We start from the raw sequence: 51039 nt of genomic DNA on the forward strand, positions 1-51039 counted from the left end.
TAGTCTTGACTTCCTGTTCCTTAATGATCTCTTTCAATACCTCTCTGTCAAACATCATCAATCTACCTCCTGTCTTTTACTGCCATTATTGACAGGAGTTTACACAAATAACCGCGCACTCCCGCTATTGTTATTTCAGTCACAGGTTTATCAACAAGGTGCACTGCTCTAAAGAGTTCATACCAAGTAGCTCGTCGTAGAGTCGCTCCAAGGAATCTAGATCAGTGATGTCGAAGAACGCGAATAGGAAGAATGTCCGTGCCTCATGTTAATTAGCATTCGGGCAAATTCGTATTTGAGCCCAACCTTGTCTTCCTCTTCATAGTCCATCTTGCTCATTAAAGTAGCCGCTACAGGGCTGTCGCTTCCGACATAATCCCTTCATTGTAGCCGGTTGAGCTAAACACCACAAAAACCAAAATCAATTACAGTCTTAGCCGTGCACCTAACCATTCCTGAGTATATGCCTGGGGTTCAACCAGGACTAACGCGGGCTCGGTTCCGCCTGCTAATCGTGTCTTTACAAGCACATCGACGACAAGTTTATCTCCCGCGACAAGCTCTGCACAGACTTCCTGAGATAGAGACTCCAAGTGGTTAAAGTCAAAAGGCTTGAACGCTTTGGGAAAGAACAACTCCATGAATTTTGCAACAAACATATTCAATAGTTGTTCAATGTGGTTAGGCACGGATAGCAAAGTGATTCACTTTGCTCCGATAGGAATCGAATGTTTCGGCAACTAGCGGGCATAATGTCCATATCCCTTATACGGGGTATGGAGTGATCCTGAGGAGGTAGTCTCTTCGGGAAGGGATTGGCGGCTTTACCATTTGTTCATTTTCTGTTCATATTTTTGTGTTAGAATAACAGTTAGGTTGCCTTGACATGAAAACGGGCGTAAAGCTACAATGATATAAGATTCACCGAGTACTTGCAGTAGGCGGGGAGGGTATAAATTGGTGGGCGATGAGGACATTCTACTGATTAACCATAAAGCCGAAGAAGGCAGTGTGTTGGTGAACAGAGTTGTGACGCAGTTCAGTCAGGTAATTGTGGGACAAGACTACCTGATTGAAAGACTGCTCATTGGACTTTTGGCTAATGGGCACGTGCTATTAGAGGGTGTACCTGGGCTAGCTAAAACCCTGGCTGTACGCACCTTAGCAGCATCGATTGCGGCACGCTTCCAAAGACTTCAGTTTACACCGGATCTTTTACCTGCGGATCTGTTGGGTACGCAGATTTATAATCCCCAGACCGGGGAGTTTTCCACCCGTAAGGGGCCCATCTTCGCGAATATTATTCTAGCCGATGAGATCAACCGGGCGCCGGCTAAGGTACAAAGTGCTCTGCTAGAAGCCATGCAAGAAAGGCAGGTAACCATAGGGGACCAGACTTTTCCATTGGAGGAGCCCTTCTTGGTTTTGGCAACCCAAAACCCAATAGAGCAAGAGGGTACGTATTCTCTACCCGAGGCGCAGCTAGATCGTTTTATGCTAAAATTGAAGGTGGGCTATCCCAGTAAGGAAGAGGAAAAGAAAATCCTAGAGAAGCAAGCGAAGACTAATCCCCAGTTTCAGCTAAAGCCTGTGATCAAACCCTCGGATATTCTTGAGGCCCGGGCTTTGGTGGACGAGATCTATGTTGATAATAAGGTCAAGGATTATATTGTGGATATTATTTTTGCCACCCGGGAACCCGAGGAGTACGGTTTGTCAAGTCTTGAGGAATATATTGAGTGGGGTGCATCCCCTCGGGCCAGCATCTGTTTGACCCTTGCGTCCAAGGCCCACGCCTTTATCAAAGGACGGGGCTATGTTACGCCCCATGACGTAAAGTCCATTGGGTGGGATGTACTACGCCACCGGATTATGCTTACCTATGAGGCAGAGGCCGATGAGATTACGGTAGATGATGTGATTGATACGATCTTTGATGAAGTCCCTGTTCCCTAGGATATGGAGGCTATGGAATAATGCTACCTAAGGAGCTGGTACGAAAGTTAAGGCGGATCCATATATATACTGATCGACTGGTTGATGAGGCACTGGCTGGACAGTACGCCAGTGCTTTCAAGGGTAGTGGTATGGAATTTTCCGAGGTGCGGCAGTACCAACCAGGTGATGAGGTACGTAGCATTGACTGGAATGTGACAGCCCGTATGGGGGAGCCCTTCGTGAAGACCTACGTGGAAGAGCGGGAGCTGACGGTGATGCTCTTGGTGGACGGGAGCGCATCCACGAGATTTGGCACCGCCGACCAGTTGAAATCGGATCTGATGGCTGAGTTCTGTGCTGTCTTGGGCTTTTCAGCAATGAAGAATAATGACCGTGTTGGTCTTGGGATCTTCACCGATCAGATTGAGCTATTTGTACCACCGAGGAAGGGCCGTCGGAATATTCTCCGCCTGATCCGAGAGGTTTTGTACTTTCAATCTAAGAATAAAGCCACCGATATTGATATGGCCCTTTCCTACGCGAGAAAAGTACTGCGGCGTCGGGCGGTGATCTTCCTGATTTCTGATTTCGAAGACGTGGGGTATGAAAAGGGCCTAAAGATCGGGCAAAAACATCATGACATTATTGCTGTGCGGGTTTTGGATCAGCGGGAACGGTACATGCCAAAGCTGGGTCTGGTCTCTTTTGTAGATCCAGAAACGGGAAAGCAAGTACTGGTTGATACGAGTAATCCGCACGTGCACCGTCAACTTCACCAACGTTTTAATCAGCGAGATGAAACTCAAACGGATCTCTTCAAATCATGTCGTACTGACTGGATCGATATTGCACCCGGTCAGGATTACGTTCCTGCTTTGCGTTCCTTTTTTGCAGCTCGAAGACTAAGGATGTCCCGCAGTTAACCGGAGGATGACCATGTCTGTCAAAAACATTGGGTTAATGATATTCTTGTTCCTGTTTGGTCCCATGATTGCCTATGCCGGGTCGGTTGAAATCCAGTGTTTCCTAACGCCCGAGACCGGGCATATTGGAGATTTATTTACCTATGAAGTGGTACTTACCAAAGAAGCAGGGGTAGTACTGGATGTAACACCGGAGTTTGATCCAGCCCTGGAACTGGTCACAGCCAGTTCTACTTTTGGGGATCACAAGGAGCAGACAGTCAAATACACCTATATTTTCCGTAGCTTTGAGCCGGGGGAGTACACTATTGCACCTCCGAAAATTACCACATCAGAGGGGCAACGGGTCGAGCATTCCGGTACCGAAGTGCTGCTAACAGTGGAAAGTCTGCTGACCGATGAGATAGATGATGTCATGGATATTAAACCCCAAGGGGCAGAGGGGTTCACCTTGAAACAGTCCTTGACGATTGCGGCAGGTGTTCTAGTGTGTTTGCTCGGTTTATACTTGTTTTTCCGGCTGCGAAAACCCCGGGCGCAAATCCAGCAAGAAGAGTCTCTGCCGGCCCACGTGATTGCCTACCGTGTCCTGGATGAACTACGGAAACAGGAACTTGTTAAGCAAGGACGCATCCAAGAATACTATGTACGTCTATCTGCCTGTTTACGTGCCTATGTTGAAGGACGCTTTGCCCTCAAGGTAATGGAGATGACCACTGAGGAGTTCTTGAATAACCTGCAAGGTGCTTCCTTTCTAGAACGAAATCAGAAGAAGACCTTGGATCGATTCCTGAGACACTGTGACTTGGTTAAGTTTGCCGGTTATCAGCCGAAGGAAGAGGAGGCCTTTCGGGCCTATGATTTATGTAAAGCATTCATTGATGAGACGAGGGATGAGTCAAGTGACCTTTAGAACACCGTATTGTCTACTACTTCTTGTATTCATTCCTCTGCTTCTATGGCCAAGAAGACAAAGACCTGCCTTGCCCTTTCCTTCTCTTCGTCGTCTAGATGGGGTAGGGGCCTCGTGGAAGACCAGGTTGGTATGGCTACCTGCTGGGCTACGCATCTTGGCCCTGATCTTATTTATTGTTGCATTAGCGAACCCTGTGCGTACCCTGCGTACGATCCGTTACGGAGAAGGACTCGATGTAATTTTGGCCATAGACGTATCTACCAGTATGCTAGCCGAGGACTTTACAGTGGGCAGTGGTAGGCAGAATCGATTGCAGGTTGTTAAGATTGTGGTGGAGGATTTCATTCAAAAACGAAGTGATGACCGCATCGGGGTGGTGGTATTCGGCAAGGATCCTTATACCTTGGCACCCCTTACATGGGACCATGACTGGCTGGCCCAGCAACTACGGCTTGTGGAAACCGGAATGGTTGAGGACGGCACAGCGATCGGTGCGGCAATTGCCGCTTCGGCCAACCGGCTTAAGGATTCCCAGGCCAAGGAAAAGGTGGTCATTTTGCTGACCGATGGGGTGAATAATGTCTGGCGGGTTGATCCGGAACTTGCGGCAAAAACCGCATCGGCGTTAGGTATTCGGATTTACACCATTGGCGTGGGTAGTCTAGGACCAGTGCCCTATCCTGTAACAGATCCCTTTGGGCGTACCTACTACGCCGATGTACAGATTGATCTAGATGAGGAATTACTACAGAGTATCGCAGATACCACCGGTGGTAAATACTATTTTGCCGCTAATACTCAGGAGCTTCAAGAGATCTACCAGGAGATCGATCAGCTGGAGCAGACCCCCCTACAGGTCCCGGAGTACCACGTCTATGCTCCGTTGTATCTGTACTTTCTCCTTGGTGGACTTGGCGCATTACTACTTGAGTTGCTACTGAAAGAGACTTGTTTGAGGAGAATTCCATGAAGTTTGCCCATCCTTGGTTAATGAGTTTACTGTGGATCATGCCCGGTTTGCTCCTCTTCTTCTATTACGCAGGGAAGAGCAGGAAGAAGCGGCTGGCCCTCTTTGGAGAACTTGATCTTTTAAAGCGAAGCGCCTTTGATCTAGGAGACCGCCGCTTTCGAATGCGCGCGGTGCTGCTTTGGTGTAGCGTACTCTTGCTGATTATTGCTGCCCTTGGTCCTTGTATTGGCCATAGGCTTCGCCCGGTGGGCCGTGGTGCAGACATCATTATTGCCCTTGATGTCTCTACGAGTATGCTTGCCCAGGACATGGCGCCCAATCGTTTGGAGAGAGCTAAGCTTGCTATTTGCGATTTGGTTTTGCAGTTAGAGGGTGACCGGGTGGGTCTTGTTGTTTTTGCTGGTACCGCATTTGTGCAAGCGCCCCTGACCCGGGACTATGATGCCCTGCTGACCCTCCTTGAACGCGTGGATGTTGATCTGATTCCCGTAGGGGGTACCAACATCCAGTCGGCTATTGAGAGGGCCGTAGACGCGTTTAAATTCAGTTCCGGGAGTCAACAGGTGCTGATTATTGTCTCCGACGGAGAGAACCACCTTGGTGACCCCATCGCCGTGGCCAAGGGGGCAGCGAGCCAAGGCGTTAGGGTGTTTACTTTAGGTATTGGTACTTCAGAAGGTGAGCTCATCCCCATTACCGATGAGCAAGGTGGTACTACGTACCTTAAGGACAATGTCGGCCGTATCGTCCGGACCCGATTGGACGAACAGGTTCTGCAGGAAGTGGCCAAGGCCGGAGGAGGGGCATACCGCCATGCGGTAAGGGGAGACTTTGGGCTGGATCAGATCTACCATGAGGTAGTTGCGGCGGATGATGGGGAAATTTCGGAGAGTAGTGAGCCGATTAACCGGTTCCAGGTACCTTTGTTCCTAGCGGTGCTTCTGTTAGGGATTGAGATCATGGTGGAAAGAGGAAGGCGATTGGTGTGAAGAAAGTGGCCTGGTTAGTCTTAATTGTCTTTTGCTTCCTCGGGGGGCTTCTAGTCTTCTGGGGAATCAAGCCACCAAGTCGCGCCCTTTTTACCAAAGGATTATCCTGTTTTGAAGGCGGTGACTATGCAGGGGCTTTGTCCCATTGGCAAGAGGCCCTAATTGATCAACCGGACAATCCTCTATTATACTACAATATAGGTAACGCCTATTACCGGCAGGAGGACTACGGGAATGCCCAAGAATTCTATCGTCAGGACACCCCGACAGGAGGTATAGATACCTGGCGTAGGTACAACTTGGGTAATACCTTGTATCGTCTAGGTGAGCAGGATCAACAAAGCATGATGGATAGGTTTACCGAGGCCTTGGAGTGTTACCGGGCTGTGATCATAGATGATCCGACTGATCTTGACGCGAAGATAAACTATGAGTTCATCCGGGACAAACTGAAACAAGCAGAAAACGAACAAGAAGGCTCCCCGGAGAAAAGTGAAGGGGAATCACAGGATGAAGAGGAACAGCAAGAAGAGTCACAGGGTGAAGGTCAACAGGATGCTTCGTCTCCTCAAGAACAATCCGCCGAGACCCCACAGGACCAAGGGGAGATGACCTACGAAGAGGCCCTTAGGCTATTGGAATACCTAAATGTCCAGGAAGGGGAACTAAAAGTAGATCCTAAGACTTTTCCCCAAGGGACGGACACAGAGTATTACTGGTAACTGCAAGGTGGGATAGTAGTGCGAAGGATCCTTTGCATATTAGCTATAACACTACTGATTTCCGGTACTGTTGTAGCAGAAGGTATCGAAGTATTAACGGATAAGACAGAGATTTCATTGCAGGATACGATCAGGCTGACTTTGAGAATCCCCGGACAAAGCAGTCAACCGAGGATCACCGTTGAAGGATGGAGCGTTAGTTATATTGGGTCGAGCAATCAACTCACGGTGATCAATGGGAAAATGGATCAGTTTACCGAATATAGTTACCGGTTGGCTCCCACAAAGACCGGCACCTTCATTATCGGACCCTTTCAGGTGGTCCAGGACGGTCAGACCCAGACCACCGGGTCTATTACGGTGACGGTGGTTCAGGGGACTCAAGAAGAGCGGGAGGATATTTTTCTAAAGATAGATATACCTAAAAACCGGGTCTATGCCTATGAGAAGGTACCTGTGACCTTACTTCTGTATACCCGGGTGCGGACTGAGAACCTACAGTGGCCCGAGCTTAGTGGAGAAGGGTTACTAATGGATGAATTTGCTGAACCGGTCCCCCACAGTGAGGTAATCAATGGACAAACCTACCAGGTAGTCCCTTTTCAAACTTATGTTACCTTTATCCAAAGGGGACAGCAAACCCTTGGTCCTGCGACCATGAAGTGTGAGGTATTAGTCCAAAGCAGTAGCCGTGGTGGACTATTTCCGGATTTTTTCACTAGTTATGAGAGAAGACCCTTAGTGTTATCGAGCTCAAGTATTGCCGTTGACGTGCTTGCTCCTCCTTTACCGGCCCCGGAAGGGTTTGCCGGTGCCGTGGGCAAATTCACCGAATTATTCGTGGATGTGGATCCGAAAAGCACGATAGCCGGGGAACCCCTTACTCTAACACTGCAGCTTTTCGGCAGTGGAAGTGTGCATGTTAGCTCCCTTCCCGCCCTAGAAAGCTGCGCGGACTTTCAAGTGTATCCGATCAACCTTAAGGAGGAAAATGAGGGCAGTTGGGTCTATGAGCAGGTGATTATCCCCAAGGCCCCGGTGCGGGAGATCCCAAGCCTCACCTTCTGCTATTTCGACCCCGAAGCGGAGGAATATTTGGAGGTAACTAGTTCTCCTGTGCCGGTGAGCGTATTGGAGGAGGTCGCTTCCTCTACGACGAAGGTTGCTCCACCGAATTCTCAGGAGAGGATTGGTCAAGATATTCTATTTATTAAGGACTCCCTGGGACGGCAGCCCAAGTCCGGTTCTTTGCCTATTGTCATTGCTGTTTCCTGGACCCTTCTAGTGGGGGGAGTAGCCATCGCGAGGTTTCTTTGGAGTAATCGGGTTCAAGATAGTAAGAAGGCTGCCAAGGATGCTCTGCGGGAGCTGTCTATCCTAGAGCGGAAACAGACCCCGGAAGAGATCCTCCCCGTATTGCAGAATTACCTAGGCGGCAAATACGGTCTTAACCCTTACAGCATGGATCGTAGTGTGCTAGATGATCTTAAGGCTTTGGATGTGGACCCGGTCCTACTAAGTAGATTAGAGGACCTGCTAGCTAGACTTGAAGCGGTTCGCTATGCCAGGGATACAGAGAAGGACGGGGAGCTTTTTCAACTAGCTTTGGATATGGTGAGGGACTTTGAAAGGATAGGTTGAGGTCTATGCGTCTACTCTTACGTGTGCTAATTGTGATTCTAGGGATGACCTCGTCTTTACAGGCCCAGGATACAAGGCAGTTGTTCGACCAGGCCAATGAGCTTTACCAGCAGGGAAACTTTCAGGAGGCAGCTGTCTGCTATGAGGAGCTAGCAAAGGTCTACCCTAGTGCCAACGTTTATTACAATCTTGGTAATGCCTATTACCGGCAGGGAAAGCTTGGATATGCCATTCTCAACTTCGAACGGGCCCGGCGGCTTGCTCCCCGGGATCAGGATATTAGATATAACCTGGATTACGTACGGTCCCTAGTGCCCGAGACTTCTCGGTGGGAACTCGGTCACATCTTCGGTTTTTTTACCCCCAGGGAATTGCAGGTCCTGTTACTTGTCTGCTACATGATTTTTCTACCCCTTGCTCTGCTTACCAGGATAAGGACTAGGTTCATGAAGACTGCTTTGGCTGTCCTTGGTGTGTTGATCCTGTTGTCTGCGGTTGGACTAGTCTATGAAACAGAAAGCCCCCCTAAGGGGGTAGTGGTGATCGATGAGACGAAGGCCCATTTCGAGCCAGGTCTTCTTGGTACTGTGCATTTTGTGTTGCCTGAGGGGGCCTTTGTCTCTATCCAGAAGCAGCGGGAGGACTGGTGCTTGATTCAACGACAGGATCGAAAACGAGGATGGATTCCAATAGATTGTCTCCAGCGGCTCTAGACTGATGCTAGTTTCTTAATTTTACCCAAGGTCTCATCCCGCAAAGCATTAACCTGCTGGAAGTCCATATGGGGAATATAGTGGTCCTCTAGGGCATGATGTAGGCGTTTTGCCCCATCAATCTTTCTGACGGCTAGTTCTAAGAGACGTTGGTATGCGCGGCGGCTTTGCTCCATATCCTGTGCCTCATTTGCATCAAGGCTGCGACGGAGGAACCTTTCGGTCCTAATTTCCTCAAAACGCGCCGGGCGATAGGTATGGGGTGGGCTTGAGGTAACCACGGCGGTATTTAGGGCAGGGATGACTAGATGCTCAAGTTTTTGGGGCATCAGGGCACAGTGGTAGACTTCGTGGGCCAACTGATAAGAAGCCGCCGTATGGGCTAGATCAGCTAGAAGCGCAGATTTGCCACTACCCGGCGGGCCAGTGACTAGATAGACCTGTTGCGATGTACCAATTACGCTGGAAAGATAGTGGACACAGCCCTGGGGAGTGATGCCACTGGCAAAAAGATGTCGTGTCCTTCCCGCAGGCTGGGCTCTGCCCGTGAAGATCCTTTCCCGCAGACTGATCTTGGCTTTAGTTAGCTTATCTTGATTTACAATCATCCTGTAATAAGCTGCCTCATCTTCCCTGAGCACCGCAGCGGCTTTCAGGTACCGGTATGCACTTGTGAAGGCTTCTTGAATTTGTCGCCGGAGGGCAATAATGGCCCTACGATGCTTAGCTAAGGCTACCTCCTGCCAGAAACGGCTAAAGTCCAAGACCACATCTACTACGCCGGGATATTTTGGTTCCCTGTGGTGGGGTGTTGTACCATCCATCAGGGCCACCTTTAGTTTCGGGATTACGACACCATCGAGGGAGTCATTATCCGAGGAGCAATGGTGATATTCCACAGGGAGGCCTTCTTTTAGAAAATGCTCACCGATGTACCTCATGAAGGTGGACTTGCCGACCCCTGGCCCTCCCTTTAGTATCCACGTTCTGCGAAAGGTATCATCGGCGATGTAGTCATAGAAAGAGTGAAACCCCAAGGAGGTATTACCGCCAGGGAAGACATGCTTGATTAGGCTCTCATCATACAAGGGAAAACCCCTCCATCCTGTATCTGACACATAATACATTCTATGAGTGGTTCTTCCTGCAAGTGCCACGAGATTTAACAGGACATCGGTCTAGCAGTCTATTCTCCCTTTGAAAACCAATGTGGCGGGACCAGTCATGTACACATGCTGATCCTGCTGCCAGTGAACGTTTAGGGTACCCGAGACAAGATGCACCTTTACTTTTCTTGTGGTGTAATCATTGAGGTAAGCGGCAATCGCTCCAGCACAGGCCCCGGAGCCGCAGGCTAGGGTTTCCCCAACACCCCGTTCCCAAACCCGCACGTCAATTTCATTCTTACCGAGGACAGTGACAAACTCAACATTAGTTCTCGCAGGGAATAGGGAGTGGTACTCGATCTTTGGTCCCAAAAGGCAAGGGTCATTGTCCCCGAAGAGGATACAATGGGGATTTCCGAGATTCACGCAGGTAATTGGTATTGAACGGTGGTCATCAATGGGTAGAGGTCGAGCAATGACAGAATCCCCATCTAGATTGACGGGAATTCTTGCTGGAGAGAACTCAGGTTTGCCCATATCCACTGTGATCTGCCTTACCTTGTTTCCCGCGATGTCTAAGGACAGGTGTTTCCGTCCTGATAGGGTATCTATGGAGAAGCTACTAGCTCTAGTATATCCTTGTTCCCACAGGTATTTACCGCCACAGCGGATGGCATTACCGCACATCTCAGCTTCACTTCCATCGGGGTTGAATATCCGCATCTGAAAACAACTACCCCGGGTGGTCAATACCATTAGTCCATCGGCTCCGATGCCATAATGCCTGTGACAAAGCTTTAGAGCCAATGCTGATGGGTTCAGACTATGCTGAATGTCCAACCAGTCCAGGAGAATAAAATCATTGCCTAATCCGCGCATTTTCGCAAAAGTAAGTTGCATTAGGCATCATCCTTAGCATTATTGAAGTATCAATTGCCAATACTATGGATTGAGTATAGCATACAAACCTAGCTAACGGAGGTAGACGAAATGGAATGGATACGTTCATCAGGTGTGGCATTGCTTCTAGTTGCAGGACTGGTACATGCAATTCCGGCGTTATATACTGCCTTAAGTAATCTCTTTGGTGGTGTACCGGTACTTCAGGTTATTATTGGCATAGCCTCGGTAGTCGTCGCCTTAGTCCTTCTCTTCGGTGATCGGGAAGAGGTGACTACTCAGGATAGCTAAACTCCATGCTTTTCCATCCTGCTTCAAGGGGTCAAAAACTTGGCCCCTTGAGAATGGAGTCTATCTACCCACATAATATGCGGTAATCAATTAGACGTAACCCAAAACTGCGAGTCGCAAGGCCTGGTGACCCATCGCGACCTAGATCCAGTCCCCAACTACCGAAAAACGGAAGCGGGGGCCCAACGATAGGTTGCGGGAATTGCAGCTACACAGATTCCAGTCTTCCGTTTCCGATAAACCGAACCAGTTTTGCGGCAAGAGTATCTCCTCTATTTCATGTTACAATAGCACCTATAAATCATGTATAAGGGGCTTTCAATCGAACTGCCAGGGGAACAACTGAAGTCTTTTCGTCTTAAGAAGCCTCGTGTGCTAGGGAACTTCAATTTGAAGGTAGTGTGGAATCGACTCTTTCTTGTGGATTCAATTGGTACAAAGTACATCTACCCCTCCTGTGGGTTTGCATGTTACAATATGACAAGCCGGGGGGTTGCATATGAACTTTAACGGTTTAAAAATCAGAATTATAATAGTAGTGACTTTAATAGTGCTCGGACTTCTCTTTGGTGGTAGATATGTCTATGAAAGGTTTTACGTCCTAGACTCTCTAGTGGAGGCCTTTACTTCTATTGAGGGGGTTTCAGGGCTCCAAGTGAAGACCCAACGAAAAACCGACTTGGTAATTACTCTAGACCGGGTTTCTCAATTGGAGACTACCTATGGAAAGATCAAAGATACGGCGGAAGAGTTGTTAGGTGATAAGTTAGGTACAATTCAGCTTGTCGATCGGAGAGACCAGCAACTTGTTGATTGTTATCATCGGTTGCACTATGCTTTGTGGCAGGCGATCAGTACAGGAGATTTCGTGGATATGGCTGCCCAAGCGAGCAAACTCACCGAGGACTTGGATGCCCGAATTACTGTGGACCGGGACTATGTCTATGTGGAACTGGAAACAGAAGAGGCCTATCTGTATGAAATAGTCCCAAGACAGGGGGCAATCACATGAAAAAAGAGATCTTAATCGGAACCGGGATTGCCGTAGTGATCTTTGCCCTAGTTTCAGGTGTTGATGTAACGCCACTGATTGCCATTGGCGCTTTGCTTTTTATTCTCAAGTACTTCCTTGATGTACGGGGAAAGGAATACCAGACAGTGAATGTCGCTGAGAATGTTGGCGTCACTCCCCACATTGGCTTCGACGATATCGGGGGTCAAGAGGTAGCCAAACGGGAATTCATTGAGGCCTTAGACTTCGTTAAAGACGCCTCCCGGTGTCGGAAGTTGGGGATTAGACCCATTAAGGGTATTCTTCTGTTTGGACCACCGGGTACGGGAAAGACTCTGCTGGCAAAAGCCGCAGCCACGTATACCAATGCTGCCTTCTTGGCTGCTTCGGGATCTGAATTTGTGGAGATGTATGCCGGAGTTGGCGCTAAACGGGTACGTAGCCTTTTCCAACGGGCCAGGGAACTAGCCAAAAAGCAAACGAGAAAAAGCGCAATTATCTTCGTGGATGAAATCGAAGTGTTGGGCGGAAAAAGAGGAAGACATACCAGTCATCTAGAATATGATCAGACGCTCAATCAGCTGTTGGTGGAGATGGATGGAATTAGGACCGATGATGAGATCTCCTTGCTGGTGGTGGCGGCTACAAACCGGGTGGATCTATTGGACCCTGCCCTGATGCGTCCGGGACGGTTTGACCGTTTGGTCAGTGTTGAGCTACCGGACAAAGAAGGAAGACTGCACATTCTCAGGATTCATACCCGGGGGAAGCCTTTGGCAGAAGGGGTGGACTTGGCGGAATTGGCCAAGGAGACCTTTGGGTTTTCGGGGGCTCATTTAGAAAGTTTGGTAAATGAAGCGGCGATCAATGCCCTGAGACAGAAAAGAAACGTGATCGCTATGCAGGATTTCCGGGAAGCTATCGATAAAGTAATGATGGGTGAAAAGCTAGACCGAAAACCGGCCAAGGCGGAAAAACAGCGGGTAGCAATCCATGAGGTTGGTCATGCTTTGGTTAGCGAATTGGCGAATCCCGGTTCTGTCTCCCGGGTAACCATTGTACCTAGGGGCAGAGCCCTTGGGTACATGAGGCAGACTCCCACCGCGGATCAGTATCTATATACCGTGGAGGAGCTGCAGGATCAGATGGCAGTGGCCCTAGCCGGTGCGGTAGCGGAGGAGTTAATCCTAGGAAGCAGATCAACTGGGGGAACAAATGACTTTGAGCAGGCTGTAAATCTGGCCAAGCGGATGATTGCCTCGGGTATGTCTGAACTTGGGGTTATCGATATGAAGGATGTACCTACAGATATTTTGCACCGGACGATAAGCTCATTGATCGGACAGCGAGAGGATTGGGTGCGTAAGATCATTGCTTCCTACCAAGGAGCAGTCAAGGAGGTCGCATCGTACCTTCTCAATGAAGAGACTGTGGATGGTATGCAGTTTCGAAGCCTCATTGGATTAGGCTAGAGTACAGGGAGGTTATGATTTGAAAGCGGAAATTGTGGCCATTGGTACGGAATTGCTCCTTGGGGAGATTGCCAATACAAATGCCCAGTATTTGTCCTTGAAACTGGCAGAGCTGGGCATCGATGTTTACTACCACAGTACCGTGGGAGATAATCTTGTAAGAATAGTCGATACCCTAGGAAGGGCCGCCGAACGAGCGGATCTGGTCATTGTGACCGGCGGTTTAGGGCCTACGGAAGATGATCTGACTAGGCAAGCTGTCTCCATGGTGAGCAATTGTCCCCTGGAGCTATCCACTAAGGCGTTAGGGCATCTTGAACAGTACTTTGGTCAGGTATGTAGACCAGCGACGAAGAATAACTTGCGCCAAGCCTATTTCCCCACAGGTAGTGTTCTGCTGGATAACCCTCGGGGCACTGCTTTGGGGTTTGTTTTACCTACACAGAGGGCCCTTTTTATCTGCTTACCCGGTGTGCCCCGGGAGCTTTATGTTATGTTTGAGCAAGGGCTATCCTATTTGCGCAAGCGCCTTGAGGCCGAGGAACAACATGTGATCGAATCCCGAGTCCTGAAGGTCTGCGGGATTGGAGAGTCGGCCTTAGAAGAACAAATATCTGACTTAGTGGGCCTGGCCAATCCCTCGGTGGCCTTGTATGCAAAACTTGGCGAAGTACGGATCCGGATTACCGCTAAGGCTGGTGACAAGACCCAGGCCCAGGCATTGATTGCACCGGTGGAAAATACGGTGAGACAACGCTTAGGGACCATGGTTTATGGTAGTGGGAACGATGAATTGGAGGAAGTTGTGGGGAAAATGCTGCTTGCGAAAAGACAGACCCTCAGTATTGCCGAGTCTTGTACCGGTGGACTTGTGGGACACCGGCTGACCAACGTTTCGGGTAGTTCTGGTTTCTTAAAGGCAAGTCTTGTGACCTATACAAACGAAGCAAAAAACAAACTACTCGGTGTTCCCCAGGAGGTCTTGGATCAGGCGGGAGCTGTGAGCGAGGTAACTGCTAAGAGGATGGCCTGTGGGGTGAGGGACCTGATGCAGACAGACTATGGTCTAGCAGTGACAGGCATTGCAGGACCTTTGAGTGATGTGAGTGGAAAACCTGTTGGATTAGTGTATATTGCGGTGGTGGGGGAGAGGACCATTGTTGAAGAACATCATTTTGGGGGCGACCGGGAGCAAATTAAGTATAGAAGTAGTCAAGGGGCATTAGATCTACTAAGGCGGCAGCTTCTATGCTAGGACCGGGAATTGGTTACTCACCCAAGCAGGGCGACCTGTACAGGGTGATTCTCTGCGCCTTTCTAGGTGCCCTTGTGTTGCTCAACTTCTACGGAGGGACCACGGTCACTATCAGTCCGGTAAAGGTCCTGATTCAGCCTAAATTGGCCCTGCGGGGAACAACCCACATCATGCTTCCTCCGGTGGGGGAGATTTCGGCAGTGACCCATTGGATACCGGTGAGGCTTAATATCTTTTTGCGCCATGTGGATCTGTCGGCATTGGAACAGTTGTGGCAGGCGGGCCAACTTACCGAGGATAAGGTGTTTGAGATCCTAAAGGGGATGAAACTTAGTCTAGTCCTGCTTATTTTGCAGCTGACTGGTATCGGTGCCCTGGGGGGAGTCTTGGGACTCTTAGTCTGCGGTTATCGTACAATTCGGCACCTGAAGATTGGAATTATCTTGGGACTGCTTACACCGGTGTTGCTTTTAGGTGGTGTCTATCTGACATATAATGTGGGAGCCTTCAATAATCCCCAGTATGAGGGGATGATTCAAGGGGCGCCTTGGATGCTCAGTTTCATCCAGGAGAATGTGAATAAGGTAGGAGAGTTCTCCGATCAGTTACAGATGGTAGCTGGCAATCTATATACCATGTTTGAACGAATGGATGAGTTGAGAGTCCTTAGTGTACCAGCGGGGGAAGTAACACTACTCCACGTATCGGATCTGCATAATAATCCGGCGGCCCTGGGTTTTATTCAACGGATTGTGGATAGTTTCCGAGTTGATGCTATAATTGATACAGGGGATTTGACCGACCTGGGGACCCCCTTGGAAGCTGAACTCCTTGGACAAATCAGGCAGTTCTCTGTTCCCTATGTGTTTGTTCCGGGGAACCATGAGACTCCTGAGATCAGAAATCGCCTGAGAATGATGCCAAACGTCCAGGTGGTAGAGGACGAAGCTGTCCAAGTGGCAGGACTCTGGATCTACGGTGTTTTGGATCCGGCAGCGGAGTTATCCTCACCGCAGCCTTGGACCCCTAACCAACTGAAGACTTTGCTACCGCAGATTGCAGAACGAATGGATGCTTATGAGAAAATAGATATCCTCGCGGTTCACAATGATTGGCTTGCCCATAATATTGTGACCGAAGCTCAAGTAACCCTTTGTGGGCATAGCCACGTTTTTGAAGTGAAAGAAGTAGAAGGACAGCTTATAGTCAACGCAGGCACCACGGGTGCTGCAGGGGTTAGGGGATTTATTGTCGATGAGCCTGTGCCGTATACGGTGGCTCTTTTATACTTCTCCCCCGATGAAGCAGGGACACTGCATCTTGTTGCTATTGATAGTGTAAAGGTTGATGTTGTGGGCGGTGGATTTTCCCTTCAAAGACATTTGGTACAGACGTTATTTGATCAACGGGTAAGGTCAGAAAGAGGGATAGCCGGGTTATTGTCGAATTAGAGAACAGGAAATCTACGCGCCAATAAGCAACTTTCTTGATGCAAAGGAAGGCTTGAACCCAGAAGGACGGTTGGATCTGTAACCAATGTCTTAGAAATTGTAAAGGGGATGAACAGGAAGTATGTCTGAAGAGAAGAAGAAGGTTTTGGAGAAAACCGTCGGGAACATAGAAAGGCAGTTTGGCAAAGGCTCGATTATGTTTCTAGGCGAGGCATCGACCAAGCCAAATCCCGAATATATTATTCCTAGTGGCTCCTTGGCCTTGGACGTGGCCTTAGGAGTGGGGGGAATCCCCCGAGGCCGGGTAATCGAAGTATTTGGCCCTGAGTCCTCCGGTAAGACCACTTTGGCTTTGCATCTCATGGCTGAAGCCCAGAAAAAAGGTGGCATCTCAGCCTTTATTGATGCGGAGCATGCCCAAGATCCGCTTTATGCGCAGAATCTCGGGGTTAATCTGGAGGAGTTACTTGTGTCTCAGCCCGATTCGGCTGAACAAGCATTGGAGATTACCGAAGCACTGGTACGCAGCGGAGCTATTGATGTGGTTGTTATTGACTCGGTGGCCGCCCTGGCTCCTAGGGCGGAGCTAGAAGGGGAAATGGGAGATTCCCATGTGGGACTGCAGGCCCGGCTGATGTCTCAAGCTCTCCGAAAGCTTTCCGGTGCCATTAACAAGTCTAAGACCGCGGTGGTCTTTACCAACCAGATCCGGGAGAAGGTAGGGGTAATCTTTGGGAACCCGGAGGTGACACCGGGCGGGCGCGCCCTTAAGTTCTACTCCTCGATCAGACTTGATATTCGCAAGATAGATAATATCAAGCAGGGTACGGATATCATGGGGAATCGGATCCGGGTGCGAGTTGTGAAGAACAAAGTGGCACCACCTTTTAAAACGGCTGAGTTTGACATTATGTACGGGACCGGGATTTCTAAGGAAGGAGATATTCTGGATATGTCTGTGGAGCTTGGCATTGTGGAAAAAAGCGGCGCATGGTATTCCTGCGAAGATACCAGGCTGGGGCAGGGCAGGGAGAATGCCAAGCAATTCCTTAGGGAAAACCCCTCTTTGAGTCTGGAATTGGAGAATAAGGTTCGCCAGGCCCATGGACTGCCCTCTATTGAAGGCGAGGCAGTTGAAGCGAAGTAGCATGGAGGAAAACGTAAAAGCGGCCAAGCAGCTTTCTATTAAGCTGCTTGGCAGACGAGAACACAGTGTCTATGAAGTAAGGGCCTATTTAGTCAGGCGTGGTTTTGTTGATGATGTCATCGAGGAAGTCATCCAATGGCTTCTCAGTTATGATTACCTCAATGATGCTCGATTCGCCGAAGAGTTAATCCGTTACCGGATCACTAGAAGCGGACATGGTCCCAGGAAGATTCGGTGGGAGTTGGGTCAAAAGGGTGTTGATTCGCATCTTGCTACACGCCTACTTGACGAGTTGTACTCCTCGGAAGAAGAGGAAAGACAGGCGGCGCTTGCCGCTGAGAGTTGGAGCAGGCGGACCACGAAGCCCTCAGATCCAGCACGCCTGTCTCGCTACCTAGCGGGAAGGGGTTTTTCCCATGAAACGGTGCGCCGCATCATTAATGAGCGGCGTGATTAGGGTTACTTGACACTGATTTGTGGCATAGGCTACAATGTTTCAGTATTGTGATGAACGTTTGTGTGAGTGGAGGTGGTCAGGATTATTTATGTACTTTATGTAATTATCGGACTTGTGATCGGGTTGTTTGGCGGTGTCGTGTTACGCGAACACCTATACAGGAAGAGGATCGGTGCTGTTGAGGATACAGCCCGTGAAATACTAGAGACGGCCACTAGGGAGGCAGAGGCAAAGAAACGGGAACTACTCCTGGAAGCCAAAGAAGAGATTCACAAAATGCGGACCGAGCTCAACGCCGAGGAGCGGCAAAGGCGTCATGAGTTGCAGAGCCTGGAGCGGCGCCTTGTTCAAAGAGAGGAATCCATAGATCGACGTAGTGAATCCATTGACAAACAGGAAAGCCTTGTGCACAGTAAGCTGAAAGCTGTGGAGAACAAGGAGAGCGAGCTTGAGAGGATCATTGCCGCTCAACGGTCGGAGCTAGAGCGCATTGCTCAGTTGACCGCAGAGCAGGCCAAGCAAATGCTGCTGACAAACCTGGAGGAGGAACTAATCCAAGAGCGGGCCGCCCTGATCCGGGAAACAGAGGCACTGGTTAAGGAAGAAGCTGAGAAAAAGGCCAGAGAGATTGTTGGTCTTGCCATTCAACGTTGTGCCGCAGATCATACTGCGGAAACAACGGTTTCTGTTGTGACTTTGCCCAACGATGAGATGAAAGGACGCATCATTGGCCGTGAAGGTCGTAATATCCGGGCGTTGGAGACCCTAACTGGAATCGATCTGATAATCGACGATACTCCGGAGGCGGTGATTCTATCCGGCTTCGATCCCATTCGACGGGAAGTTGCCCGCATTGGGTTGGAAAAACTGGTGGCGGATGGTCGGATTCACCCCGCGCGGATCGAGGAAATGATTGAGAAGGCCCAGCAAGAGGTGGAACAGTCCATTAAGGAAGCCGGCGAACAGGCTGCCTACGAAGTAGGAGTAAGGGGATTACATCCTGAACTGATTAAGCTGCTCGGACGGTTGCACTACCGTACCAGTTACGGGCAAAATGTACTACGTCATTCGGTGGAAGTGGCCCAACTAGCGGCCCTAATGGCCGATGAGCTTGGCTTGGACGGGCGTTTAGCCCGGCGTGCTGGCCTGCTCCATGATATTGGTAAGGCTGTTGATCATGAGACCGAAGGCACCCACGTGGAACTGGGGGTTTCTTTGCTACGACGGTATAAAGAATCCGAGGACGTGATCCATGCGGTGGCCTGTCACCACGGGGATCATGAGGCTAGTTTGGTGGAAGCTGTGCTGGTGGCTGCAGCGGATAGTATTTCCGCTTCTCGTCCCGGCGCCCGCAGAGAAACCTTGGAGGCGTATATCCGCCGCTTAGAGAAGCTAGAAGAGATTGCCGACTCCTTTTCCGGTGTGGATAAGGCCTATGCGATTTCCGCAGGGAGGGAAGTCCGTATTATGGTGAAGCCTGAAAAGGTTTCTGATGATGAGTCGACAATCATGGTTAGGGAGATCGTTAAGAAAATTGAGTCCGAATTGGAATACCCAGGACAGATTAAGGTCACGGTAATCAGGGAGACCAGAGCCGTGGACTATGCTAAGTAGATGACCGGACTAGATTGGTGGTTAGGCTAGGTGAACAATACTGTTAATCTGCTGCTTGTAGGTGATATTGTCGGCAAATCGGGGCGGCGGGCGATTACGAGGTTCTTGAAGCAAGTCTGTGGCGAATACGAGATAGACTTTGTCATCGCCAACGGTGAAAACGCCGCTGGTGGTATGGGCCTGACTCAAGATGTAGCCTGTGAGCTTTTTGGCCGGGGCGTCCATGTTCTAACTAGCGGAAACCATATTTGGGACAAGAAAGATATATACGGGCTGATTGATGAGGAGCCCCGCCTGCTACGCCCGGCTAATTACCCGCCGGGTGTTCCTGGACTGGGGCTTGGTTTTTATGTCCTAGGTGATTACCATATCGGGGTGATCAACCTGTTAGGACGGGTGTTTATTCATGATCTGGATTGTCCTTTTCGCTGTGTGGACGCCCTGTTAGAAGAGGCAAAGGCAAAGACGAATATTATCGTGGTTGATTTCCATGGGGAAGCGACCGCAGAAAAATGTGCCATGGGTTGGTATCTGGATGGCCGAGTAAGCGCCGTTTTTGGGACCCATACCCATGTGCAGACAAATGATGCCCGGATTCTACCCGGTGGTACTGCCTATATTAGCGATGTGGGTATGTGCGGGGCCCGGGATGGGGTCCTTGGATTTACCGTTGACCCCATTATTGGCAAGTTTAAGTCCGGGTTACCGACTCGGTTTGAAGTGGCCAAGGGCAGTTTGCTGTTTTGTGCCCTAGTGGTACGAATAAACCCCGAAACCGGTCTTGCAGAGAGTACGACAACAATCTCCCTTACCGAGGACTAGGCACCTTTAGGGCAACCGGTACATAATATGGTACTTGACAGGTTGCCTCTGGCAGCTTCCGTCCAGGTTGCCCAGACAGCCGAAAAACGTCCTTGGGGGGAACAATATTGGAGATTCTCAAAGTATCGACGAAGTCAAATCCGAACTCCGTAGCGGGTGCTTTGGCAAGTGTATTGCGGCAGCATAGTGGTGCAGAAATGCAAGCAATTGGAGCTGGGGCAATAAACCAAGCGATTAAGGCGGTGGCTATTGCCCGGGGATTTATGGCGCCAAGCGGTGTTGATTTGGTGTGCATACCAGCTTTCATGGACGTGGTCATCGACGGACAAGAACGTACTGGGATGAGATTAATTGTCGAGACTAGGTGATATGGGTGAACCAGTTAATCATAGCAGATTTCCATTTAGATGTTCTGTCTGCGGCCCTGGAACAGGGTAGGGATCTGACCCGTTGGAACCATTCTGGGCATGTGGACCTGCCCAGAATGGAAAGGGCAGGGGTTGACCTTGCGGTATTTGCCCTGTTTCCCTACGGGTCTAGGACCCAACCTCTTTGGAACCGTGTGCTCCAGCAGTTGCAGCTTGTCCTACGACTAGCAGAGGATAAGCGGGTGCAGTTATTGCGCCGCGGAAGGCATCTTCTAGCACCGGCCAGGCAATATCGGCCGAGGATTGCCCTATCACTGGAAGGGGCATGTCCTCTAGTCATCAATGATCACTACGCAAGGCATCGCCTAGTTTTCCTGTCCCAGTTGGGCGTGCAGCTAGTTAATCCCACCTGGAACTACAGTAACATCTTTGCCAGTGCCGCGATGGATCCCGGAAGGAAGTACGGCCTGACAAAAGCAGGCAAGAACTTGATTGAAGATATGAATCAGTTGCGGATGTTGCTTGATGTATCCCATCTTTCTGAAACAAGCTTCTGGGGGGCAGTGGAACATAGTCTTCTGCCTCCTGTGGCATCCCACTCCAATGCCAAGGCATTATGTGATCATCCCCGTAACCTCACCCGGGCACAGATTAAGGCAATTGCAGAGCGCCGTGGTGTTGTCGGGGTGAACCTGTGCCCCTATTTTCTCACCACCGCCCCCACTGCCAGTATAGATGATGTGCTCTCCCACATTGATTACCTAGTTGAAGTCGGCGGTATTGATTCCGTTGCCATTGGTACCGACTTCGATGGTATTAGTCAAGTCTGCTTAGGACTTGATGATATTACCTCCCTCCCCCTGTTAGCCGAAGAATTGGATAAAAGCGGCTATCCCCGCTGGGCTGTGCAAAAGATCCTTGGAGGAAACCTGCTGCGGGTACTCAACTCCGCCCTTGCATGAAATTCCATTTCCCAACGCATAATAGGTGTATCCTGTGGAAAAATGATGATGGGTAAAGGAGTATGAGAGCCGTGAACGTAGTCAAGGTAATTGAGTTAATCGGCCAGTCTAAGCTAGGCTGGGAAGACGCAGCAAGACAAGCAGTAAAAGAGGCCAGTACTACGGTACGGCAGATTACGGGGGTAGAGCTAAAAAACTTTACCGGCGATGTAGATGAAGAAGGTAACATCGTACATTACAGGGTCGATCTCCATCTAGCCTTTAAGGTGGAGGACCACTAGTTAACAGTGTGGAGGTGAGAAAATGGATTGGATCGGAGCTGTAGTAAGGTTTGTAGTTAGCGCCGTGGTCTTGATGGTACTTAGTTTCATTCTACCGGGATTTCGGACCCTGGGCTTTTTGAACGCCCTTCTGGCCTCGTTAGTAATTGCAGGTGTCGGTTGGGTTATTGAAGCCATTTTCGGCAAACGAGTTTCCCCCTATGGCCGCGGGATCGTAGGATTCATTGTGGCCGCGGTGGTGATTTGGGCCACCCAGTTTGTCGTCCCCAACATGTCCATCTCAGTAATCGCGGCTTTGATTGCCGCCTTTGTCATCGGGGTTATCGATCTATTTGTTCCTACGGCTATTCGGTAGACCAGCATTAAAATGAAGCAGGTACTCCCTTGGGGGTGCCTGCTTCATTTTGCTTTCCAGCTATTGTGGTGTGCGGGCACTAAAGGATTGGTCCTTTGCATAAGGGTGGAGCCGTCGGAGAAGACTACCTAGAAGCGAGAGGATTTTCCTGTAGGAGTGAACATAATGGATCTCAGCCGCAATTTGGACGAGAATCTGGAGATTTTCCGCAACGAACTGGCTATTGATACCAACTATGATGTGATCCTAAGAAGACTAACCATCGGCGGCAAGAGGGCAGCTTTGATCTATATTGATGGCTTACTCAATGATCAAGTCATGAGTATTGTCATGCGTAACTTGATGAGCGCCCAAAGGGAACAGGTACTGCCAAGTATTCTGGAGTCGATCCTGTCAAGACACTTGCCCTATACCGAGGTTAGTACGGTTAGTACGGTGCTAGAGTCCATTGAACAGGTCCTCTCAGGCCCCGCCCTACTACTAGTAGATGGTATCCGCGAAGGGATTATCATTGATGCCAGGGAGTATCCGGTGCGGGCTGTGGGGGAGACGGATCTCGAGCGGGTCACCCGGGGTGCTAAAGACGGATTCGTTGAGACCATCGTCTTTAACACGGCATTGATCCGTCGGCGGGTGCGGGATGCGGGCTTGCGTTTCGAGTCCGTGAATGCAGGTAATCGTTCCCGTACAGACATTGTCATTGGCTATATCGAGGATTTGGCCCCTAAGAAGATTATAGAGCAAGTGAAACAACGGATTAAGCAGGTAGATACCGACGGGTTACCCATGGGGAGCAAAAGCCTTGAGGAATACTTGGTGGGGGTTAGTCTTAACCCTTTACCTAAGGTGCGATTTTCCGAACGGCCTGATGTCGTAGCGGCCCATCTTTACGAGGGTCATGTGATTGTCCTTGTGGATACCACCCCCGCGGCGATGATTCTACCAGCTGCAGCTTGGCAGTTTACCCAACATGCCGAAGAGTACTTCCAGCATCCAGTAGTAGGCAGCTGGTTGCGCTGGGTTCGTTTTGCGGGTATTCTCATCGCCCTCCTACTTACACCCCTTTGGCTGGCCTTGGTAAAGGATATTAGTCTTTTCCCCGCAGGATGGAGCGTTATTGGACCCAAGGAGCCGAGCACAGTACCCATCTTCGTCCAGTTTATCCTTTTGGAGCTGGGATTTGATTTAATCCGAATGGCCTTTATCCATACCCCCAATGCCTTAGCCAGTTCCTTGGGTATTGTCGGTGCTGTACTCTTAGGTCAGTTGGCGGTGACGGTAGGTTTGTTTGTGCCCGAGACGATCCTATATACGGCGGTGGTGGCTATTGGTTCCTTTGCCATTCCGAGCCTAGAGTTCTCTTTGGCAATTCGGATGTTTCGTCTGTTACTTTTGATTCTTGCCGGATTTTTCGGGTTAGGGGGCTTGGGAGTTGGCGTTCTTTTTGTATTCTTGGTCTTCTTATTTACTAAATCCTTTGGTACTCCTTATTTATGGCCACTGATTCCCTTTAACGGTTCAGCCTTTGTGCGCCTTTTGTTCCGCACACCGGTCCCTGAGGCGAGAGAGCGCCCCATGGCCCAAAAGGATGGAACGGACAAGTTCTCCGGTGACGAGTAGTCACTTAGCAGGACTTGCCATCCTCGGATCGAATATTGTAGTGTATTGGAAGGAGAGAACCTGTAGATGATCGTGGGTATTCCCCGAACCCTTGGGTATTATGATTATTGGCCCCTATGGAAGACTTTTTTCTCGGAATTGGGAGTTTCCATTAGATTATCCCGCAAGACAACCAAACAAATGGTGGATTTCGGAACCAAGAATGCAACCGATGGGACCTGTCTACCGGTAAAGGTTTGCTACGGGCATGTTGCGGACTTGATTGCACAGGGTGTGGACTATGTTTTTCTGCCGCGTCTAATCAGTGTTGATCCCCGGGAGTACATTTGTCCTAAGTTCATGGGTTTGCCTGATCTGCAAAACAATATGTTTCCCCAGGTAAAGTTTCTAGACCCAATAGTCGATGTTAAACAGGGGATTAGTTTCTCCAAGGCTTTGTATAGTGTTGGTCGTAAACTAGGCAAAGGAAGAAGACAGATTAGGATAAGTACGACTAGCGCCATCAAGGCTCAGGAAGGGTATGAAAAGGCTACGGATCTTGGGGTCAATCCCCGGGACGCACTACAAATGTGGGAAAACGGAAAGACCACCTTGTTTTTAGAGGAGCTAGAGGAATTGGCCCACGGCTCACTGGATGTCTTAGGAGACCTTGCGCCGGTGAAGGAGCAAACCCAGGATCTTGTAGTGGGGGTTTTGGGTCACTCCTATCTACTTTATGATGACTACCTGAGTATGAACGTGATTGGTCGTTTACAGAAGATGGGTGTTACGGTCTGGACCACGGACATGTTGCCGAAGAACACCCTCGATGATCTAGCACACCTGTGGATCAAACCGGTGTTTTGGACCTCGGCAAAGCGGAACATGGGAGCATCCAGGTACTACGCTCAGGCCAAGTTCGACGGTGTGATTTACCTATCTGCCTTTCCCTGTGGTACCGATTCAATGACCATCACCTTGATGGAGGAAGCTGTTCGAGGAGCAGGGTGTCCTTTTATGATTCTTACGGTAGATGAACATACCGGGGAGGCGGGGATGTTAACCCGTCTAGAAGCTTTTATCGATATGATTAGGTGGAGGGTTCGCCGATGAAGATTACCTTCCCTCATATGGGTACACTTCATATCTCGGGTGCAAGTATCTTTCGGGGGTTAGGTCATGAGGTGATCATTACCCCTAAGCAGACCAAACAGACCTTGAATCTAGGGACTAAGTATTCCCCCGAGTGGGCTTGTTTGCCCCTGAAACTTACCGTGGGGAACTACATCGAGGCCTTGGAGCAGGGTGCCGATACCATTGTGATGGCAGGTGGTGCAGGTCCCTGCCGATTTGGTTACTATGCTGAGGTACAGCGACAGATCTTGTCAGATCTAGGATATGATTATACAATGATAGTGATAGAGCCGCCGGATCGAGACCTTTGGGAAGTGGTAGAAAGACTAGGTGTGTTGAAAGGAAATAACGGACCGACGGGAGTTTGGCGGGCAATCCGCTTTGCCTGGGAAAAGTTCAAAGCCTGTGACCGGTTAGAGAAACAGGCCAATTGGTCCCGGGCGGTGGAAACCAGTCCAAAGGTGACAAGTAGATGCTTGGAGGAGGCTTTACGGGAAGTTGATCGGGCCAGCTCCATTGCCCAAGTTAAGAGGGCAACCAAAGAAGGTATCTCGGCTCTCAGGGACTGTGAACGTCCAAGTGCGGCGCCCCGGTTTAAGATTGGCTTAGTGGGCGAAATTTACACTGTGTTAGAGCCCTTTGTAAACATGCAAGTTGAGGAAAAACTTGGGCAGATGGGCGTTTACGTGGAGCGTACCATTTATTTAAGCGATTGGATCAAACGACATATCTTTTTGGCCTTCCGGAACAAGGCCTACCAAAGACGGCTCAGTAAGGAGTGTTCTCCCTATCTCAATCATTTTGTGGGAGGACACGGCCTTGAGACGGTGGCCCATACAGTTCAGATGGCTAAGGCAGGGTTTGATGGGGTGGTACACATACTGCCCTTTACGTGTATGCCTGAGATTGTAGCCCAGAGCGTGCTACAGCAGGTTAGCCGAGACATGAACTTCCCGGTATTAACCCTTGTAGTGGATGAGCATACCGGTGAAGCAGGCTTTGCAACAAGGCTAGAGGCCTTCGTAGATCTGATTAACAGAAGGAAGAACGCAAAAATCCCACTCGGCAGCTGAGAATTGAGCTACCTTGGAGGTTGAAGTTGACATTAAGGGGGGAGTAGGGCGCATTCCTTAATAGAGATGGAGGGCGCCTGTTTTATGATCAGGGGTTATCTTGGGATCGATGTTGGTTCAGTAAGTACTAATCTTGTGGTCGTTGATGAGGAATTCCAGGTGATTGAAAGTCTATATTTGCGCACCCAGGGCAAACCCATTGAGGCCATTCAAAAGGGGTTGCGGGAGCTTGCTAAAAGACTAGGTGACACTGAGATTATGGGTGTTGGCACCACCGGTAGTGGACGGCAGTTAGCCGGTGTGATGGTGGATGCCGATGTAGTAAAAAACGAGATTACTGCCCATGCAGTGGCCGCATCCATCGCGGTTCCCGATGTAAAAACAGTGTTGGAGATTGGCGGTCAGGATTCAAAGATTATTATCCTGCGGGAAGGTGTTGTGGTGGATTTTGCCATGAATACGGTCTGCGCGGCGGGAACGGGATCCTTTCTAGACCAACAGGCGGCAAGGCTTGATGTGCCCATTGAGGATTTTGGAGAATTAGCCCTAGAAGCCACTAATCCAGTGCGGATCGCCGGTCGCTGCACAGTATTTGCCGAATCGGACATGATCCACAAGCAACAGATGGGTCACCAAGTCCCGGATATTGTGGCTGGGTTGTGCGAGGCCATGGTCCGCAACTACTTAAACAACGTAGGTAAGGGTAAGGAGATTCTGGCTCCCGTAGTTTTCCAAGGGGGTGTTGCCGCTAATGTAGGGATCAAGGCGGCCTTCTCCCAGGCCCTAGGGGTGGATGTGATTGTGCCTCCCTACTTTGGGGTGATGGGCTCCATTGGGGCTGCGGTGTTGGCCAAAGAAGAAGTTGAACACACGGGCAAGAAGACCTCCTTTGCGGGGTTTGAGATTAGCGATGCCACCTATGAAGCTACTAGCTTTGAGTGTGAAGACTGTCCTAATCGGTGTGAGATTGTAAATATCATCAAGGATGGTACTGTGGTAGCCCGGTGGGGGTCCCGTTGCGGGAAGCATAGTACGGCCCAATCCCACGCAAGTTAAGCCTTTGCAAAGCCTAAAAACTGTGATACACTGTGGATATTAACTCTTTAGGCGGTGGAAGTTGATGCGGGGGCTTTTGCGGGATAACATGGAGATTAATGGGCAAGGTCATTTGGTGATCGGCGGCTGTGATGTTAGCGAGCTTGCCGGGCAGTACGGTACTCCCCTTTATATTATGGATGAGACACTGATCCGCAGTGCATGTCGGGAATACGTAGAGTCCTTCAGTAGTCTTTTTGCCGAAAGTCAGGTGATCTATGCGGGAAAGGCCTTCTTGACCACGGGTATGTGTCAGATCATCAAAGAAGAGGGCTTAGCATTAGATGTTGTCTCCGGTGGGGAGCTTTTTACGGCATTGGCCGCTGAGTTTCCCCGGGAGCTGATCTACTTCCATGGGAACAATAAATCCCCTGAGGAAATAGATTTTGCGCTGGAAGCCCGCATTGGCTGCTTCGTCGTTGACAATCTCTGGGAACTGGAACTGCTCAATGAAAAGGCTAGGAAACACAACTGGAAAGCACCGGTACTATTACGGATCACACCGGGAGTGGAAGCCCATACCCATGTCTACGTGCAAACCGGACAACTGGATTCAAAGTTTGGATTTGGCCTAGCGAAGGGTGTGGCCATAGAAGCCGTAAGGCAGGCGGCATCCTTGGAGCACATTGATTGGCGGGGTTTGCATTGTCATATAGGCTCGCAAATCTTAGAACTGGACTGTTATGGTGTGGCAGTTGAGTTGATGTTTGATTTCATGGCCCAGATCAAGCGGGACTTAGGTAAAGAGATCCGAGAGCTTGATCTAGGTGGTGGCCTTGGCATTCGCTACACCGCCACTGATAAACCGAAAACACCAAGGGAGTATGCCCAGGTCCTGGCGGCTAGTGTAGCCGATGCGGCCCGTAGGCACAAGCTCAGTATCCCGAAGATCTGTGTTGAACCGGGGCGCTCCATTGCCGGACCTGCGGGGACGACTCTATACACAATTGGATCCATTAAGGAAATTCCCGGGATTCGGACCTATGTTGCCATAGATGGCGGTATGTCTGATAATCCTCGGGTGGCCTTATATGATGCGAAATATGAGGGTATTGTGGCTAACAAAGGGGACCAAGCGCCCCAACAGGTGGTATCTGTTGCGGGCAAATGCTGTGAATCTGGCGATATGCTCATCTGGGATCTGCCGGTTCCCCATATTGTACCAGGGGACCTTTTGGCGGTGTTTGCCACAGGAGCCTATACCTTCTCCATGGCCAGTAATTACAATCGGCTACTGCGTCCACCGGTGGTACTAGTCAACAATGGTAGTCATCGGTTGATGGTCAAGGGCCAATCCTACGAGGACTTAATCACCCATGACCTGGACGTGGAAGGCTGTTCTGATTGCTCTAAAGTATCTTGACGAACGGAGTCTACCATGCTGCAAAACCTAGATCTTATATCCATTGTTTTCCAGGTCATCGCGGTCTTATTTGCTATTAGTGTCCATGAGTATGCCCACGGGTTTATATCATACCGATTGGGCGATCCAACGCCCCGTCTTGAAGGGCGGCTATCTTTGAATCCCTTAGCCCACCTGGATCCGATCGGAACCTTGATGCTAGTTGTGTTTCGCTTTGGATGGGCAAAACCGGTCATGGTAAACCCGACCTACTACCAAAATCCGAGGAAGGGCATGATGTATGTTAGCCTCGCAGGACCAGGTGCCAATGTGCTTACCGCCTATATTTTCGCCTTCATCCGTTGGGTCTTCGTTCATTTTATCATCGAGTGGTTTCCAGGGATGAATTTTCGTACTGTGGTCATGTTGGTATACTTCTTGGACTTAAATATTATCATCAATCTGGGGCTAGCGGCCTTTAACCTAATCCCTGTCCCACCCTTGGACGGTTCCAAGATCCTCGGTGGACTGTTGCCCTACCGATACAGAAGGGTACTATATACCCTGGAACAGTATGGCCCGATTATCCTGGTCATCTTGCTTTTTACCGGCATCGCCGGCAAGATCGTCTCACCGATTGTCCGGGTGCTAGGGTACTTCATTCTATAACCATGGTCAGGCGGATTAAGCAAGGGATTAGGTACATGTTCACAAAAATGAAGGCCGAGGATTACGCCTTTGTCCATAGGTTCCTCAACGAGAAAGAACAAGCACTGTTTAGGAAAATGACAGAGGCAGATCAAAGGCATTGTGTGGCAGTGGCCGAGGATGCGGCAGAGCAGGTTTTGCTACCGGATCAACAGTGGTTACTGACCAAGGCAGCCTTGCTCCATGATATTGGCAAAGGGGATTGCTCCCTTTTACTTTTAGACCGCATTTTGTATACTATAATGGTTAGGGTGGCACCGGATTATCTAGCCTCCCTAAGGTTATCCCTAGGAAAGAAGTCCTTTTTTACTTGTCGTAGACAAGCCTTATATATTCAACACAACCATGCTAAGCGGGGTGCCCATTTGGCCCGGAGTATTGGTTGTCCTGAGGATGTTGTCAGGCTTATTGGGGCTCACCATGGGGATAGAGAAGATCATGTCAATATGCGCCTGCTAAAATGCTTGCAGGATGCTGATCGGCGTAATTGACACAGAAGGGGGTTTTGCGCCTTTGGCGCAACTGTTATGGCAGAGAAGAAAAAAGGCAGAATACTAAGTGGGATGCGCCCCACCGGTAAGCTACATCTAGGCAATTTATTCGGTGCACTGGATAACTGGGTGAAGCTGCAAGAAGACTATGATTGCTACTATATGGTGGCGGACTGGCATGCGCTGACCACTGGTTACGAGGATACCACGGATTTAAAGGACAACACCGTGGAGTTGGTTATTGATTGGCTTAGTGCCGGCGTGGACCCGAAGAAAAGTGTTATTTTTCGGCAGTCGGATGTGAAAGAACACGGAGAGCTATACTTGCTATTCTCCATGATTACGCCCTTAGGTTGGCTGGAGCGCTGCCCCACATACAAAGAGCAATTAAGACAGATTACCGGTCGAGATATTACGACCCACGGCTTTCTGGGGTACCCGGTACTAATGGCGGCAGATATTCTGGTGTATAAATCCGACACCATACCCGTAGGGGAGGACCAGTTACCCCACCTAGAGCTTACCCGGGAGCTAGCTCGCAGATTCAACTATTTGTATGGACCGGTATTTCCTGAACCAGCACCAAAGTTGAATCGGGTAACCTTGCTACTAGGGACCGATGGACGGAAAATGAGCAAAAGCTACGGAAATGAGATCCGGATGAGTGATGACGAAAAGACCGTCCGGGAGAAGGTTTCGCAGATGATCACTGATCCCAATCGGATCCGACGCAAAGATCCGGGTAACCCCGAAGTCTGCTCTGTGTACACAATGCATCGGGCCTTTGCGGAAGCAGGGCTCCTCGATGAGATTGACCAGAACTGTCGCACCGCGGGGATTGGCTGTGTGGACTGCAAGAAGAGGCTAGCCGACAACATGGTGGCCTATCTGTCCCCGATTTGGGAAAGACGTGCTGAGCTTGAACAGAACCGGAACGTGGTTCATGAGATTTTAGAGGAGGGCGCAGGGCAAGCTCGTCAAGTGGCAAGCCGAACCTTGGCTGAGGTACGGGAGGCAATGCGCATTTAGGTAATGGCCTATCAGGTTAAACTTCCGATCTTCCAAGGACCTTTAGATTTGTTGCTTACCCTCGTCGAGGAACAGAAGCTGCCGATCACGGAAATAGCCCTAGGTCAGGTTGCGGATCAGTATCTAGACTATGTGGCCGCCATGCCGGAACTGGACTTAACTTATTGCACCCAGTTTCTAAGCTATGCGGTCACTTTGTTTCAGATCAAAGCGGCGGCCTTGCTGCCTAGCCCCCCGGTTATAGATACCCAGGATCTCGTGGATGAAGAAGAGGAAAAACAGATCCTTTTAGAGCGATTACTGGAATACCGCAAGTTTAAGGTGCTGGCGATGCGACTACGGGAGGTGGCCATCCGGGTGGCTGGTACCTTTGCCCGCCCCAAAGCCACAATTCCCAAATCCGGCCCCGAGCCAGTTACAGGACTTGATCTAAGTTGTCTAGTGGAGTCTTTCAAGGAAGCACAGCGGTCCCAAGCAGAACGGAACCAAGTCTTGCAGCCTTTGAGGGGTAAAATAGATTTGGGTCGCAGGATTATTGAAGTGTATCGGCGAGTGAGGAAAGTAGGGAGCACCTCCTTTTCCAGCTTAGCCGGTCCAAAGAGGGACCCTTGGGAAAAGCTTGGCTTATTCCTAGCTTTGCTTGAGCTTACCGACCGGGGACGCATCCAATTGGATCAGGCGGAACCCTTTGGTGAGATCCAAATTGAACTGGCTTCCCAAAGGGGGGAACGATCATGACGGACAGACTCAAAGGGGCCCTAGAGGCAATCCTTTTTGCCTCCATGGCGCCGGTAAGCCTAGATACCCTAGCCCGTTTACTGAGCATCGAGCCAGTAGAAGTTGAAGAATTAGTCCTGGATCTTGAACGATCACTGGCTTCGTCCCAACGGGGTGTTGCCTTATTCCGACATGCTGGGGGTTACCAGCTACGAACAAAGGCGGAGTACGAAGAGATCCTGCTGGAGCTTGGTCGACAGGCGGAGACTAGGTTGAGTGATGCGGCCATAGAAACCTTAAGTATTATTGCCTACAAGCAGCCCATTACCCGGGCGGAGATCGAGGACATCCGGGGGGTGCGGGCGGACAGCGCGATTAAAACCCTTATGGACCGGGGCCTAATCGAGGAGGTTGGCCGCAAAAAGACCATTGGACGCCCCTTAATGTACGGAACTACCCTGTTGTTTCTCGAAAGCTTCGGTCTAGATAGTCTAGAATCTCTTCCACAGGTGGAGTAGAGACTGCCAACTTGGTTAAAATAGGGTAGGGTGAGATGTTTGGTAGTCTATATTGTACTGGGCCTATTGATTTTGGTATTGTGCGCTCCTGTGATGGTTCACGTTTTTTTTGCTAGTGTTAACGCGGACCTTTACTTTGGTATTTCCCTAGGTTTCTTGCATATTGGCAAAGTTACATACCAGAAGCGGATGGATCTAGAGGATGCTGTCCATTGGGCATTGGACAGAAGTGTGGACACCGTGGTGGGTAGAATCCGGGAAATACGTACTGTATTTGTAAAACATCTAACCCGCATCTTGGGACAGCGTACTCTAATCAACATCGGTTACATGATGTTAACTGGACTACCTCCTAGTCAAAGTTCAAGTCTGGAACAAGCCAAAGCTCTTTCCAAGGAACTGTTTAGGAAATCCCCCGAGCACCTAACCTCTTTTGATCTTGAGCTTGTGATCGGACTCAATGATGCTGCTTATACGGCGTATTCCTATGCGGTGTTTGCTGCTTTGGGGGCCGGGCTGAAGGGTTACTTAATAGACCATTCCAAAGCCATTGATCCAAGGATTTGTGTTACTGCGGAGTTTACTGATCCTCAGTTCACGATGGACCTTGACTGCATATTTCGCTTGGTTCCAGGCCATATTATACTAGTAGCACTGGCTAATTTGGTCAAGGCACTGTTTCGGAAAGGGGCTAATTGGATATGGACGGAAACTCTCAGCACCCCATAGAAGGTATCATGAAGACTGCCATGGATAGTATTAAGACTATGGTGGATGTAAATACCATACTAGGTGACCCGGTGGAGACCGCTGACGGATCGGTGATTATCCCTGTTTCAAGGGTCAGTTTTGGGTTTGCCGCTGGAGGCACTGAGTTTACCTCGGATACCGCAGATAAGCCCACCGCAAATGCTTCCAAGGCTCCCCATCCTTTCGGTGGAGGTAGTGGAGCGGGGATTTCCCTGCATCCTGTGGCGTTTCTGGTTCTCAGTGCAGGAGTGGTGCGGCTACTGCCCATCAGCAAGGAAGTCATTTTTGATCGCATCTTGGATCTAGTGCCCGAGGTGCTAGATCAGATTACTAACAAGGGTGGTACAACGACCACTCTGCGGAACAAGCCCTGACGGTCATCGTCTGGCGGCTCATTTCCTCCCGGGTCTACCAGTAGACCGTTCTTATGCCCTTAGGTAAGGATTAGAGGGAGCGAAACGGGAACCCTCCGGGGAAGCGCTCCCTTGGTTCAAGCAAAACATCCTATAGCTCTAAAGCAAGGGCCGGTATCATCTCCGATCCTCCAGGCATACAATATCATATGGGCATTGTGTTAAGGGGGGGTTAGATGCGTCGGGTGGTAACTAGGCCCCATGTAGTGGTGGTGGGAGGCGGCTTTGCCGGGTGTGCCGCGGCGGTGGCGGCAAGGCGGGCAGGGGTAAGGGTGACTTTGCTAGAGCGGACAAACCTTCTTTTAGGCAGTGGACTTGTTGGGGGCATCATTAAGAATAATGGTAGGCTTACCGCCTGGGAGGAGTTGCGCTTTCTAGGGGCAGAGGACTTCTTGCAGGTGATAGAAAGCTGTCTTTTGCACTGCAACATTGACTTTCCAGGACACCGACATGCAAGCTTGTATGATGTAGATCACATTGAACCGGAGGTCAGGGGGCACTTAAAGGAAATCGGTATTGATATCCTGCTAGAGAGCAGGGTGGTGGATACGGTGGTTGCCGGACGCCGGGTGGTATCTGTGGTACTTGAGGAAGGGGAAATCATCGACGGCGATGTCTTCGTAGATGCTACTGGTTCTGCGGGTCCCATGGGCAACTGCCTCAGGTATGGCGCCGGTTGTGTGATGTGTGTATTTCGCTGCCCAAGTTTCGGAGCTCGGGTTAGCATTAGTGCCAAGGCCGGGGTTAAGGACATAAGTGGCGACTTCAGCGGACTTTCTGGCTCCTGTGAGTTAGCTAAGGAGACCTTAGGGAGGTGGCTAGTGGACCGGTTGGAGAGTACCGGGTACTTAGTGATTCCCGTTCCTAAATACATGACCCATGGGGATGTCTTGGACATTAAAGCATGTCAGCAGTACGCACTACCGGAGTATGCCAACAATTTGATCTTACTAGACACGGGGAAAGTAAAGGTAATGACTCCCTACTTTCCCTTGGAGTTGATGCGGCAGGTACCCGGGTTTCAAGCGGCCCGGTATGCTGATCCCTATGCGGGAGGTCGGGGCAACTCAGTACGATTAAGTGTGATTACACCCCATCAGGCAAACCTGCAGGTTGTGGGCTTGGATAATCTCTATGCCGCCGGGGAAAAACTCGGGCTGTTAGTGGGCCACACCGAAGGGATCCTTACGGGCTATCTCGCAGGACATAATGCGGCACGAACGGTTTTGGATATGCCGCCCATCGTCCTACCTTTGGAATTAGCCTGTGGAGACTTCATCTACGAATCCAACAGGGTTACGCAAAATGAAAACCCAGGCAAGGTGCGATTTACTTTTTCGGGCAGTATCTACTTCGCCCGGATGCAGCAACTAGGGTTATATACCACTCACATAGGGGACATTGAATCTCGGGTGAGCCGCACGGGGTTAGCAGGCGTATTTGCTAAACCATTACTGCATTAAGTCTGAGGAGACAGACTGATCGCGTGTAGGGTTGTCCCTGTCGCCAGTTCAACCAAGCTGACACGGTCGTTGGTGATCAGTCCCACAGTGGGACAGGCCTTAGCCCCTTTGGGCAGGGAAGGACTGCCTGGGTTAAGAAAGATCGTTCCGCCCCGCTCTTCTAGCAATGGTATATGGGTATGTCCGCTGATCCAAACGCGAACCCGATATTTCTTCGCCAAATCCCGGACGACTGTGGAGTCATACCGGTGGCCGTGGGTTAGCAGTAGTCTGCCCCAGGGAGCTTCCACTAATGCAAAGGGGGCTTGCATCGGGATCTCGATCACGACTTGGTCCACCTCGCTATCGCAATTACCTCGGGCAATTACGATCGGGATCTGACATTCGTTCAACCTCTCGGCCAAACAGGATGTGGCATAGCCTCCCGGCAAAGGATTCCGGGCTCCATGATAGAGAACATCTCCGGCGTGTAAGATCATCTCCGTATGGGAAAATACGGTGTTCATCGCACGTTCCCAGGCTTCTACACTTCCATGAGTATCACTGATTACACCTATATTCATTACTTCCACTCCCTCATTATCCTTCTTGGTCACAGTGTACCAAATTAGGTATAGCAGTCAAGCCCCAGCTTATTATGGGTAAGTATCCTATCCCATCTTCCATGTATTTCGTGTATCTTTGTTCTACAGACTAATGCAGGAAGGAAAGGGATCCTGTAGAATAGAGCCAGGAGTGATCACACATGGAAGAACGAGTTCAGAAGATTCTTGCCCAAGCGGGGTATGGGTCTCGTAGGTCCTGTGAGGAACTGATCAGCCAAGGGCGAGTGCAAGTAAATAACCGGGTAGTGGAACTTGGTGCCAAGGCAGATCCAGATCGGGATTCCATTATGGTTGATGGGAAGCAGATCAAGAAACTACCGGATTATCGTTACTTGATGCTGCACAAACCAGCGGGATATCTTACCGCGGCTACAGATCCGAGAAAGCCGACCATTATGGAGCTTTTGGATGGTGTGCCGGTTCGGGTGTTTCCTGTTGGTCGTCTAGACCTAGATAGTGAGGGACTGCTGCTCCTCACAAACGACGGGTCCCTGGCCAATATATTGCTACATCCCCGCTATGGAGTAGAGAAGACTTACTTAGCGGAGGTAGAGGGTAGTCCCTCACCTCCGCGGCTAGCAAGATTGCGAAAGGGTGTCCGACTGACCGATGGCTGGACCTCTCCGGCGGAAGTGGAGACCGTAGGTCAGACAAGCTCCACTACTTTGCTTAGAATTACCCTGCGTGAGGGCCGAAAAAGACAGATCAAAAGAATGTGCCTATCCATCAAACATCGGGTTGTATACTTAAAGCGGATTACCTTTGGTCCCCTGGAGTTAGGTGACTTAAGCCTTGGGGAATGGCGTTATCTCAACAAGAATGAGCAAAACCAGCTTCTACAGATCAAGAACAGACATACCAGTTGAACAAGATCATCACCACGGTAAGGGACTGGATTAGGTTAGCTTAGTCCGGTCCTTTCTATTGCTCACCCACAAAAGGACTGTAGCCTATGGATATCATGGAGTGTCCGCGCAGGCCAGATAAGTGTCCTTTACCCCCATGGTCGAAGAGTGAAGAACCGGAACAACCCAAAATTGCGCAGAGAAAGAGATTAGGTAAGTGCAAGGCGGTTTTCGGTCAGCTAAACCTTTGAGAGGATTACCATAAAGGGTCCTCGTTTTTACCTAGGGAGGATGTTAGGATTAAACTAGCATCACAGGAACGGCAAGACGTACTTAGAACGCAAACACGGTAGTCTAGGAGAGTGGGTTCTGTGTGGTTGGATGAGCAGTTCGCAGATCAAGGCAAAGAATATCGTCCGGCATCCTTTTGGGCACTTAATGACAAGCTTGATGAAACACGGCTAGAAGAACAGATTGAAGCTTTCAAGGAAGCCGGGTTTGGCGGCTTTTTTCTCCATGCCCGTCCAGGGTTAGATACGGAGTGTCTATCTCTTGAATAGTCTGTTGCACTGACACTTTCCTGTGGAATGCCCGGAAACTTACGATCAGTAACGCCGCCGAGGGGATCGACCAGTTTGGTTATGGTATTGATAACGGGTGGGAGCCGTCCTTTGGTACTTGGTTGTACAGCAATGGAGCTCGGCTCTTCAATGAGGACCATACCGAAAGCTTACTTCATGAGCCCGAGGCCATCGAGGCCTTGGAGTGGCTGACGGCCTTAAATCATACCTATGGTGTTACCACCGGTTCACTGGCTATCATGAGTAATATAGCAGCGATGGCCACCGGCTTTGGGGAAGAGGCCTTCTAGAAATGGTGTTGTCCCCATGCCAGGGCGTGATGTGGGAATTCCAGCGACCCATGTCATGTTAGGGCCTGGTCTTGTGGTCTTTAAGGATAGCCCTCATAAGGACCTAGCCTGGGATTTCATTAAGGAATGTGCCTCCCATGAGGGTATGGAGGAGTTGGCTCGGTTCAGCGGACGACTTCCTTCTCGGCTAAGTGCCTTTGATGCTTGGCAGGACTACTACAGGCAATACACCGCCAATTCGGGGTTGGTTCTTGATGCGGTGATGAATTCGCTGTCGATGCCCTACTGTCCCGATGTGTTAAAGGTGATCCAGCGGGAGACCTCCGTTGCTTGGCATGGACTCAAACCCGCAGGGATGGCTGCAGAAGAGATGACCAGGAGAATCAATGCCTTCTTAGATAATTGGCGGCGAAGGGGGGGCTTTTGCCCCCTGCCTTGGTGTACAAAGCCCTAAAGGTTAGTATGGGTAGAATATGTTTGGATTATGCAGGGGAGAGGAAGTTTTCCATGGGCTATATTGGCTTTTTCGAAGACTGGAATTTGATGTCCTATCACAATCTCACAAGACGTCTAGGTACACCCCGGTACGTACCCGAGGCAACATTGGAGGAGGAACTGACCGAGGGCACTTGGAATTTCCCCTTGGTGGTACGTGTGCCTGAGACGGGTGAGTATATCGGTTTATATGGCGCAGTAGTTAGCCCGCCGGATCTTATCGACCTTAGTAAATGGAAGGGCCTCAAGCCAAGGGTACAGGTACTATGTTTTGCCGAGAATACCGATGACATTCATTGGACGAAGCCTGATTTGCGTAACGAGGTCGTGCTAGATCGTCCAAGGTTTGCTCCGAACCAGGTCTTTGGGACCAAACTAGTTATTGATGGGGCACCGGTCTACTATGATCCATATGATCCAGACCCCACCCAGCGGTTTAAGTACTTAATTAACCTATCTCCAGGGGTCCATGCACCAGGATACCGGGCCCTGGCCGTTTCCGCCGATGGGAAACAGTGGAGGATAGCCCATGAGTTTATGCGTTGCCGAGTTCAATCCCTACAGACAGACCTATCTACTGCGATCCCTTTACCAATGCTCTTCGCAATGGAAAAATTGAGTGTGCCCTCACCTATAGTTACGATGGTCTACGCTTTAACCGGGCTTTTTTATCGGCACTAATGAGCTGGGCGAGCACGGTGGTAGCTGTGTTTATGTCAGTTCCATGCTGGTTGATGAACACCATCAGATTCGTTTTTACTCCGGGGGGGTCAAAGGCGGAACACTTTCAAAACCAAGACCTTGTCGATGCGGCTTTGATGTTGCATACGATGCGTTTGGATGGCACACCCGCAGGGAGGGGTATTTTGAGGACCCGTCCCCTGCGCATTTTGGGGGATGATCTGCGTATTAATGTGAAGACTTCCTACGGCAGGGTGCGGGTGCGCATCCTTAATGAGAGTGGTCAAACGATCCCAGGATTCGGTTTTAGGGACTGTATCCCTTTGACTGGTGATGAGCTCTTTTGGACGCCTCGCTGGCAGGGGGGACGGACTATGGGCGAAAAACCCCGCCAGTTGGAGATTGAGCTTATTACCGGGGAGATTTTCAAGTGCTGGTATCACCAAAACAACAGTAGAAAGGGCGGCAGGAATCAGGGATGAATTCCTAGAATGTGGTTCTATCACGCTACCCTGGGAGGTAAGAACGTTGAGTAAGGCAACTAAATACGGTCCCATTAATCCCAAACTACCCCAAATGTGGCATGGCGCTGATTACAACCCGGATCAATGGCTCCATGATCCACAGGTTCTTGAAGAGGACGTCCGCTTGATGAAGCTGGCGGGCTGCAATGTAATGTCAGTGGGTATCTTTGCCTGGACCGCTCTGGAGCCTGAAGAAGGGCAGTATAAGTTCAATTGGTTGGATCAGGTCATGAACAGGCTTTATGAGAACGGGGTGTACACGATCCTAGCCACACCCAGTGCCGCTAGACCTGCCTGGATGTCTCAGAAGTATCCCGAGGTGCTCCGGGTTGGTGCAGATCGGGTGCGGATTCTCCATGGGGAAAGACATAACCATTGTCCCACATCCCCCATCTACCGGGAGAAAGTGCAATTGATTAATACTAAGCTAGCAGAGCGTTACAAAGATCATCCAGGCCTTGTGCTGTGGCATGTGTCTAATGAGTACGGCGGCGGTGGTGAGTGTCATTGTCCCCTGTGCCAGGAGGCCTTTCGTTCTTGGTTGCGGGAAAGGTACGATGAGGATCTGGATAAGCTTAACTTAGCTTGGTGGGCTAGCTTCTGGAGCCATACCTATACCGATTGGTCCCAGATCGAGTCCCCGGCTCCCCATGGTGAGCGGATGACCCATGGACTGGTCCTGGACTGGAAGCGCTTTGTAACCCATCAGACCATCCAGTTTTTCAAAAATGAAATTGCTCCTTTACGTAAACTGACCCCCCATGTGCCGGTGACGGCAAACTTCATGGGGACCTGGCCGGGACTTGATTATTGGCCCTTTGCCAAGGAAGTCGATGTGGTTTCCTGGGATAGCTATCCTAGATGGCACAGTGAACAACCGGATTGGGTGACTGCCCGGAATACTGCCTTTGCCCATGATCTGAACCGGTGCCTCAAGGGTGGTCAGCCCTTTATGCTTATGGAAAGCACCCCCTGTCGGACCAATTGGCAACGGGTGGCAAAAACTAAGCGGCCTGGGATGCATTTGCTTTCATCTTTGCAAGCTGTAGCCCACGGTTCGGATACGGTACAGTATTTCCAATGGCGGAAAAGCAGGGGCAGCAGTGAGAAATTCCACGGCGCAGTGGTAGATCATTGTGGCTCCGAACATACCCGTGTCTTTGGAGACGTTGCCCAGGTAGGCGAGGCCCTTGCCAAGCTGGCCCCCTTGTGCGGGACCACGGTGCGTCCGGATGTGGCCATAATCTATGATACGGAGAACCGCTGGGCTATTACTGAAGCCCAGGGATTCAACGAATGGCGGAAGGACTATGAGTTAACATGTCAGAGACACTATGGTGTGTTTTGGCAGCAGGGGATCCCCGTCGATGTGATTAACATGGATTGCGATTTCACCGACTACAAGATCCTCATCGCGCCCATGCTGTATATGGTGCGCCCACATGTTGCCACACGCATAGAGGAATTTGTGGCCCAAGGAGGCGTATTTGTAGCCACCTACATCACTGGGATGGTGGATGAACACGACCTGTGCTTCCTTGGGGGGTTCCCTGGACCATTGCGCAAGCTATTGGGGATTTGGTCCGAGGAGATCGACTCCCTCCACGATCACGATGTGAATTACCTCACCATGCTGCCGAGCAACAGTCTTGGGCTTGAGGGTGAGTATGAAGTAAAGACCTTTTGTGAGCTGATCCACGCAGAGACAAGCCAAGTCCTAGGTACATACAAGGAGGACTTTTATGCGGGCCGACCGGCTTTGACAGTAAACCAGTTCGGAAAAGGAAGTGCCTACTATATGGCTTGCCGCTTAGAGGATCGATTCCTGCGCGATTTCTACACGGGGATTATTCAACAGGTTAAGCCAAAACAAACCCTTAATACGACTTTGCCCCAAGGGGTTAGCGCACAGCTACGTACCGACGGGAAGACCGATTATGTTTTCTTGATGAACTTTACATCCCTTGCCCATGAAGTGGTGCTGAATGAGGGCTCCTTTGTGGATTTGCTCTCTGACAAGGAAGTTGCTGGCACCGTTCGCTTAGAAGGCTACGACGTCAAGGTTCTAACCGAGAAAGAGCAAAGTGGGCTTGGGCAACTACGGGAAGGCAGATGAGTTCATGCGTTTTTATCGATTGAGTTTCTTACAGGAAGAACCCATTGTTCCGATGTGGTTTGAACATATGCGGGATGTGGGGCAACATTCCCATGAGTTCTATGAGATCGTTATTGTACTCAGGGGCAAGGCCACTACTATGGAAACTCGGCAATCGAGATCGCACCGGGGGATCTGCTTTTGATTCGCCCCTATCTGCCCCACTCCTATGGGGTGTCCGAGCCCAGTTTAGTAATGAATACCCTGTTTAGTCCAACGGTGTTGTGGGGCTTAATGAGCCCAGCTGAGGCAATTCAATTCATCTGTCTATTCTCCAACGCCCAAAGGCCCGGGGAGTGCCAAAGCCATCGTTCCAGTGATGAGATCTCCCGGATCGCATTGATGATGCACGAGGAGTATGAGACCAGAAAAGAGAACTATCGTTTGAAGCTAAGGGGACTTCTCCTCCTGTTAAGCGTGGAAATTAGCCGACAGGTAGCGGAAAAACCAGTGGTTGATTATGATAAGTTCATTCGGGTGTGGAATGTCCTTGAGGAGTTTCACCAAGATGTGGGCAACAGCTGGGATGTACCTGAGCTTGCTAATCGGTGCGGGTGGAGTAATGAACATTTTAGCCGTGTGTTCTCCAGCCTGATGGGACAATCCTGCAGCGAATACATTCGTAATGTGCGAATGAGCCGGGGGGCTAGGCTGCTTTTCGATCCGAATAACAGTATTGGCCAGATTGCCTCCCAGGTAGGCTACAGTGACGAACGTTCCTTTCGGCGGGCCTTTAAGGCGGTCTATGGAGTGACCCCGGGCAGATTCAGACAACAACAGGGAAGAAACAAGGCCATATAGGAAGACTAGCACGGTGTCCATCCCCGTGCTGCTTGTGTCTTGGTATAACACTTATCCAATCCGATCCTCTTGGTAAATCGGGCGGGGATTCCCCCTTTGGAGTAGAACATAACCTGCAAGATGACCTAAGGATTCTTATGGAAGGATGGTTAGATTGATTAGCTGCTGGATGACTAGTTCGCTAGAACGGGTGTTTAAAAGCTCTAAACCGATGCCTAACCGCTATACGCGGCTTGATTTGGGTCGCAATGACCGGGGTTCCTTTCAAGTTTGTATTAGGAATTCGTCCTCGGAGAACCTAGAAGTAGAGGTGGAGTGTTGCTCTGATGCCCTAGATGTTGCGGTGCGCCGGGTAGGTCACGTACCGGTTCCCCATTTTAATACGGAGACTAACGAAGACCAACTCGATGGATTCGGGCAGATTCCCGGTTTCGTGCCTGATCCGTTATTCACTGATACTAAGGCTACTTTGGTGCGCAATGAGACAATGACCTACTGGGTTTCAGTAAAGACTTCCCAAGATTGCCCTGTGGGGGTGCATCGGGTTGAATTCATCTTCCGGGTAAGTGACGGCCAAGAGTATACTCTAGAGGCCGATGTATTTGTTTACCCGGTGGTCCTGGAACCACGGAGGGATTTCCCCGTTACCCATTGGTTTTACACCGATGCCCTATGTGATTGGTATGGAGTAGAACCCTTTGATGAAGGATTTTGGGAGGTCGTCAAACCCTATATCCTGGATCTAGCTGAGCACGGTACCAATGTGCTTCATACACCTTTATTTACTCCCCCGACCGATGGAGTCAAACGTCCCACCCAGTTACTACGTATTCGTCGAAACGGTGAAAGCTACGAATTTGATTGGAGCGATGTTAAACGGTGGGTAAAGCTGGCGCAGGATTGTGGTACGGAGTATTTTGAATGGACCCACCTGTTCTCCCAGTGGGGAGTAGAGTATGGGATTCGGATCTATGAGAACTATGATGGGGAATATGAGGGACGCCTGCTCTGGCCTCCCGAGACACCCGCAGATTCAGAAGTGTATAAGGGCTTTCTGGCCCAATTCCTACCTAGCTTCAAGGACTTTCTGAATGCAGAAGGACTAATGGAGACTTCCTTCTTTCATCTATCCGATGAGCCCCACGGCGAGGTCCATCTGGCAAATTACCGCAAGGCGCGGATGATTCTTGCAGAACTGGCCCCGTGGATGAAGGTCATGGACGCCTTAAGCGAACTATCCTTTGCCGCGTCTGGTTTGACAGATATTCCCGTGGCTAGTGTTCGTACATCAAAGCAGTTCTACGAAGCTGGTATCCCCCGGTGGGACTACTTTTGTTGCGGGCCCCGGGGTGAGTTTCTTAACAGACTGGTGGATACACCCTTGGCTAAGATCCGCGGGGCTGGCTGGCTGTTTTATCGGTTTGAATCCCTAGGATTTCTCCACTGGGGCTACAACTATTGGTACAAAAGGGCCACAACCCAGTTGATCGATCCCTACAAGGTCTTAGATGCAGAGGCGTGGCCAGGCTGGGCCTATGGGGATACCTTTGTGGTCTACCCAGGGGATGATGGTCCGGTGAGCTCTATTCGCTGGGAAGTATTTGCCGAGTCTTTGAATGACTATGCGTTACTCCAGACCCTGCAAATTTCCCCCGATGACTGCAACCTTGCTTTGTTTAAGGCCTACGATGATTATCCCAAGGATGGCAGCTGGTACCAGCTGACCCGGGCTCTGTTGCTTGCTAATGCAAGCAAATGGGTCGGGTAGCGGATATCTAGACTGGTTTTGAGCGAATTTATGAGTCGGTAGCATCAGTGGGGCACAGCCCCACTGATGCCCGATAATATCTTTAGTAAAGAGAATGAATCAGGTAATCCTCTAGCTCTCTGTAGAGCTATCTTCCACGAGGAATGAAAACAAAACGTCAGTTAGTTAGACACGCCATATCTGGCCCTTGCTTTTCACAATCGATCCTGTTAATATAGAGCAAGTCTGTCATCGATGATGGTTCAGTCCTTTGCAGATCATTTCTGCCACTTTCGTTCAGTATCACATCTTAATTTTGAATAGACAAGCTGTTCTTAGATTGACCGTGGGGGTTAGTATGCCGTTACTGCATTTCGGAGGAGAGAATTCTAATGTCTGCTGAAAAATCATCTGCTGCTACCTTGTTTGTGATTCTTGTGGGAGCATTAGAGGGTCTCATCATTGGTCTTTACGGCACTTGTGTTAGCGAGTTCATGGCTTGCTTTATGGTGGATGAGGTAAAAATCGGAACGTTAGCTTCCCTATTTTACCTAGCGTCCATACCGGGTATACTTCTAGCACTAACAATCGCTAGTAGGTTCGGTATGGGGCGTACCCTGCGGGTTGCTCTGACTGTCCAGGCGTTAAGCCTATTGTTGTTCAGTGCTGCAACGTCCTTCTTAGCAGCATCGATATCATATGTATTAGTTGGCCTTACCTACGGTGTGCTATTGAATGGTCCCATTGGATACATTAACCATACATACGGTGATAGGGGAGCCAAATACCTAAACTGGTTTTATGGAGCCTTTGCCTTTGGCCTTGTGGTGGGCCCAATGCTTAGCGGAACCCTGCTGGTAAAAGGTTATGGTTGGCAAGTACCCTACCGGATTGTGGCTGGGCTTATAGTTGTTGCTAGTGTCCTCTTAATTGGCAGGCACTTTGCCCAGGTTCCCCTTGCCCAAGTGTCCCTATCCAAAAAGTCGCTAACGCCTAGATATTGGGCACTGGTAGCCGGCTTTTCCACCTATTCCATTACCGAGGGGGCCCTAAACATCTGGATTGGCAGGTATATGTCCTTTGTTTTTAACAGTAACCAAGGCCACTATGCCCTGACAGTATTCTGGATTGGCATGATCATTGGGCGTGTATTATCCGGTATTTTTGCAGGACGTGTTTCAATTAGCGCCCAGATACTGGTCTTAGGAACAGTGGCTATTAGCCTACTTTTCTCAGTTGGCCTTTGCCCAAGTTTTGCATCATCTACATTCGTAATTGGGTTAGCTGCATTATGTCTATCTGGGATTGGTCCAGGGATTATCAATCTTTTAGGCGTATCAGGGTCCGGACAGGCCACGGCACTGGCAATTAGTGTAGGAACAGTGACTGTGGCAATATGCATGCCTTTGGTAGCTTTGGCCGCAGGGACCCTTGGTTTTGACAAGGTCTTGGGTATATCGGCAACTCCTCTTATCGTGGCGATGGGGGTAATGTTGGTACTTAGCTTGAGAGATGTGAAAAGCACCCGCGGGCACCACCTTATTCCGTGATCAGCTCTCACCAGACGGCCTAGTAGGGGCTGTTCCTACCATGTAGCCCCTACCTGTGACAAAATTGCAGGTAGCTAGTCTTCTATTTCTGTTATCCGGTGCAACTGCTTGAATCCTTAGCTTCTCCTAAGAAGAAACCACCTTGGTTAGTTCCGCATTGTTTCCTCCAAACCGCGTGTTTGGCAGGTCTTGGGGGGAATATCATTAGCTGTCCTTATCGTAGCATATCTAGCCCTCGTTTACCGATATCACCACTGATACAATTAAATTGAAGCTTTGAACATGCTGGCTAGTCTTTGTTGGGTCTGTTGGTCTAATACACTAAGAGCTGGAAAAGTAGGTAAAGAGGCTTTGAATGCGTTTGTGAGGAGATTCCCCATCCAAAGCAGAGAGTCTCCTATACTAGTGTCGTACACCTCTATCATGTTTTGAGATATTGTATTGTTTCGCTATGGGCCATGTGATATAGCGAAATACAAAGAAACCATGGTAGGACGAATGTGTCTTTCCGCTAGATTTCCTCTTCGAGGAACTAGTCGTTCCGTTCAGGTCTCTAAGGCCATGAGGTTGTGGTTGTATCAGAAGGTGGGGCATGAAGCCAGACAAGGAGAGCTGACTAGGCCCCTTATCTGTAGTTTTGCATATTTGCTCATCGGTTTTCTGAATCCTAATAAGTCCAGCCTCGGTGGTTAAGTTCTTGCACCACCCTAAATACCCGGGACTCTGCCAGAAATACCGTTCTAACGAGAACGTCAACATACCCAATAACATGCATGGAGAGTATAATAATAAAAACGAAGACTATCAATTGAAGTTCAGGGGACAGCTGTTGCTTCTAATTGTAGAGGTACAAGGACGGGTCAGAGAATAGCCGGTGGTGGACTATGACACCTTCATCTGGACCGCTCTTGAGAGATTCCATGACGATGGGGGGGATAGGGGTTTATCGGAGTTGGTCAAGCTGTATGGTTGGAGTAACGAGCATTTCAATCGGTAAACATGAGAGTGTAAGAGTGAGTCAGGGAGCTTAGCTCCTTTTTGATCCTAAAAGCAGTATTGGTGAGGTGGCCTTTCAAGTGGGATACAGTGATGAACGTTCATTTCATCGAGGCTACAAGGCGGTCTTCGGGGTTACCCCAGGACAGTTTGGACAGCAGGATCGGAATCGAATTCCTGGAATATAGAGTGTGTAGAGACTATTGAAGGAGTGTTAGAATGAACTGGGTTGGTCATTGGATTTGGACTAAGGAAGCGTTATCTAGCAGGAACAACTATCTGCGGTTTCGGAGGAAATTCCAAGCGGGGAAGAAGGCTCTTCTACATATTACCGCTCAAAGTCGGTATGCCTTGTACGTTAATGGCGAATATGTAGGGCAAGGGCCGGTGCGGGCATGGCCCAATTATCTTAGGTACGACACCTATGATCTAAGCCCCTACCTATGTCCCGGGGAGAACTGCATTGCCGTATTAGTACATGATCCTATATACGGCAACTTCCAACATATTCATCAAGAACCGGGTCTTCTTGCTCAGCTAGAGACAGATCAAGGTACAATCGCCACCGACAGGACATGGAAGGTTTCGATTGATCCAGCCTTTAGAGCAAATACACCTAGGATCAGTTGTCAACAGCCCTTTGAAGAGCAATACGATGCTAGGCAGGATGACGGATGGCGTAGCCCACATTACGATGATACCAGCTGGAAGCAGGCAGACCAAACAAGAGCCCTGGAGAATAGTGTGGTTCTAGAACCACGGGATATTCCCTTTCTCACTCTGAATTCGGTTGTACCAAAAAGAATTGTGAAAGCAGAGGCCGTCTCCTCTGTTCAGCATGTCTGGACCATTTTCCCCAAACCCTATGTTGTTCCCCATGACTATACATCTAATCATCTGCTTTGCCATGCCTATGTGTTTACGCAAGTTTGGGCCATGGATAATACTGAAGCTGAGTTCCTTCGGCCTAATTACGAGTCCGACATCTACAAGATTAATGGGGAGGTTGTCCGGGGAGAACGGGTCTTTCTCAAAGGTGGATGGAACAAGATTCTACTACCTTATGAGGGGGGCAGGCACGGGGTTGACCTTTGTCTGTGTGTAAGATGTGGTACCGAGCTTCGATTTGCTTGTAGGGGAGAGGATGGCGGTAGTCCTTGGGCGATGGTGGGCCCCTTCCCGCTAAACGAGAACCAGCAGAAAGTTGCCGAGAACCATGTAGATGAGTCTTTGATTGTATGCGCACCGTTGGTTGCTGAGGCTACCAAGACAGCTGCCGAGAGGGTATGGGGATTGGACGATGTTGACTGGCTTATTGAACAGGCCTTCTTTAAGGAGATTGACTCCGAGGCTTTACCGCCGGTTAATGTCTATGCACAATCCTACACAGATGAACCTAGTGAAGAGCCGGTATTGGTCGAGGATCTAGATTCGCTACTTACGAGTAATCACCAGTGGACTACGGTTCATCCTATTGAAGGTAAGGATATTCGGATCTTGGTGGACTATGGTGATGAAGTTGTGGGTTTCCAGCGGTTTGACATAGAAGCCCCGGAAGGTGCGATCTTGGACTTCCATAACTTTGAATTCATTCAGCCCGATGGCCGATATAATCTTGCCGAGGGGATGAATAACAGTTTTCGTTACATCTGTCACGAGGGAAGACAAACATATCAAGCCTTTATTCGTAGAGGATTTCGCTATAGCTATGTCACGATCCGCAATTTACACCGTCCCTTGCGGATTAGGGCCCTTGAGGTGTTACATAACACCTATCCCCAAAGGAATACCGGAGATTTTCAGTGTTCCGATGCCATGTTGAATCGGATCTGGCAGGTGGGTGCTAGGACTCTGGAACTATGTAGTGAAGATACTTACGTGGATTGTCCGAGCTACGAACAGGTTCTTTGGGTGGGCGATGCTAGAAACGAAGCCTTAGTTGATTGGGTGATCAACGGTGATCCGCGCCTATGGTACCGTTGTTTAGAGCTTGCCGGGCAAAGCCTAGACCGATCAAAGATTGTGGAATCCCATGTGCCAAGCGACTGGACAAATATCCTGCCGGCGTGGAGTCTTTTGTGGATGCGTTCTTGCCGGGAATACTACTTATTTACCAAGGATATTCAAGGTGCCGCCAAGCTTCTAGACTTTGTAAAGAGGAACGTCTCCGGGCTTAAGACCTTCCTAAACGACGATGGTCTACTAGATATTCGAGCGTGGAACATGTTCGATTGGGCTGGTATGGATACCCCATCAAGGGGAGTGGTGACTCACCAGAACTGTCTGGCGGTAATTGCCCTGCAAGAGGCTGCAGAACTTGCTACATGGCTGGTTGATGAGGAAAGTGCCAAGAAGTTCAATGACTTCGCCAAGGTACTAGATGAGGCCATTAACCGCCATCTCTGGAATGATACGAAACAAGCTTACACCGATTGCCTGCGCCAAGACGGTCGCATGAGTTTGGTTTACAGCCAGCAAACCCAGACGGTGGCCTACCTGTCCGGTGTGGCAAAGGGAAATCGGGCACAGAGGTGTCGGAGCATTATCTACGACCCACCGGAAGGCTTTGTTCGCTCAGGAAGCCCCTTTTTCCAATTCTTCCTGTTGGAGGCCCTCAAGCAGGATCAAAAGGACCATGAGTTCATAGATATTATCCGGCGGGACTGGGGCTTTATGATTGATATGGGTGCTACTACTTTCTGGGAGATGTGGCATCGGGATCAGCCCCGCATGACCCGCAGTCACTGTCATGCGTGGTCTTCGGCTCCGACATATTTTCTAAGCAGCCATATTCTAGGCGTAAGGCCAACTAGACCAGGATTCGCGGAAGTAATCATTGAACCTCATCCTGGAGACCTGAAATGGTGCCGTGGTACGATGCCAACACCGTTTGGTTCGATCAAAGTGCAATGGTCCTACGATGCAGATGGCTTTCATATTGAAGTGGTGGCTCCTAAAAAAATCCAGGTGCAGTTTGATTGTCCCAAGGGAGCGAACAAGATTCTAAATGGAGAGGTAGTATTGTAGAGTAAGGTAACAACATAGACGCCCCTAGGAACAGTCGCATGACAAGCATATTCATAGCTACTGTTTTGGGGGGCGTTTTGCTTTTGGCCGGACCCATCAGTAAAAGATGGGTCCATCGTATTATTACAAAGCCCTTCTTTGACACATAGACTAAAGCGTAAACACTAATAGTTATAGGTCAAATTCCAGCCCGAATAAGTGAGGTGATCAATGTGGGCCTAACCAGACTTGCTTGCCTACAGATAGAGGACATTGGCCGATATAGCACTCTGGTTGCAGATCATCTAAGACATTTAAGGTTCTGTAAGAAACTCGAGGGTTTCTGTTGGCCTCATCCACGTGATTTTGGCCCGAAGGGGCACGCCTGTAAGCCCGTTCAGATCAATGAGCAGGTCAACACACAAGTCTGTGTGCCGGTAGTGTTTGTCGGCATTGGGGCGGGAGCAAGCGGGACTGACAATGTCATTGCCCTGTCAGAGAATGTTGAGCTAGACGGCGATAGGAGAAGTCGGGTGATACGGACTCCCTTAGGGGAGGTCAAAGTGACACTAGAGCCACACGGACAGGGTGCTGAAGTAGATGATGTCTTCTATGATGATTATTATGAAGAGGAGGATGAATAATGCATTATTCTCCAGTAGACGGTCGTAAGCCTTGCCGTCCAAAGCCCCCGATTAAGCCGGACCGTAAAGATGACGGGTGTAAAGCTATACAAAAGAATGAACAAAGGAATGTCCAGGTGTGTGTTCCTGTTACTGTAATAGACATCGACGTTGCTGCCGGTGCTACAGTCACCGGTGCAACAGCTGTAGCTGATGAAGTTGGTCCGGGGAGATTCGAGGTCAGTATAGACACCGCTAACGATCTGGTTGACCTCACCGTCAATGGTAAGAAGGTTGACCTAAAGTAAACGAGACTCCGGCATCATAGGTTACTAATGCCCGCTGGTTAAATGAAACCAGCGGGCGTTTACATGGCGCGTCCGATGGGTAGTAACGTAGTGTTACAAATCTGCTGTGGGGGTAATAACATCAATCACTAGCAGAAAACAAGGGTGTCCTCCGCAAGGGGGAATTCGAAGGAGATCTCAAATGGGGCTAGCTATATAAGCAAATCGATGTCGCCAATTATTATGTTGTATGATCATACGGATATACAGTCACTTCGATGTGGTGTAAGACTACTTAGCAGGGCTACCATATGGAGTTACATTAAGCTGTTTGTTTAGATGATAGGCATACTATCTAGTAGGAGATAAGGGGATAAGAAGAATCATCTATTTGGAGATTGAGCCTCTCGATCCTTTCTTTTACCCCAACCAAGCACCTCCGTTAGAATTCAATACATACTTTTGTAAACGCGTCATCCGATACATTATGAACAGAATACGCCATGTGTCAAAGGCCATACCACAAGTCAACTGTATTTCCGTTATTGCCCCGTTCGACATTTCCCTGCAAGAACTGGAGTTATCGTTGCTGGAGGTGTTGCGCAAGTCACTCGGGATAGCGTTGGAATCATGTCTTAAGACCATAAATAATGCCATTTTCTTACGACGCAATAGTAAAAGATTCAAGGTTAAGGAGTTCGTCGAAACGACTATTGAGACGATACGGGTGCGTTGCACGTACCGCTGCAGAATGATAAAAAACGGAGTGTGCCAGAGTAAATCGCCACTATCCATGAAGGATGGGAGCCCGAACACCGGATAGTAAGGACTATGCATTGAAAAAAATGGTTCAAATATGGGAAAAGGTCAGAGACCTTATCTACATTTACTATGATGTTGATGAAAACACGATGATCATCATTAACGGAGATCGTGCTTCGTGGTTCAGAAAAGGCACAGAGTATGTTCCTAATGCTTTGTACCAAGTGGACCGGTACCGGTCTGACCCCCTAAATTCGGACATTATGCTACAATGGCTGTCCTTCTTATAGAATTGCTCATGAATGCTTGGTGATACTGTCGAGGGCTTTGATAGTTTAGGCTACCATGTCTACGTCGTTCATTGTAGTAGCTCATATACTTGCTTACCTCAGTATAAGCATCCAAGAAGGTCTGAAACTCGTTTTGGCTGTAGCATTCATCTTCCAAGATTGCA

Annotated in this window: 54 protein-coding genes; 49 read left to right on the forward strand and 5 right to left on the reverse strand. The window is 49.7% G+C overall.

Going from position 1 to position 51039, the window contains the following annotated elements:
- Positions 1-425: 425 nt before the first annotated feature.
- Entirely contained in the window at positions 426-698 is a 273-nt protein-coding gene (locus tag M0Q40_06370) for a hypothetical protein (protein MCK9222232.1), read from the reverse strand.
- Between the two features lie 313 nt (positions 699-1011).
- On the opposite strand from M0Q40_06370, the gene M0Q40_06375 reads away from it, so the two are divergent.
- Genes M0Q40_06375 through M0Q40_06410 form a run of 8 tightly spaced genes read left to right on the forward strand, consistent with a single transcriptional unit; the run spans position 1012 to position 8812 of the window.
- Positions 1012-1956: an AAA family ATPase gene (locus tag M0Q40_06375; GenBank protein MCK9222233.1), complete on the forward strand. Its 945-nt coding sequence runs from the start codon at positions 1012-1014 to the stop codon at positions 1954-1956.
- A gap of 20 nt (positions 1957-1976) precedes the next feature.
- The gene (locus tag M0Q40_06380) at positions 1977-2861 is read left to right on the forward strand and encodes a DUF58 domain-containing protein (GenBank protein MCK9222234.1); all 885 of its coding nucleotides are present in this window, start codon (positions 1977-1979) and stop codon (positions 2859-2861) included.
- A gap of 13 nt (positions 2862-2874) precedes the next feature.
- A complete protein-coding gene (locus tag M0Q40_06385; GenBank protein ID MCK9222235.1) occupies positions 2875-3774 on the forward strand; it encodes a hypothetical protein in 900 nt (299 codons plus the stop codon).
- Positions 3719-4747 carry a VWA domain-containing protein gene (locus tag M0Q40_06390; GenBank protein ID MCK9222236.1) on the forward strand — a complete coding sequence of 343 codons (1029 nt, stop codon included), beginning with the start codon at positions 3719-3721 and terminating at the stop codon, positions 4745-4747. Before M0Q40_06385 ends, M0Q40_06390 begins: the two co-directional genes overlap by 56 nt.
- Complete coding sequence (locus tag M0Q40_06395; protein ID MCK9222237.1) at positions 4744-5736, forward strand: VWA domain-containing protein; 993 nt, start codon at positions 4744-4746, stop codon at positions 5734-5736. Before M0Q40_06390 ends, M0Q40_06395 begins: the two co-directional genes overlap by 4 nt.
- Positions 5733-6458 (forward strand): tetratricopeptide repeat protein, encoded by a 726-nt coding sequence (locus M0Q40_06400; protein MCK9222238.1) that lies wholly within the window; start codon positions 5733-5735, stop codon positions 6456-6458. The genes M0Q40_06395 and M0Q40_06400 overlap by 4 nt, the downstream gene beginning before the upstream one ends.
- Before the next feature lie 18 nt (positions 6459-6476).
- The gene (locus M0Q40_06405; GenBank protein MCK9222239.1) at positions 6477-8099 is read left to right on the forward strand and encodes a BatD family protein; all 1623 of its coding nucleotides are present in this window, start codon (positions 6477-6479) and stop codon (positions 8097-8099) included.
- 5 nt (positions 8100-8104) lie between these two features.
- Positions 8105-8812, forward strand: a complete 708-nt coding sequence (locus M0Q40_06410; GenBank protein MCK9222240.1) for a tetratricopeptide repeat protein — start codon at positions 8105-8107, stop codon at positions 8810-8812.
- Here M0Q40_06410 and M0Q40_06415 read toward each other — a convergent pair.
- Both M0Q40_06415 and dapF read right to left on the reverse strand, forming a co-directional pair.
- The gene (locus M0Q40_06415) at positions 8809-9900 is read right to left on the reverse strand and encodes a PRK06851 family protein (protein ID MCK9222241.1); all 1092 of its coding nucleotides are present in this window, start codon (positions 9898-9900) and stop codon (positions 8809-8811) included. The genes M0Q40_06410 and M0Q40_06415 overlap by 4 nt on opposite strands.
- Positions 9901-9990: 90 nt before the next feature.
- The gene (gene dapF / locus M0Q40_06420) at positions 9991-10818 is read right to left on the reverse strand and encodes a diaminopimelate epimerase (protein ID MCK9222242.1); all 828 of its coding nucleotides are present in this window, start codon (positions 10816-10818) and stop codon (positions 9991-9993) included.
- A 90-nt stretch (positions 10819-10908) separates the two neighbouring features.
- Here dapF and M0Q40_06425 point away from each other — a divergent pair, with 90 nt between their 5' ends.
- The 26 genes from M0Q40_06425 to M0Q40_06550 all read left to right on the forward strand — a co-directional run bounded on the left by M0Q40_06425 (position 10909) and on the right by M0Q40_06550 (position 34637).
- On the forward strand, positions 10909-11109 hold the full coding sequence (locus M0Q40_06425; GenBank protein MCK9222243.1) for a hypothetical protein: 201 nt from the start codon (positions 10909-10911) through the stop codon (positions 11107-11109).
- A 499-nt stretch (positions 11110-11608) separates the two neighbouring features.
- Complete coding sequence (locus M0Q40_06430; GenBank protein MCK9222244.1) at positions 11609-12121, forward strand: hypothetical protein; 513 nt, start codon at positions 11609-11611, stop codon at positions 12119-12121.
- Complete coding sequence (locus tag M0Q40_06435; GenBank protein ID MCK9222245.1) at positions 12118-13593, forward strand: AAA family ATPase; 1476 nt, start codon at positions 12118-12120, stop codon at positions 13591-13593. Before M0Q40_06430 ends, M0Q40_06435 begins: the two co-directional genes overlap by 4 nt.
- Before the next feature lie 19 nt (positions 13594-13612).
- Positions 13613-14848, forward strand: coding sequence for a competence/damage-inducible protein A (locus M0Q40_06440; GenBank protein ID MCK9222246.1), 1236 nt, complete (start codon positions 13613-13615; stop codon positions 14846-14848).
- Positions 14842-16299: a metallophosphoesterase family protein gene (locus M0Q40_06445; GenBank protein ID MCK9222247.1), complete on the forward strand. Its 1458-nt coding sequence runs from the start codon at positions 14842-14844 to the stop codon at positions 16297-16299. The genes M0Q40_06440 and M0Q40_06445 overlap by 7 nt, the downstream gene beginning before the upstream one ends.
- 121 nt (positions 16300-16420) lie before the next feature.
- On the forward strand, positions 16421-17446 hold the full coding sequence (gene recA / locus M0Q40_06450) for a recombinase RecA (protein ID MCK9222248.1): 1026 nt from the start codon (positions 16421-16423) through the stop codon (positions 17444-17446).
- Entirely contained in the window at positions 17433-17903 is a 471-nt protein-coding gene (locus tag M0Q40_06455) for a recombination regulator RecX (protein ID MCK9222249.1), read from the forward strand. Before recA ends, M0Q40_06455 begins: the two co-directional genes overlap by 14 nt.
- A gap of 72 nt (positions 17904-17975) precedes the next feature.
- Positions 17976-19517: a ribonuclease Y gene (rny, locus tag M0Q40_06460; protein ID MCK9222250.1), complete on the forward strand. Its 1542-nt coding sequence runs from the start codon at positions 17976-17978 to the stop codon at positions 19515-19517.
- Positions 19518-19547: 30 nt separating this feature from the next.
- The gene (locus M0Q40_06465; GenBank protein MCK9222251.1) at positions 19548-20339 is read left to right on the forward strand and encodes a TIGR00282 family metallophosphoesterase; all 792 of its coding nucleotides are present in this window, start codon (positions 19548-19550) and stop codon (positions 20337-20339) included.
- Between the two features lie 107 nt (positions 20340-20446).
- Positions 20447-20707, forward strand: a complete 261-nt coding sequence (locus M0Q40_06470; GenBank protein ID MCK9222252.1) for a stage V sporulation protein S — start codon at positions 20447-20449, stop codon at positions 20705-20707.
- 5 nt (positions 20708-20712) lie between these two features.
- The gene (locus tag M0Q40_06475; GenBank protein ID MCK9222253.1) at positions 20713-21669 is read left to right on the forward strand and encodes a dipeptidase; all 957 of its coding nucleotides are present in this window, start codon (positions 20713-20715) and stop codon (positions 21667-21669) included.
- A gap of 71 nt (positions 21670-21740) precedes the next feature.
- Positions 21741-21950, forward strand: a complete 210-nt coding sequence (locus M0Q40_06480) for a dodecin family protein (protein MCK9222254.1) — start codon at positions 21741-21743, stop codon at positions 21948-21950.
- Positions 21951-21972: 22 nt separating this feature from the next.
- Positions 21973-22305: a phage holin family protein gene (locus M0Q40_06485; protein ID MCK9222255.1), complete on the forward strand. Its 333-nt coding sequence runs from the start codon at positions 21973-21975 to the stop codon at positions 22303-22305.
- A gap of 165 nt (positions 22306-22470) precedes the next feature.
- Entirely contained in the window at positions 22471-23925 is a 1455-nt protein-coding gene (locus M0Q40_06490) for a spore germination protein (GenBank protein MCK9222256.1), read from the forward strand.
- Between the two features lie 66 nt (positions 23926-23991).
- Positions 23992-25017, forward strand: a complete 1026-nt coding sequence (locus tag M0Q40_06495; GenBank protein ID MCK9222257.1) for an acyl-CoA dehydratase activase-related protein — start codon at positions 23992-23994, stop codon at positions 25015-25017.
- Positions 25014-26111, forward strand: coding sequence for an acyl-CoA dehydratase activase-related protein (locus M0Q40_06500; GenBank protein MCK9222258.1), 1098 nt, complete (start codon positions 25014-25016; stop codon positions 26109-26111). Before M0Q40_06495 ends, M0Q40_06500 begins: the two co-directional genes overlap by 4 nt.
- Positions 26112-26198: 87 nt before the next feature.
- Positions 26199-27167: an acyl-CoA dehydratase activase gene (locus tag M0Q40_06505; GenBank protein ID MCK9222259.1), complete on the forward strand. Its 969-nt coding sequence runs from the start codon at positions 26199-26201 to the stop codon at positions 27165-27167.
- Between the two features lie 64 nt (positions 27168-27231).
- The gene (lysA, locus tag M0Q40_06510; protein ID MCK9222260.1) at positions 27232-28569 is read left to right on the forward strand and encodes a diaminopimelate decarboxylase; all 1338 of its coding nucleotides are present in this window, start codon (positions 27232-27234) and stop codon (positions 28567-28569) included.
- 15 nt (positions 28570-28584) lie between these two features.
- Complete coding sequence (locus M0Q40_06515) at positions 28585-29217, forward strand: site-2 protease family protein (GenBank protein ID MCK9222261.1); 633 nt, start codon at positions 28585-28587, stop codon at positions 29215-29217.
- A 35-nt stretch (positions 29218-29252) separates the two neighbouring features.
- Positions 29253-29747, forward strand: a complete 495-nt coding sequence (locus tag M0Q40_06520; protein MCK9222262.1) for an HDIG domain-containing protein — start codon at positions 29253-29255, stop codon at positions 29745-29747.
- 36 nt (positions 29748-29783) lie between these two features.
- Positions 29784-30776, forward strand: coding sequence for a tryptophan--tRNA ligase (trpS, locus tag M0Q40_06525; protein ID MCK9222263.1), 993 nt, complete (start codon positions 29784-29786; stop codon positions 30774-30776).
- A 48-nt stretch (positions 30777-30824) separates the two neighbouring features.
- Positions 30825-31514: a segregation/condensation protein A gene (locus tag M0Q40_06530; protein MCK9222264.1), complete on the forward strand. Its 690-nt coding sequence runs from the start codon at positions 30825-30827 to the stop codon at positions 31512-31514.
- Positions 31511-32011 (forward strand): SMC-Scp complex subunit ScpB, encoded by a 501-nt coding sequence (gene scpB / locus M0Q40_06535; GenBank protein ID MCK9222265.1) that lies wholly within the window; start codon positions 31511-31513, stop codon positions 32009-32011. Before M0Q40_06530 ends, scpB begins: the two co-directional genes overlap by 4 nt.
- 39 nt (positions 32012-32050) lie before the next feature.
- Positions 32051-32740 carry a DUF2953 domain-containing protein gene (locus tag M0Q40_06540; GenBank protein MCK9222266.1) on the forward strand — a complete coding sequence of 230 codons (690 nt, stop codon included), beginning with the start codon at positions 32051-32053 and terminating at the stop codon, positions 32738-32740.
- Entirely contained in the window at positions 32713-33135 is a 423-nt protein-coding gene (gene ytfJ / locus M0Q40_06545) for a GerW family sporulation protein (GenBank protein MCK9222267.1), read from the forward strand. Before M0Q40_06540 ends, ytfJ begins: the two co-directional genes overlap by 28 nt.
- Before the next feature lie 215 nt (positions 33136-33350).
- Positions 33351-34637, forward strand: coding sequence for an FAD-dependent oxidoreductase (locus M0Q40_06550; protein MCK9222268.1), 1287 nt, complete (start codon positions 33351-33353; stop codon positions 34635-34637).
- On the opposite strand, the gene yfcE is transcribed toward M0Q40_06550, so the two are convergent.
- Positions 34634-35200, reverse strand: coding sequence for a phosphodiesterase (yfcE, locus tag M0Q40_06555; GenBank protein ID MCK9222269.1), 567 nt, complete (start codon positions 35198-35200; stop codon positions 34634-34636). The two genes, M0Q40_06550 and yfcE, sit on opposite strands and share 4 nt — an antisense overlap.
- A 182-nt stretch (positions 35201-35382) precedes the next feature.
- On the opposite strand from yfcE, the gene M0Q40_06560 reads away from it, so the two are divergent.
- The 15 genes from M0Q40_06560 to M0Q40_06630 all read left to right on the forward strand — a co-directional run bounded on the left by M0Q40_06560 (position 35383) and on the right by M0Q40_06630 (position 49844).
- Positions 35383-36108, forward strand: coding sequence for an rRNA pseudouridine synthase (locus M0Q40_06560; GenBank protein MCK9222270.1), 726 nt, complete (start codon positions 35383-35385; stop codon positions 36106-36108).
- Positions 36109-36458: 350 nt separating this feature from the next.
- Positions 36459-36647 carry a hypothetical protein gene (locus tag M0Q40_06565; GenBank protein MCK9222271.1) on the forward strand — a complete coding sequence of 63 codons (189 nt, stop codon included), beginning with the start codon at positions 36459-36461 and terminating at the stop codon, positions 36645-36647.
- A gap of 122 nt (positions 36648-36769) precedes the next feature.
- The gene (locus M0Q40_06570) at positions 36770-36958 is read left to right on the forward strand and encodes a hypothetical protein (protein MCK9222272.1); all 189 of its coding nucleotides are present in this window, start codon (positions 36770-36772) and stop codon (positions 36956-36958) included.
- Between the two features lie 16 nt (positions 36959-36974).
- Entirely contained in the window at positions 36975-37412 is a 438-nt protein-coding gene (locus M0Q40_06575; GenBank protein ID MCK9222273.1) for a hypothetical protein, read from the forward strand.
- On the forward strand, positions 37382-38134 hold the full coding sequence (locus M0Q40_06580; GenBank protein ID MCK9222274.1) for a hypothetical protein: 753 nt from the start codon (positions 37382-37384) through the stop codon (positions 38132-38134). Before M0Q40_06575 ends, M0Q40_06580 begins: the two co-directional genes overlap by 31 nt.
- A gap of 32 nt (positions 38135-38166) precedes the next feature.
- Positions 38167-38616 (forward strand): hypothetical protein, encoded by a 450-nt coding sequence (locus tag M0Q40_06585; GenBank protein MCK9222275.1) that lies wholly within the window; start codon positions 38167-38169, stop codon positions 38614-38616.
- Positions 38617-38710: 94 nt separating this feature from the next.
- Positions 38711-40774, forward strand: coding sequence for a beta-galactosidase (locus M0Q40_06590; protein ID MCK9222276.1), 2064 nt, complete (start codon positions 38711-38713; stop codon positions 40772-40774).
- Between the two features lie 4 nt (positions 40775-40778).
- A complete protein-coding gene (locus M0Q40_06595; GenBank protein MCK9222277.1) occupies positions 40779-40958 on the forward strand; it encodes a hypothetical protein in 180 nt (59 codons plus the stop codon).
- On the forward strand, positions 40934-41614 hold the full coding sequence (locus M0Q40_06600; protein MCK9222278.1) for a helix-turn-helix transcriptional regulator: 681 nt from the start codon (positions 40934-40936) through the stop codon (positions 41612-41614). Before M0Q40_06595 ends, M0Q40_06600 begins: the two co-directional genes overlap by 25 nt.
- 154 nt (positions 41615-41768) lie before the next feature.
- Positions 41769-43382 carry a DUF4091 domain-containing protein gene (locus M0Q40_06605; GenBank protein MCK9222279.1) on the forward strand — a complete coding sequence of 538 codons (1614 nt, stop codon included), beginning with the start codon at positions 41769-41771 and terminating at the stop codon, positions 43380-43382.
- Between the two features lie 371 nt (positions 43383-43753).
- Positions 43754-44911, forward strand: coding sequence for an MFS transporter (locus tag M0Q40_06610; protein ID MCK9222280.1), 1158 nt, complete (start codon positions 43754-43756; stop codon positions 44909-44911).
- 1076 nt (positions 44912-45987) lie between these two features.
- Positions 45988-46095: a hypothetical protein gene (locus M0Q40_06615; protein ID MCK9222281.1), complete on the forward strand. Its 108-nt coding sequence runs from the start codon at positions 45988-45990 to the stop codon at positions 46093-46095.
- Between the two features lie 31 nt (positions 46096-46126).
- The gene (locus M0Q40_06620) at positions 46127-48934 is read left to right on the forward strand and encodes a glycoside hydrolase family 78 protein (GenBank protein MCK9222282.1); all 2808 of its coding nucleotides are present in this window, start codon (positions 46127-46129) and stop codon (positions 48932-48934) included.
- 212 nt (positions 48935-49146) lie between these two features.
- The gene (locus M0Q40_06625; protein MCK9222283.1) at positions 49147-49557 is read left to right on the forward strand and encodes a hypothetical protein; all 411 of its coding nucleotides are present in this window, start codon (positions 49147-49149) and stop codon (positions 49555-49557) included.
- Positions 49557-49844 (forward strand): hypothetical protein, encoded by a 288-nt coding sequence (locus M0Q40_06630; GenBank protein ID MCK9222284.1) that lies wholly within the window; start codon positions 49557-49559, stop codon positions 49842-49844. Before M0Q40_06625 ends, M0Q40_06630 begins: the two co-directional genes overlap by 1 nt.
- Before the next feature lie 1002 nt (positions 49845-50846).
- Here M0Q40_06630 and M0Q40_06635 read toward each other — a convergent pair.
- The coding region (locus M0Q40_06635; GenBank protein ID MCK9222285.1) for an integrase core domain-containing protein at positions 50847-51039 on the reverse strand (193 nt) is incomplete at its 5' end.

The organism is Limnochordia bacterium (assembly GCA_023230925.1).
GTDB lineage: Bacteria > Bacillota > Limnochordia > DUMW01 > DUMW01 > JALNWK01.

Excerpts from the sequence above, each read along its gene's own strand:
- M0Q40_06380 (MCK9222234.1), top strand. The coding sequence starts at position 1,977 with ATGCTACCTAAGGAGCTGGTACGAAAGTTAAGGCGGATCCATATATAT.
- M0Q40_06385 (MCK9222235.1), top strand. The coding sequence starts at position 2,875 with ATGTCTGTCAAAAACATTGGGTTAATGATATTCTTGTTCCTGTTTGGT.
- M0Q40_06390 (MCK9222236.1), top strand. The coding sequence starts at position 3,719 with ATGATTTATGTAAAGCATTCATTGATGAGACGAGGGATGAGTCAAGTG.
- M0Q40_06395 (MCK9222237.1), top strand. The coding sequence starts at position 4,744 with ATGAAGTTTGCCCATCCTTGGTTAATGAGTTTACTGTGGATCATGCCC.
- M0Q40_06410 (MCK9222240.1), top strand. The coding sequence starts at position 8,105 with ATGCGTCTACTCTTACGTGTGCTAATTGTGATTCTAGGGATGACCTCG.
- dapF (MCK9222242.1), bottom strand. The coding sequence starts at position 10,818 with ATGCAACTTACTTTTGCGAAAATGCGCGGATTAGGCAATGATTTTATT.
- M0Q40_06425 (MCK9222243.1), top strand. The coding sequence starts at position 10,909 with ATGGAATGGATACGTTCATCAGGTGTGGCATTGCTTCTAGTTGCAGGA.
- M0Q40_06430 (MCK9222244.1), top strand. The coding sequence starts at position 11,609 with ATGAACTTTAACGGTTTAAAAATCAGAATTATAATAGTAGTGACTTTA.
- M0Q40_06435 (MCK9222245.1), top strand. The coding sequence starts at position 12,118 with ATGAAAAAAGAGATCTTAATCGGAACCGGGATTGCCGTAGTGATCTTT.
- M0Q40_06445 (MCK9222247.1), top strand. The coding sequence starts at position 14,842 with ATGCTAGGACCGGGAATTGGTTACTCACCCAAGCAGGGCGACCTGTAC.
- recA (MCK9222248.1), top strand. The coding sequence starts at position 16,421 with ATGTCTGAAGAGAAGAAGAAGGTTTTGGAGAAAACCGTCGGGAACATA.
- M0Q40_06485 (MCK9222255.1), top strand. The coding sequence starts at position 21,973 with ATGGATTGGATCGGAGCTGTAGTAAGGTTTGTAGTTAGCGCCGTGGTC.
- M0Q40_06490 (MCK9222256.1), top strand. The coding sequence starts at position 22,471 with ATGGATCTCAGCCGCAATTTGGACGAGAATCTGGAGATTTTCCGCAAC.
- M0Q40_06495 (MCK9222257.1), top strand. The coding sequence starts at position 23,992 with ATGATCGTGGGTATTCCCCGAACCCTTGGGTATTATGATTATTGGCCC.
- M0Q40_06500 (MCK9222258.1), top strand. The coding sequence starts at position 25,014 with ATGAAGATTACCTTCCCTCATATGGGTACACTTCATATCTCGGGTGCA.
- lysA (MCK9222260.1), top strand. The coding sequence starts at position 27,232 with ATGCGGGGGCTTTTGCGGGATAACATGGAGATTAATGGGCAAGGTCAT.
- M0Q40_06515 (MCK9222261.1), top strand. The coding sequence starts at position 28,585 with ATGCTGCAAAACCTAGATCTTATATCCATTGTTTTCCAGGTCATCGCG.
- M0Q40_06520 (MCK9222262.1), top strand. The coding sequence starts at position 29,253 with ATGTTCACAAAAATGAAGGCCGAGGATTACGCCTTTGTCCATAGGTTC.
- trpS (MCK9222263.1), top strand. The coding sequence starts at position 29,784 with ATGGCAGAGAAGAAAAAAGGCAGAATACTAAGTGGGATGCGCCCCACC.
- scpB (MCK9222265.1), top strand. The coding sequence starts at position 31,511 with ATGACGGACAGACTCAAAGGGGCCCTAGAGGCAATCCTTTTTGCCTCC.
- ytfJ (MCK9222267.1), top strand. The coding sequence starts at position 32,713 with ATGGACGGAAACTCTCAGCACCCCATAGAAGGTATCATGAAGACTGCC.
- M0Q40_06550 (MCK9222268.1), top strand. The coding sequence starts at position 33,351 with ATGCGTCGGGTGGTAACTAGGCCCCATGTAGTGGTGGTGGGAGGCGGC.
- yfcE (MCK9222269.1), bottom strand. The coding sequence starts at position 35,200 with ATGAATATAGGTGTAATCAGTGATACTCATGGAAGTGTAGAAGCCTGG.
- M0Q40_06560 (MCK9222270.1), top strand. The coding sequence starts at position 35,383 with ATGGAAGAACGAGTTCAGAAGATTCTTGCCCAAGCGGGGTATGGGTCT.
- M0Q40_06575 (MCK9222273.1), top strand. The coding sequence starts at position 36,975 with ATGCCAGGGCGTGATGTGGGAATTCCAGCGACCCATGTCATGTTAGGG.
- M0Q40_06585 (MCK9222275.1), top strand. The coding sequence starts at position 38,167 with ATGTCAGTTCCATGCTGGTTGATGAACACCATCAGATTCGTTTTTACT.
- M0Q40_06590 (MCK9222276.1), top strand. The coding sequence starts at position 38,711 with ATGTGGCATGGCGCTGATTACAACCCGGATCAATGGCTCCATGATCCA.
- M0Q40_06595 (MCK9222277.1), top strand. The coding sequence starts at position 40,779 with ATGCGTTTTTATCGATTGAGTTTCTTACAGGAAGAACCCATTGTTCCG.
- M0Q40_06610 (MCK9222280.1), top strand. The coding sequence starts at position 43,754 with ATGTCTGCTGAAAAATCATCTGCTGCTACCTTGTTTGTGATTCTTGTG.
- M0Q40_06620 (MCK9222282.1), top strand. The coding sequence starts at position 46,127 with ATGAACTGGGTTGGTCATTGGATTTGGACTAAGGAAGCGTTATCTAGC.
- M0Q40_06630 (MCK9222284.1), top strand. The coding sequence starts at position 49,557 with ATGCATTATTCTCCAGTAGACGGTCGTAAGCCTTGCCGTCCAAAGCCC.